The organism is Geobacillus jurassicus NBRC 107829 (assembly GCF_001544315.1).
Classification (GTDB): domain Bacteria; phylum Bacillota; class Bacilli; order Bacillales; family Anoxybacillaceae; genus Geobacillus; species Geobacillus jurassicus.
On record NZ_BCQG01000003.1, the window covers coordinates 57,672 to 113,691 of the forward strand.

51 protein-coding genes and 1 pseudogene (1 of these 52 running past the window's edge) are annotated in these 56,020 nt (G+C 49.9%); 43 read left to right on the forward strand and 9 right to left on the reverse strand.

The window, feature by feature from the left end; genetic code table 11:
- From GJ1_RS01515 to GJ1_RS01525, 3 genes are all read left to right on the forward strand, one after another.
- On the forward strand, positions 1-612 hold the 3' portion of the coding sequence (locus GJ1_RS01515; RefSeq protein ID WP_066227537.1) for a histidine phosphatase family protein. The gene continues 15 nt to the left of window position 1, outside the view; 612 of the gene's 627 nt are visible here — the last part of the coding sequence; the start codon falls outside the window, past its left edge; its stop codon occupies positions 610-612.
- A gap of 206 nt (positions 613-818) precedes the next feature.
- Positions 819-3,464 (forward strand): MHYT domain-containing protein, encoded by a 2,646-nt coding sequence (locus GJ1_RS17490; RefSeq protein WP_167346072.1) that lies wholly within the window; start codon positions 819-821, stop codon positions 3,462-3,464.
- Between the two features lie 280 nt (positions 3,465-3,744).
- Positions 3,745-4,437: an EAL domain-containing protein gene (locus GJ1_RS01525; protein WP_281176889.1), complete on the forward strand. Its 693-nt coding sequence runs from the start codon at positions 3,745-3,747 to the stop codon at positions 4,435-4,437.
- Between the two features lie 269 nt (positions 4,438-4,706).
- On the opposite strand, the pseudogene GJ1_RS19505 reads toward GJ1_RS01525, so the two are convergent.
- Positions 4,707-4,821 (reverse strand): annotated as a pseudogene (locus GJ1_RS19505) (transposase); the annotation flags it as partial.
- Positions 4,822-4,870: 49 nt separating this feature from the next.
- On the opposite strand from GJ1_RS19505, the gene GJ1_RS01530 reads away from it, so the two are divergent.
- Complete coding sequence (locus GJ1_RS01530; RefSeq protein ID WP_066227542.1) at positions 4,871-6,904, forward strand: flagellar assembly protein A; 2,034 nt, start codon at positions 4,871-4,873, stop codon at positions 6,902-6,904.
- A gap of 73 nt (positions 6,905-6,977) precedes the next feature.
- Complete coding sequence (locus GJ1_RS01535) at positions 6,978-7,718, forward strand: LytR/AlgR family response regulator transcription factor (protein WP_066227544.1); 741 nt, start codon at positions 6,978-6,980, stop codon at positions 7,716-7,718.
- Positions 7,719-8,135: 417 nt separating this feature from the next.
- Here the strand turns inward: GJ1_RS01535 and GJ1_RS01540 are convergent, their stop codons facing one another.
- The 3 genes from GJ1_RS01540 to GJ1_RS01550 are packed head-to-tail and all read right to left on the reverse strand — an operon-like array spanning position 8,136 to position 10,480.
- Positions 8,136-9,530 (reverse strand): nucleoside recognition domain-containing protein, encoded by a 1,395-nt coding sequence (locus GJ1_RS01540; protein ID WP_083509911.1) that lies wholly within the window; start codon positions 9,528-9,530, stop codon positions 8,136-8,138.
- Entirely contained in the window at positions 9,499-10,233 is a 735-nt protein-coding gene (locus GJ1_RS01545; RefSeq protein WP_066227546.1) for a FeoB small GTPase domain-containing protein, read from the reverse strand. Before GJ1_RS01545 ends, GJ1_RS01540 begins: the two co-directional genes overlap by 32 nt.
- Positions 10,226-10,480, reverse strand: coding sequence for a FeoA family protein (locus tag GJ1_RS01550; protein WP_066227549.1), 255 nt, complete (start codon positions 10,478-10,480; stop codon positions 10,226-10,228). Before GJ1_RS01550 ends, GJ1_RS01545 begins: the two co-directional genes overlap by 8 nt.
- 237 nt (positions 10,481-10,717) lie before the next feature.
- Here GJ1_RS01550 and GJ1_RS01555 point away from each other — a divergent pair, with 237 nt between their 5' ends.
- The 13 genes from GJ1_RS01555 to GJ1_RS18920 all read left to right on the forward strand — a co-directional run bounded on the left by GJ1_RS01555 (position 10,718) and on the right by GJ1_RS18920 (position 26,694).
- On the forward strand, positions 10,718-12,706 hold the full coding sequence (locus tag GJ1_RS01555) for an acetoacetate--CoA ligase (RefSeq protein WP_066227628.1): 1,989 nt from the start codon (positions 10,718-10,720) through the stop codon (positions 12,704-12,706).
- A gap of 188 nt (positions 12,707-12,894) precedes the next feature.
- Positions 12,895-15,114: a helix-turn-helix domain-containing protein gene (locus GJ1_RS01560; protein ID WP_066227551.1), complete on the forward strand. Its 2,220-nt coding sequence runs from the start codon at positions 12,895-12,897 to the stop codon at positions 15,112-15,114.
- A 109-nt stretch (positions 15,115-15,223) separates the two neighbouring features.
- Positions 15,224-16,084, forward strand: a complete 861-nt coding sequence (locus GJ1_RS01565; RefSeq protein ID WP_066227553.1) for a 3-hydroxyacyl-CoA dehydrogenase family protein — start codon at positions 15,224-15,226, stop codon at positions 16,082-16,084.
- A gap of 69 nt (positions 16,085-16,153) precedes the next feature.
- Positions 16,154-16,933 carry an enoyl-CoA hydratase/isomerase family protein gene (locus GJ1_RS01570; protein WP_066227555.1) on the forward strand — a complete coding sequence of 260 codons (780 nt, stop codon included), beginning with the start codon at positions 16,154-16,156 and terminating at the stop codon, positions 16,931-16,933.
- A gap of 75 nt (positions 16,934-17,008) precedes the next feature.
- Complete coding sequence (locus GJ1_RS01575) at positions 17,009-18,583, forward strand: AMP-binding protein (protein WP_066227559.1); 1,575 nt, start codon at positions 17,009-17,011, stop codon at positions 18,581-18,583.
- A 75-nt stretch (positions 18,584-18,658) separates the two neighbouring features.
- On the forward strand, positions 18,659-19,837 hold the full coding sequence (locus tag GJ1_RS01580) for an acetyl-CoA C-acetyltransferase (RefSeq protein WP_066227564.1): 1,179 nt from the start codon (positions 18,659-18,661) through the stop codon (positions 19,835-19,837).
- Positions 19,838-20,023: 186 nt separating this feature from the next.
- On the forward strand, positions 20,024-21,070 hold the full coding sequence (locus GJ1_RS01585) for an ABC transporter substrate-binding protein (RefSeq protein ID WP_066227568.1): 1,047 nt from the start codon (positions 20,024-20,026) through the stop codon (positions 21,068-21,070).
- An 82-nt stretch (positions 21,071-21,152) separates the two neighbouring features.
- Positions 21,153-22,025, forward strand: coding sequence for a branched-chain amino acid ABC transporter permease (locus GJ1_RS01590; RefSeq protein WP_066227571.1), 873 nt, complete (start codon positions 21,153-21,155; stop codon positions 22,023-22,025).
- Positions 22,026-22,069: 44 nt separating this feature from the next.
- Complete coding sequence (locus GJ1_RS01595) at positions 22,070-23,110, forward strand: branched-chain amino acid ABC transporter permease (protein WP_167346073.1); 1,041 nt, start codon at positions 22,070-22,072, stop codon at positions 23,108-23,110.
- Positions 23,107-23,874: an ABC transporter ATP-binding protein gene (locus tag GJ1_RS01600; RefSeq protein ID WP_066227579.1), complete on the forward strand. Its 768-nt coding sequence runs from the start codon at positions 23,107-23,109 to the stop codon at positions 23,872-23,874. The genes GJ1_RS01595 and GJ1_RS01600 overlap by 4 nt, the downstream gene beginning before the upstream one ends.
- Positions 23,874-24,599 carry an ABC transporter ATP-binding protein gene (locus GJ1_RS01605; RefSeq protein WP_066227582.1) on the forward strand — a complete coding sequence of 242 codons (726 nt, stop codon included), beginning with the start codon at positions 23,874-23,876 and terminating at the stop codon, positions 24,597-24,599. Before GJ1_RS01600 ends, GJ1_RS01605 begins: the two co-directional genes overlap by 1 nt.
- A 14-nt stretch (positions 24,600-24,613) precedes the next feature.
- The gene (locus GJ1_RS01610) at positions 24,614-26,320 is read left to right on the forward strand and encodes an acyl-CoA dehydrogenase FadE (RefSeq protein WP_066227585.1); all 1,707 of its coding nucleotides are present in this window, start codon (positions 24,614-24,616) and stop codon (positions 26,318-26,320) included.
- Positions 26,321-26,505: 185 nt separating this feature from the next.
- On the forward strand, positions 26,506-26,694 hold the full coding sequence (locus tag GJ1_RS18920; protein WP_245629321.1) for a DUF3237 family protein: 189 nt from the start codon (positions 26,506-26,508) through the stop codon (positions 26,692-26,694).
- A 323-nt stretch (positions 26,695-27,017) separates the two neighbouring features.
- Here the strand turns inward: GJ1_RS18920 and GJ1_RS01620 are convergent, their stop codons facing one another.
- Positions 27,018-27,956 carry an amidohydrolase family protein gene (locus GJ1_RS01620; RefSeq protein ID WP_066227590.1) on the reverse strand — a complete coding sequence of 313 codons (939 nt, stop codon included), beginning with the start codon at positions 27,954-27,956 and terminating at the stop codon, positions 27,018-27,020.
- Positions 27,957-27,977: 21 nt separating this feature from the next.
- Positions 27,978-28,778 carry an IclR family transcriptional regulator gene (locus GJ1_RS01625; RefSeq protein WP_025950121.1) on the reverse strand — a complete coding sequence of 267 codons (801 nt, stop codon included), beginning with the start codon at positions 28,776-28,778 and terminating at the stop codon, positions 27,978-27,980.
- A gap of 229 nt (positions 28,779-29,007) precedes the next feature.
- Between GJ1_RS01625 and GJ1_RS01630 the strand changes: the two genes are divergently transcribed.
- From GJ1_RS01630 to GJ1_RS01690, 13 genes are all read left to right on the forward strand, one after another.
- Positions 29,008-30,483, forward strand: a complete 1,476-nt coding sequence (locus GJ1_RS01630) for a 2-hydroxymuconic semialdehyde dehydrogenase (protein WP_044737204.1) — start codon at positions 29,008-29,010, stop codon at positions 30,481-30,483.
- Positions 30,484-30,504: 21 nt separating this feature from the next.
- The gene (locus GJ1_RS01635) at positions 30,505-31,290 is read left to right on the forward strand and encodes a 2-keto-4-pentenoate hydratase (RefSeq protein WP_044737203.1); all 786 of its coding nucleotides are present in this window, start codon (positions 30,505-30,507) and stop codon (positions 31,288-31,290) included.
- Between the two features lie 17 nt (positions 31,291-31,307).
- The gene (locus GJ1_RS01640; protein ID WP_044737202.1) at positions 31,308-32,207 is read left to right on the forward strand and encodes an acetaldehyde dehydrogenase (acetylating); all 900 of its coding nucleotides are present in this window, start codon (positions 31,308-31,310) and stop codon (positions 32,205-32,207) included.
- Positions 32,204-33,235: a 4-hydroxy-2-oxovalerate aldolase gene (dmpG, locus tag GJ1_RS01645; protein ID WP_044737201.1), complete on the forward strand. Its 1,032-nt coding sequence runs from the start codon at positions 32,204-32,206 to the stop codon at positions 33,233-33,235. The genes GJ1_RS01640 and dmpG overlap by 4 nt, the downstream gene beginning before the upstream one ends.
- Positions 33,232-34,017 carry a 2-keto-4-pentenoate hydratase gene (locus GJ1_RS01650; protein WP_044737200.1) on the forward strand — a complete coding sequence of 262 codons (786 nt, stop codon included), beginning with the start codon at positions 33,232-33,234 and terminating at the stop codon, positions 34,015-34,017. The genes dmpG and GJ1_RS01650 overlap by 4 nt, the downstream gene beginning before the upstream one ends.
- Before the next feature lie 13 nt (positions 34,018-34,030).
- Positions 34,031-34,225 (forward strand): 4-oxalocrotonate tautomerase, encoded by a 195-nt coding sequence (locus GJ1_RS01655; RefSeq protein ID WP_044737199.1) that lies wholly within the window; start codon positions 34,031-34,033, stop codon positions 34,223-34,225.
- 18 nt (positions 34,226-34,243) lie between these two features.
- Positions 34,244-35,098, forward strand: coding sequence for a DODA-type extradiol aromatic ring-opening family dioxygenase (locus GJ1_RS01660; RefSeq protein WP_044737198.1), 855 nt, complete (start codon positions 34,244-34,246; stop codon positions 35,096-35,098).
- A 255-nt stretch (positions 35,099-35,353) separates the two neighbouring features.
- The gene (locus tag GJ1_RS01665) at positions 35,354-36,586 is read left to right on the forward strand and encodes an ABC transporter substrate-binding protein (RefSeq protein ID WP_066227594.1); all 1,233 of its coding nucleotides are present in this window, start codon (positions 35,354-35,356) and stop codon (positions 36,584-36,586) included.
- Positions 36,587-36,670: 84 nt separating this feature from the next.
- Complete coding sequence (locus GJ1_RS01670) at positions 36,671-37,531, forward strand: branched-chain amino acid ABC transporter permease (protein ID WP_044737196.1); 861 nt, start codon at positions 36,671-36,673, stop codon at positions 37,529-37,531.
- A gap of 1 nt (position 37,532) precedes the next feature.
- Positions 37,533-38,522, forward strand: coding sequence for a branched-chain amino acid ABC transporter permease (locus GJ1_RS01675; RefSeq protein ID WP_066227597.1), 990 nt, complete (start codon positions 37,533-37,535; stop codon positions 38,520-38,522).
- Positions 38,519-39,274, forward strand: coding sequence for an ABC transporter ATP-binding protein (locus GJ1_RS01680; RefSeq protein ID WP_044737194.1), 756 nt, complete (start codon positions 38,519-38,521; stop codon positions 39,272-39,274). Before GJ1_RS01675 ends, GJ1_RS01680 begins: the two co-directional genes overlap by 4 nt.
- Positions 39,267-39,980, forward strand: a complete 714-nt coding sequence (locus GJ1_RS01685) for an ABC transporter ATP-binding protein (RefSeq protein ID WP_066227599.1) — start codon at positions 39,267-39,269, stop codon at positions 39,978-39,980. Before GJ1_RS01680 ends, GJ1_RS01685 begins: the two co-directional genes overlap by 8 nt.
- Before the next feature lie 33 nt (positions 39,981-40,013).
- On the forward strand, positions 40,014-41,474 hold the full coding sequence (locus GJ1_RS01690; protein ID WP_066227602.1) for an aldehyde dehydrogenase family protein: 1,461 nt from the start codon (positions 40,014-40,016) through the stop codon (positions 41,472-41,474).
- A gap of 439 nt (positions 41,475-41,913) precedes the next feature.
- On the opposite strand, the gene GJ1_RS01695 is transcribed toward GJ1_RS01690, so the two are convergent.
- Both GJ1_RS01695 and GJ1_RS01700 read right to left on the reverse strand, forming a co-directional pair.
- Complete coding sequence (locus tag GJ1_RS01695) at positions 41,914-42,681, reverse strand: IclR family transcriptional regulator (protein ID WP_044737191.1); 768 nt, start codon at positions 42,679-42,681, stop codon at positions 41,914-41,916.
- Between the two features lie 76 nt (positions 42,682-42,757).
- Complete coding sequence (locus GJ1_RS01700; protein ID WP_044737190.1) at positions 42,758-43,519, reverse strand: IclR family transcriptional regulator; 762 nt, start codon at positions 43,517-43,519, stop codon at positions 42,758-42,760.
- A 187-nt stretch (positions 43,520-43,706) separates the two neighbouring features.
- Here GJ1_RS01700 and GJ1_RS01705 point away from each other — a divergent pair, with 187 nt between their 5' ends.
- The 12 genes from GJ1_RS01705 (at position 43,707) to GJ1_RS01765 (ending at position 55,106) form a co-directional block, all read left to right on the forward strand.
- Positions 43,707-44,984: a phenylacetate--CoA ligase family protein gene (locus GJ1_RS01705; RefSeq protein ID WP_066227629.1), complete on the forward strand. Its 1,278-nt coding sequence runs from the start codon at positions 43,707-43,709 to the stop codon at positions 44,982-44,984.
- Positions 44,985-45,022: 38 nt separating this feature from the next.
- A complete protein-coding gene (locus GJ1_RS01710; protein ID WP_044737189.1) occupies positions 45,023-46,249 on the forward strand; it encodes an FAD-dependent monooxygenase in 1,227 nt (408 codons plus the stop codon).
- 15 nt (positions 46,250-46,264) lie between these two features.
- On the forward strand, positions 46,265-46,690 hold the full coding sequence (locus GJ1_RS01715; protein ID WP_044737188.1) for an acyl-CoA thioesterase: 426 nt from the start codon (positions 46,265-46,267) through the stop codon (positions 46,688-46,690).
- A 2-nt stretch (positions 46,691-46,692) separates the two neighbouring features.
- Complete coding sequence (locus GJ1_RS01720) at positions 46,693-47,640, forward strand: fumarylacetoacetate hydrolase family protein (protein ID WP_044737187.1); 948 nt, start codon at positions 46,693-46,695, stop codon at positions 47,638-47,640.
- Positions 47,631-48,131, forward strand: a complete 501-nt coding sequence (locus GJ1_RS01725) for a DinB family protein (RefSeq protein ID WP_044737186.1) — start codon at positions 47,631-47,633, stop codon at positions 48,129-48,131. The genes GJ1_RS01720 and GJ1_RS01725 overlap by 10 nt, the downstream gene beginning before the upstream one ends.
- Before the next feature lie 16 nt (positions 48,132-48,147).
- Positions 48,148-49,272 (forward strand): cupin domain-containing protein, encoded by a 1,125-nt coding sequence (locus GJ1_RS01730; RefSeq protein ID WP_044737185.1) that lies wholly within the window; start codon positions 48,148-48,150, stop codon positions 49,270-49,272.
- 151 nt (positions 49,273-49,423) lie between these two features.
- The gene (locus GJ1_RS01735) at positions 49,424-50,014 is read left to right on the forward strand and encodes a hypothetical protein (RefSeq protein ID WP_066227605.1); all 591 of its coding nucleotides are present in this window, start codon (positions 49,424-49,426) and stop codon (positions 50,012-50,014) included.
- Between the two features lie 543 nt (positions 50,015-50,557).
- Entirely contained in the window at positions 50,558-51,766 is a 1,209-nt protein-coding gene (locus GJ1_RS01745) for an ABC transporter substrate-binding protein (RefSeq protein ID WP_044737182.1), read from the forward strand.
- Positions 51,767-51,783: 17 nt separating this feature from the next.
- Positions 51,784-52,656, forward strand: coding sequence for a branched-chain amino acid ABC transporter permease (locus tag GJ1_RS01750; RefSeq protein WP_013145522.1), 873 nt, complete (start codon positions 51,784-51,786; stop codon positions 52,654-52,656).
- Complete coding sequence (locus tag GJ1_RS01755; RefSeq protein WP_066227608.1) at positions 52,653-53,639, forward strand: branched-chain amino acid ABC transporter permease; 987 nt, start codon at positions 52,653-52,655, stop codon at positions 53,637-53,639. Before GJ1_RS01750 ends, GJ1_RS01755 begins: the two co-directional genes overlap by 4 nt.
- Positions 53,639-54,430 carry an ABC transporter ATP-binding protein gene (locus tag GJ1_RS01760; RefSeq protein WP_044737180.1) on the forward strand — a complete coding sequence of 264 codons (792 nt, stop codon included), beginning with the start codon at positions 53,639-53,641 and terminating at the stop codon, positions 54,428-54,430. Before GJ1_RS01755 ends, GJ1_RS01760 begins: the two co-directional genes overlap by 1 nt.
- Complete coding sequence (locus GJ1_RS01765; RefSeq protein WP_066227611.1) at positions 54,414-55,106, forward strand: ABC transporter ATP-binding protein; 693 nt, start codon at positions 54,414-54,416, stop codon at positions 55,104-55,106. Before GJ1_RS01760 ends, GJ1_RS01765 begins: the two co-directional genes overlap by 17 nt.
- Before the next feature lie 465 nt (positions 55,107-55,571).
- Here GJ1_RS01765 and GJ1_RS01770 read toward each other — a convergent pair whose 3' ends face one another.
- Positions 55,572-55,937, reverse strand: coding sequence for a hypothetical protein (locus GJ1_RS01770; protein ID WP_066227614.1), 366 nt, complete (start codon positions 55,935-55,937; stop codon positions 55,572-55,574).
- Positions 55,938-56,020: the final 83 nt, after the last annotated feature.

Sequence of the window (56,020 nt, forward strand, 5' to 3'; positions counted from 1 at the left end):
TATTTGACAAGACATGGGGAAACGAAGTGGAACGTCGAAAAGAGAATGCAAGGTTGGCAAGACTCGCCGCTCACGGAAAAAGGGCGGCAAGACGCCATGCGGCTTGGGAAACGGCTCGAAGCGGTCGAGTTGGCGGCGATTTATGCGAGCACAAGCGGTCGGGCGCTTGAGACGGCGGAACTTGTCCGCGGCGATCGGCTCATTCCGATTTATCAAGACGAGCGGCTGCGTGAGATTCAACTTGGCGATTGGGAAGGAAAGACGCATGACGAGATTCGGCAAATGGATCCGGTTGCGTTCGACTATTTTTGGAACGCGCCCCATCTGTACGCTCCAAGGCGAGGCGAGCGGTTTTGTGACGTGCAGCAGCGAGCGCTTGAAGCGGTGCGGCGCATCATCGAGCGGCATGAGGGGGAGACCGTCTTGATCGTCACCCACGGCGTCGTGCTGAAAACACTCGTGGCGGCATTTAAAGGGATGCCGCTTGAGCAACTTTGGGCGCCGCCGTATATGTACGGCACAAGTGTGACGATCGTTGAGGTGAATGGTGGGACGTTTCACGTGGCCGTTGAAGGAGATGTGTCACATATTGAGGAAGTAAGAGAAGTATAGCGCTGAATAATTGACTAAAACAGGAAGGACGGGCGATTGACCGCTGCCCGTCTTTTTTATTTGTGAAACAACAGCTTCTAAACTATAAGTCATAACGATCAATCGCAACAATGTTGGATGGCTGACTCCATATGTTAACAACAATGGTGCATTTTTGTATGATTGACTGTGTTATCTTTAGTTTTAACAAATGGGGAGGTATTATTATGGGGATTACAGGATATCACGATTCACAGCTGGTTGTCATCTCTGTAATGATTGCCGTTGTTTTTTCCTACTTATCTTTGAATATTTCAGCGAAAGCCGCCAGCAACGACAATGGGAAAGTCATTTGGGTATTCATGGGAACCATGATCATCGGTTTAGGAATTTGGTCCATGCATTTTACAGCCACACTCGGCTATCGCCTATATTCCCCTGTAGACTACAAAGTAGTTCCAACTGTTTTATCGTTTCTATTGGCCGTATTATGGACGTTCCTCGCCTTATACTTCGTTTGTTGCAGCGGGAAGAAAATTTTCCATTTTGTCTTGGGCAGCGGCCTGATGGGAGTTGCTATTAGCTGGCTCCATTATGTCGGGATTGCGGCTGCGAAAACGGAGGTGTCTATGCATCATCGTCCGCTTTTTGTTTGTCTGTCGCTCATCATTTCATTTTTTATCTCGTTTTTGGCACTGTTTATTCTTTTGGTTGCCTGCCAAGCGAGGAATGATCGGCCTTTAAAAAAGATAGTCAGTTCCGTTGTCATAGGGAGCGGAATCGCAGCGATGTATTATACAGCGATGAAGGGGGCATGGTTCCAAGCGCCTAAAAGTCAGGAACTCATACGAACGGAATCGGCATCCGTGATCCCAGCTGATAGTTTAGCCTACATCCTCGCTTTTATTACGATCGCCATATTGGTCATGGCCAACGCGGTCGCCTATCTTGAGCGACGGGAAGCCTTGCGGCAAAAGAAACTCACCGAGACCCATTATAAATGTTTAATGGACTACACTCCACATTTTGTTCTTTCTGCCGATCTCAACGGAGGAATTATCAGCATCAGTCCAAAGGCGATGGAGATCCTGCAGGCCCGACAAGAAGCGTCATTGACCAGTTTATACGACCTATTTTACGAAGGTGATCATGAAAAAATCGATAAATGCTTAAGAAAGGTGGAAGGAGGCCAATCTTGCTTTCTATCAACTTCAGTGAAAACGGCCCGAAAAGAACAGATTGTTGCGGAGTTTACTTTTATCCCGATAATGGAGGAAAAAAACGTCATCGGATTGTTTATGGTTGGAAGAGATGTGACAGAGCTTGCAAAATATCAGGCACGCATAAAGAAAATGCAACGGGATTTATGGAACGCCATTTGTCAGCAACAAGGAATGATCTTTAAATTCACGAAAAGGGGGGAGAGGTTCGTCCATACGTTATGCGGCGGGGAGCTGCTCTATAGTTTGGGAATCGATCCGAAACAGGTGATGGGCAAGACATTGCATGATTTTTTGCCAAAGCAGATCGCTGACCAGAAAGAACTATATTACCGGCATGCGTGGGAAACGGGAGAAGCGTTGTACTATGAAGGGAATATCAATGGAATTGACTATTTAGCCAGTTTGCGTCCTATAAAAAAGAATGGCAAAGTGATTGAGGTTGTCGGCTCGGCGATTGATATTACAGAAAGGAAAATGATGGAACAAGAAATGAGGCGGGCAAAAGAGGAGGCAGAAAAGGCCAACCAGGCGAAATCCAATTTAATTTCACGCATGAGCCACGAAATTCGTACGCCATTGAACGGAGTGCTAGGGTTCGCCCAATTGTTGGAGATGGATCCTTCCTTAAACGGCCGGCAGCGGGAGTTTGTGCAAGAAATATTGGGAGGTGCCCGCCATTTGCTAAATTTAATCAACGAAATGTTAGACTTGGCAAGGATCGAAACAGGAAGGTTGCCCTTAACTTATGATGTAGTCCATCCGGACGACATTATTAAAGAAAGCATTAAATTAGTCGAACCGTTAGCCAATAAGAAAAACATCGACATTCAAGATCGATCGAGCTTTAGTGAACAAGTGTATTTATACACAGATGCGACGAGAGTGAGACAAGTGTTATTAAACTTGCTTGACAATGCCATTAAATACAATCGTGATGGCGGTACTGTCCTTATTGAAGGGAAATATGATCAGGAAAAAGTGGTTATACATGTAAAAGATAATGGGATAGGCATCCCGGATGAAGAAAAAGAAAATATCTTTGAACCATTTTATCGCATAAAAGGCACTCATGTCGACGGCAATGGAATTGGGCTCGCTTTTGTCAAGCAGATTATCCTCCTCTTAGGCGGCGCAATTGAGGTAAAGAGCAAGCTGGGCGAGGGAAGCGACTTTTCGTTCAGCCTTCCGGCTGTCAGTTATTTTCACGGCTGTCCGCATTCATCACAAAACAAACCGGTGAATCAGGAGCGGTTATTGAAGCTCGGAAACAAAAAAATTTTATACATCGAAGATCATATATCCAACTTGAAACTGTTGGAACATATATTGAAGCCGTTTCCCAATCTTTTGTTAACGTTTGCCCGCAATGGCGGTGAAGGCTTGCAAAAGGCTATCAGTGGCTGGTTTGATTTAATTCTCATCGATATTCATCTCCCAGATATAAGCGGATATACGGTGTTGGAAATGTTGCAAAGCGATGAACGAACAAAGCATATTCCGATGATTGCGCTCAGTGCCAATGCGGTACCAAAAGAGATTGAAAGGGCTTTAAAAGCAGGATTTACGGATTACATGACAAAACCGTTGGAGGTAAACGAGTTTCTTGAAAAACTAATAAAAATATGGGAGGAAAAGCGCCCTCATAAGTAAGGAGCGTTTTTGCATTTTATGACAAGAAATAACAGAAACGAGAGTTGAACATGTCGTAAAAAGTCGAAAAAAAGGTCTAATATGTCCTTTTATGTGTTTATAAGGGCTGTATAGATGCTTGATGTGCGTGAACGAAGTTAGACAGATGCATGGAAAAAGGTTATATTGAAAGCTAAACGAAAGGCATTAGGCGAATTTTCATGTTCGTCGACTAGTATGATGCAGGACGAATATCCTATGAAAGGATAGTGAAAATGTGACTTTAGTCTCCATCCGAAAAATGATCGACAAACAACAGTTTGAACATGTGTACCAGCCGCTGTGGGACTTGTTTAACTGGAGCATCTTTGGATATGAATCGCTGTTGCGGGTAAACGGGATCAATAACGTTGAGCATCTCTTTCAAAAGGCTCGGGAGGAAGGATGTTTATACGAACTGGATTTCGCACTGCTGGAAAGTTCCATCTTTCAGTTTCCTTTTTTGGAGAATAAGGGAAGGCTGCTTTTTTTAAATGTATATCCCTCCACTATTTTGCATCATGAATTTAAACCGTTTTTGAAAAGAGTAGTTGAACGCTTTCCGTATATTGAAAACCGAATTGTGTTCGAATTGAACGAAACAAAAGAAGAAGAGGGTATATGGAAGGATGGAGAGTTAACAGCAGCTATAGAGTTGATGAGAGGGTATGGTTTTTACATTGCTATTGACGATGTTGGCAAAGGGGCATCGACCTTGCAAAAAATTATTGAATTGCAGCCTGATTATGTGAAGTTGGATCGGTACTTTGCCCAAGGGCTGGCAGCCAATGAAGAAAAACAAAAAATGGTCAGCTTGTTGGCAAGCTACTGCGGCCGCAAAATGGTGCTCGTTTTAGAGGGAATTGAGGAAGAAGTGGATCTCGCCCAAGCGAAGCTTTTGAGAGTGCCGGCAGCGCAAGGGTATCTTTTAGGAAAACCGGGTAAGTTAACATAAGCGAAAGATCGATACTGGCAGGTGTATAAACATACTTAACACGTGCAATTGCGGTTTCGGCGACACACCGTTATGGATCGAGGATTGGAGTGCGGAAAAAATAAAGCCGTTTTTGGTTTATGAAGCAATCCGAACGGACAAGGCCATGACTACCGGCTTGACGTGACGGTGAAAGGACCGGTCAACCTGCTCGCCGGCATCATCGTGAACATGAAGGTGGATGGTGGCGAAACTTTTTAAATTAAAAAGCTTCTTTCGTCATTTCAATGAAGAAACCGTTCCGGGTCGGCTGCCGGACGGCCGGTTTTGTCCGTGTACAACGGGGCCACCCAATCGTGAATGACGGAAAAATCCACGGCTTCGTTGGATTTGGCGCAGGATATGGCTTTTGAGTGCATTAGGAAAAATAGCTGCTGCCAAGGGGGAAGCGGCGATGGGGAAAATGATCATTTCTAAAGGAAAAAACATCGATGAGGCCATTCACGTCGGCTTGGCGATTTTGCAAAGCAAACGCGAAGAGGTGCATGTTGAAATCATCCAAAAGGAAACTAGAAGAATTTGGTTCATCGGTTCCAAACCAGCCATTGTCAAACTAACGAAGATAGAAAGGCAAACAGAATCATCAGGCGCTGTCAAAGAAGAGAAATTCGGTTCAACAAATGCGAATGAGGCGCAGATCGAAGCAGCGGAAGATCATTTGAGTGGAAAAGCATGGGTGCGGGGAGGGAAAATTTTTTATCGTTCATCGCCGTTATGCTATCCTACTATTACTGTAGGGCAAGGTGTTCTGCTGTTAAAAAACGGACATCCAGTGGCTGGAACGACGGTTGTCACTGAAGGCGACCAATTAGAAATACAAACTACAGAGGAAACGGTCGAAACGAAATGGGATATTGTCCTTGATGAAGACAAGTTGCACGCCATTTTGCACATAGAGCCGGGGATGAAAAAGCGGTTTCAAATTAAAGATGCCTCCCCTGATTACCATATTGAGTTAAAAGCCGAACAGCATATTGAAATACAAAATACACTTGAGTACCAGTCAGTTTTGCAAAAACTAAAATCGCTGAATATTGTTCAAGGATTTGATTTTACCGCGATGGCTGAAGCAGCGAAGGCGACAAAACCGGGCGATTTTGTCATCGCTAGAGGGGTGAAACCGCAGGAAGGAAAAAACGGTTGGGTGGAGTTAACGGTCAATTTGGACAGTAAACAGGCGGGGCCGAAACTGCGGGAAGACGGCACCGTTGATTTCCGCGAAGTAAACAATATTCCTTCCGTTCATCCGGGACAAGTCATCGCGATCGTTCATCCTCCGATCCCGGGCGTTCCGGGCGTGACGGTGACGAATGAGCCGATTCCGCCTAAACCTGTTCACCCGGTGGCTGTCCATTTAGGAAAAGGTGTAACAGCAATTGAAAATGGGACGAAAATTGTAGCGTTGGCTAGCGGGCGGCCGGTTTTTCGGCAACAAGGACTCGATGTGCATATATTTATGATGGACAAGCTTACTCATCAAGGCGACGTCGATTTGAGTTCAGGCAATATTCGGTTTCATGGCGACGTCGACATTACCGGCAGCGTCGAAGACGGAATGAGCGTCGAGGCGGAGGGCAATATTACGATATTCCAAAATGTCACTCGAGCGACGATTACGTCAAAACAAGCTGTCTTTATCAGACAAAATGTCATTGGAAGCGTCATCTCGGCGGGAACGGGCCATATACTGGCTTTCGAGCTCGCACATTTGTTAATGACAATTGAAGGATATGTTGAAAAAATGATTTCGTCTATAAAACAGTTAGTAAGTTCTCCAGCGTTTAAAAGGACAGATTGGAAACAGAACGGACTGTTCCCATTGATTAAGCTTTTAATGGATCATAAATTCCGTTCTTTGGCTGTGACAGGACAAAAGTATATCGAAGCGGTCAAGAAAAGCGGCCGCCAGCAGCTTCACCCGGTTTGGCTCAATTTGGCTGAGCGGTTTCAACTATGTTTTTTCTCGAGCATCCCGAACGAATTCCATTCCCTTGAACAGCTCGACAAGCTGCTTGAGGACATAAAGGCAACAACGAAACAATATGCGGACACAAATGGCAGAGACAGTTATATCGAGATGGCCTACGCGTTGAATAGCACGATCTACTGCAGCGGCAGTGTAACCGTTTTTGGCCAAGGGTGCTATAACTGCACCATTCATTCCGATGGTTTTCTAGATATAAAAGGGACCATGCGCGGCGGTCGCGCTTATGCCCGAAAAGGAGCGTTTATTCAAGAAGCAGGTTCAGATTCCGGGGTTGTTACACGCATTGTAGTGCCGCATGGCCAAACGGTGAAATTCGGTGTCGTAAAAGAAGGGACGATTGTCCAAATTGGAAAAACAGCCTATACGTTCCAAAAAGAACATCGCCAAATTGAGGCCGTGTTAGATGAGAACGGTCAAATCATTTTGGACGAAAAAAGTTGAGGGGGATATAAATGTTCTGTTAATCGAGAGATCACTAGTTGGAATAGGAGGATAGAAAGAAGGGAAGGAAGCAATGAATGATTTAAAAATCGTGATTGCTGATGATGATGCGTCTTCAAGAACGATTTTGCGGCATTTTATCCGCTTATTCCCCAATTACGACGTTGTGGCTGAGGCGACAAGCGGAGAGGAGTTTTTGCAACTTGTGCTCCAAGAACAGCCGGATATTGTATTGGTCGATATCAATATGCCTGGGCTCGATGGCATGGAGGCGGTCAAAATATGCAGGAATATTTTTCCTTCCATCCAGGTGATTTTTATTACTGGATACGATGAATTTGCCGTAGAGGCTTTTGAAGTGTCCGCTACGGATTATATCGTGAAACCGATTGAGCGAACGCGTCTCTTCTATGCGTTGGAAAAGGCCCGCAAACTGATTGAAATGGCCAAGCAATGCGCCGCTGTAAAAGCGAAACAGCCGAGCAAAAGGCTTGGAATCCGATCGAAACACTCTATTGTTCTGCTGCCGATGGAAGACATTTTATTCGTGGAAAAGGAAAGCAGAAAAACGGTCATTCATACGGCAAATGAGCAATATGAAACAACGGAGACGCTGAACGAAATTGAAAGGGAGCTGGACGATTGTTTTTTTAAGACTCACCGCTCTTATATTATCAATTTAAAAAAAATAGTAAAAATTACGCAGGTTGGCGAAACGTATTTAGCTCATTTTTTCGATAGTGAGAAAGTCGCATATATTTCGAAACTGAAATTTCATGAAGTGCAGAGAAGAATTTTCGATATGAATAATTAGGTGAGTTTTTCAGCAGGAAGCAGAGAGCAGCATGGAATTGCTGAAAGACAGCGCTGGGCACCCTACAACCAGCATAGGAATCGTTGTTTGCCCATCGGATGGAAACACCTCGAAAAAGTTGAGCCTCTACGCCGACCAGGTTTTTATGAGGCAAAGGGTGAGCGCAACAGTTATAAGTTTTACGGCCGGAATGTTCGAAAACTGTCAAGTAGGCTCTGTATGATCTGCAGGTGTTGGCAAAGAACATCAATGCCAAAAATGAAGGATGTCCTCAAAAAAGCGGGACATCCTTCTTTTATCGCGCAATATATGTCAGCACTACTTACTTTACTGAGAAACCCTCTCCCCTTGAAACAGAAGATGAGAGAGGAGAAAGTTCGGGGCGGGACAGCCTGTTAAGCCAGTCTCGAAAAGAGATCAAATAAGCCCCAGCCATCTCGCCAGCTGCGCGGTCGTAAAGGTGACCGCCATGGCAATCGCCGTCGGCAAGGCAAAGGCGACGAATGTCCATTTCGCGCTTTTCGTTTCTTTGTAAATGTTGACGAGCGTCGTGCCGCACGGGTAGTGAAGCAGGGAAAACAGCATCATATTGAGGGCGGTGAGCCACGTCCAGCCGTGGTCGAGCAAAATTTGTTTTAGAGAATGCAGGCCATCGACTTCAGTGAGCGCCCCCGCGGATAAATAGCCCATCAGCAACGTCGGCACGACAATTTCATTGGCTGGCAAGCCTAAAATGAACGCCATCAAAATGTAGCCATCCAATCCCAATGCTTTGGCAAATGGGTCAAGCCAGCCGGCCAAATACGCCAGCACGGTCGTATCTCCCACGTGAACGTTGCCGAGCCCCCATGTCAGAATGCCGGCTGGCGCCGCGACGGTGACTGCCCGTTTCAGAACGTATAACGATTTGTCTAACGTCGCTCGGATGATCGTTTCGATGATTTTCGGGCGCCGATAGGGCGGCAGTTCCAAGGTGTAATGGGTGGGAATGCCGCGCAAGGCTGTCTTGGATAGAGCCCATGAGACGGTCAAGGTGACGACGATGCCAAACAACACCATGGCAACGACCACGCCCGCTGTAACGAACGTTTTCCATCCGCCTGTATAGCCTGCTGCCATAAATAAGGAAGAAAGCAGGATCAGCGTCGGCCAGCGTCCGTTGCAAGGGACGAAGTTGTTGGTCAAAATGGCCAGCATTCGTTCGCGCGGTGATTCGATAATGCGCGTCGACATGATGGCCGCCGCGTTGCAGCCGAAGCCCATGGCCATCGTCAGTGATTGTTTGCCATGCGCCCCCGCTTTTTTAAACAAGCGATCCATGTTAAAGGCGACACGCGGCAAGTAGCCGTAGTTTTCAAGCAAAGCGAATACCGGAAAGAAAATCGCCATCGGCGGCAGCATCACGCTGACAACCCAAGCCGTGCCGCGGTATAGACCAAGCACGATGAGGCCGTGCAGCCAGCCGGGGGCGTGAATCGCTTGAAAGGCCATAGTGAGATACGTTTCGATCGTTCCGAACAAGCGTGCGAGCGAATCCGAAAAGACGTTGGCTCCGGCGATGGTCACGTACAGGACAGCGGCGAGCAGCGCCAGCATGATCACAAATCCCCACCGCTTCGATGTGACGATCCGGTCAATTTGTTCCGTTCGGTCGCGTTTCACGCTGTTTTTATGGGTGACACATTCCTGGCAAAGTGCGGCGGATGTTTGAAAGATGGCGGTGACGATTTGTTCACGCGTATTGTCCGGCGCCAGTGACGCCGCTTCTTCCATTAAGCGGTCAAACCGATTTGACTGATCCGCAGCAAGCATACGCGTTCCCCTCCTTGATCAACAGTTGCGGCGGCTGTTTCAGCGCTTGAAGCAGCGATGCATCGCCGTCAAGGAGACGAAGGGCGATCCAACGAGCCGGATACGTGTCCCCCATGATGTCCTTGACGAGTGGAAGAAGTTTGGCAATTCCTCGTTCGATGTCCGGGCTGTACTGGATGGAAAGCGGGGTGGTGTTGATGCGGCCGTGTGCCATGGCATCGACCGTGTCAAGCAGCGCATCGATTCCTTCCCGGTTGCGGGCCGAGATCGGCACGACCGGCACGCCGAGTTTGGCCGCCAATTTTTTTGTGTTGATGTGAATGCCTTTCTTTTTCGCTTCATCGATCAAGTTGACGGCGACAATGACGCGGCCGGTCATTTCCAACACTTGCAGCGCCAAATTTAAATTGCGCTCGAGCGCAGTTGCGTCAACGACGACGATCGTCATATCGGGCCGTTCAAACAGAAGAAAATCGCGTGCCACTTCTTCATCGGCGGAGTTGGAATAAAGCGAGTACGTTCCCGGCAAATCGACGAGGCGGTACGTTGCGCCGCGGTAAGTGAACTCCCCTTCCGCATGGGTGACCGTTTTTCCCGGCCAGTTGCCGGTATGCTGGCGCAGGCCCGTTAAAACGTTAAACAACGTGCTTTTTCCGGTGTTCGGATTTCCCATTAAGGCAATCGTATATGTCATATCAGTCATGGCGGATCTTCTCCCCGTAAATATAGTCACTTTCTTCTTTCCTTAATGCGATCGTCGTTCCACAAACGCGATAGGCGGTCGGGTCGCCAAGCGGGCTTCTTGGTCCGACCTTCACTTCCCCGCCGGGCACAAATCCTAAATCAAGCAACCGCCTTTTTAACATAGGATCAGGAACATCAACCTTTTCGATGCGAAATCGATCGCCCGGTTTCATATCGGAGAGGCGGCAACGTTTTCCTTGTGCCATAAAAGTTTCCCTCCGTTTAATATTTTTTATAAAAGACATTTTTTTTACTTAGACCAACTTTTGTGTTTATCATATTCCATTTGTCTTGCTGTTGTCAACGAATTTGTTTCATCGTTTTCTGACAGAGTTGTCGAATCAACAACCATTCAAAACAATCAAAAATCATGTTATCATATGAATAGTCTGAATAAATTATCGGCAGAAAGGCGGTGACGGCGTCTAGTGACGCACGATGAAATGAAAGCGATTACGGAAGGAACTATTCTTTGGCAGCCGACGGAGGAGCAAATCCGGCAATCGAACATTCGGCGGTATATGGACTGGCTGAAAGAGAAAAAGGGGCTGTCATTTGACTCGTATCGCGAGCTATGGACATGGTCGGTTGAACATCTTGAAGAATTTTGGGAAACGGTTTGGGAATATGGCGGCGTGCAGGCGGCGACGCCGTATGAATGTGTGCTGCGTGAACGGAAGATGCCGGGGGCGGAATGGTTTCCAGGCGCCACGCTCAACTATGCGAAACATATTTTCCGGCATGCGCGCGCTGACCGCCCGGCCATCGTTTTCCGCTCGGAACGCGTGCCGTACCGGGAAGTGTCATGGCAGGAGCTGACCGAAAAAACGGCGGCGATCGCCAAAGCATTGCGAGCGATGGGAGTGAAGCGCGGCGATCGCGTCGTCGCCTATATGCCGAACATTCCGGAAACAGTGATGGCGTTTTTGGCCTGCGCCTCGATCGGCGCCATTTGGTCAAGCTGCTCGCCGGATTTTGGCGCTGGCAGCGTCATCGACCGGTTCGCACAAATCGAGCCGACCGTGTTGTTTGCGGTTGACGGCTGCCAATACAACGGCAAAGAGTTTGACAAAATGCCGGTCGTATCGGAATTGCGCACCAAATTGCCGTCATTGAAAAAGACGGTGCTGCTTCCGTATTGGCGAGGGCAGATGGAAGCTCCGGATGAGGGCGTCGTGCTGTGGGATGATGTCGTGGCGGACAAAGCGGAGCTCGTCTATGAAGACGTTCCATTTGATCACCCGCTTTGGATTTTATACTCCTCGGGCACGACCGGATTGCCGAAGCCGATCGTCCAAGGGCATGGCGGCATTTTGCTTGAGCATTTGAAAGCGCTCACGATTGCGGAAAACTTGACGAAAGACAGCACGTTTTTCTGGTTTACAACGACCGGGTGGATGATGTGGAACTTTTTGATCGGCGGGTTGCTTGCCGGCTCGACCATTGTGCTTTATGACGGCAGCCCGACGTACCCGGATGGCAATGTCTTATGGGATCTTGCGGAGAAAGCAGGCATCACCCATTTTGGCACGAGCGCGGCGTTTATCAACATCTGCATGAAGCTCGGCCTGAAGCCGAAAGAGCAATATGACTTATCGAAGCTCAAGGCCGTGCTTTCGACCGGTTCGCCGCTCACGGTTGAAGGGTTTGCCTGGGTGTATGAAAACGTCAAAGACAACATTTGCCTAGCGTCATGCAGCGGGGGAACGGATGTGTGTACGGCGTTTGTCGTGGGCTCCCCCATTTTGCCGGTGCGCGCCGGCGTCCTCTCGTGCCGCGCGCTGGGCGCGGATGTGCAGGCGTTTGATGAAAACGGCCAGCCGCTCGTCAACGAGGTTGGCGAGCTCGTCATCACGAAGCCGATGCCGTCGATGCCGCTCTTTTTCTGGAACGACCCGGACGGCGAACGGTATCGGAACAGCTATTTTGACACATACCCGGGCGTCTGGAAGCACGGCGACTGGATTAAAATTGACGAACAAGGCGGCTGCGTCATTTACGGCCGCTCCGACTCGACGATCAACCGCGCCGGCGTCCGCATGGGCACGAGTGAAATTTACCGCGCGGTCGAAGCCGTCGATGAGGTGCTTGAAAGCCTTATCATCGATTTGGAAATGATGGGCAAACAATCGTTCATGCCGCTCTTTGTCGTTCTCAAACCGGGTGCGGTGCTTGATGACGAGTTGAAAGAGCGCATCCGCCAGTCGATTCGGCAACACGTTTCGCCGCGCTTTGTTCCAGATGAAATTTACGAAGTGAAGCAAATTCCGAAAACGTTAAACGGCAAGAAAATGGAGATTCCGATCCGGAAGCTGCTCCTTGGCTTCCCGCTCGAAAAGGCGGTCAACCCGGGCTCGATGGCCAATCCGGAGGCGCTCGACTTTTTCCTCGAGCTGGCGAAGACGCTGGCGGCAAAGACGCAGATGAACTGATGTCGTTTTCTCGCTGGGAAAGAGGGGTTGTTATTAAGCGCGTCGCTTAATAACAACCTTTCTATGTATCGGCGGCGATCTAGACATTGGCTCGCGGCATGGGGCAAGGAGAAATCGGCGCCGCCAGAAAAATTCTCGAGAGTGCCCAAAGCCTTGATGCATCCATCATTTCTAGGGGGGCAAGCGCTGTGGAGGAAAGCAAGCGGCAAAAGCTGATGAAAAAAATTGAAAGCCATTTGCGCACGACAGCAAGGAAGCTTGTGAAATTTGACACCGAAGGGGAAGCGCTGCAATACTTGGTGAATTCATTTCGGGCGGAGCTGGAATGCGACTTGATCGCCATCGTGTTAAAGGAAGGGGATGATGTCGTTCCGACATTGTATCAAGGCGATTTCCGCCGTGGGATTTCTCATCCGCCGATCGCGATAGCCAGCTGCTTGCCGAGGTTGTTTGAAGGGAGTACGACGTTTCAAGAGGTGGATGAAGAGTGCTCATGCCTATTGATTGACTTATTGAGAAGAAATGGCATAAAAACATGGTTCAGCGTTCCGATTAAAGATGAAGAAAACGAATACGGCATTTGTATGATCGGTTTTCGGCGCCACGTTTCGCTGCTGGCCGAGGCGAGGCAACTGTTTGACGATTTTGGCGAAGATGTCGCACTGGCCATTACGGTCGCTCGGAAAAAGGAAACGCAGCGGCGAAAAATGGTCGGTCTCGAGTGGCTTGCTCAACACTTTTCGCTCGATACGCCGCTTGAGCAGTTTGTCGAAAAAATCGTTGAACGGGCGGGCAAGGGGACGAATGCGGGCGGTGCCTGCATGTATTTATACCGGGAAGAGGACAACAGCTTCGTTGTTCATCCGCCTTTATACGGCAAAGTAGCTAGCCCGAAACAAGTGATGATGAAAAATAACTATCGGGTCAGCGATTATTTCCCCTTCTTGGAGAGACCAGGCGGGGATGAGTTAACGGTGCCGCTTGTTGTCAACTTCAAAACGATCGGCGTCTTGCACGTCGAACAGAAAAACGAAGGGACATTTACAAAAGAAGATGCCGAGATCTTGGACATGCTGGCGAACTACGTGGCCGTGATGCTGGAAAATGTTCGGCTGTACCAGCAGGAGCGGGATCATACCCACCGCCTCCGCCTTTTGCTTCAATATCAACAAAAGTTGATGAAAGAGACGATCCGGCATGAAGGTTTTCACGGCATTGTGAAAACGTTAAGCCAAATGTTTGCTAAGGCTGTCGTTGTATTTGACCGCTTCATGCGGCCGATCGCGCATGAACTAAAAGGGCTGAACGGGCAACAGCTACAACAGATTGCGAAGCAGGCATTCAATCAAGTGCCAGGGCAAAGCCGTATGGGTGGGCATATCCAGCTCGACAGATTATCAGATTTGTCGATTGTAGTTTGGCCGATTCATCATGGCGGAGATGCGGTCGGCTATTTGGCCATTGAGGCATCGCCAAACGAAATGGATGATTTTTTTCTCCTTGGCGTCGAGTTGGCCCGCAATATTTTTTCCATCCAATTTATGAAACAAAAGCTCGTGTTTGAGACAAAAGAACAGCTGAAAGACAGTTTTTTGCATAAGTTGTTGGCCGCGGAAATCGAAGATGAAGAGAGCATCATCCAGTACGCCAATGTATTTCAATGGAACATTTTCGAAGAGCATCGGCTTGCTGTGTTGCACTTGCAGATGGATGAATCGAACGGGACGGTTGATTTAGTCAAACAAAATGCGGAGAAGACGGCGCTCTGGAACCGGCTGAAAGTGCGGATTGCCGCCGAGGACTCCAGCTTGTTGTACGGAGCTGTCGAAGACCAATATATTTTGATCGCCCCAGCGGCAAGAGAAAGAAAGAAGCCGGAGAAATATTGGAGCGAATGGCAGCGGCGGATCAGCCGATGGGTCAACGAAGAGAAGGCGTCGTACCGTGTCTTTTTAGGGATCGGTGGAAAGGCCTCGTCGATTGGAGATTATTATGTTTCCTACCGGCAGGCGATGCAGGCGCTGCAAGTGATGATCCGCAATTTTCCCGGAAAAAGCGTGGCGTTTTTTGACGAACTCGGGGCGTATACGGTATTGCACCATTTAAAAGAATTAGAGGCCGCGAAACTGTTTGTCGACAAATACCTTGGTCCGTTGCTCCGGCATTCCGCAGGGCGGAATGCCGACTGGCTGCAAACGGTGCGCGTCTTCCTTGATTGCAACGGCCATTTAACGGAAACTGCTGAAAGGCTGTACATTCACCGCAGCACCCTTCAATATCGTTTGGAAAAGATTGAAGAAATGCTCGGTTTTTCTTTGCAGGGTGCAGAGCAACGGTTCAACTTGATGATGGCGTTGAAATTATACGACTTATACGGTCTGCCTTCCGCCAAAATGCTGAAAAGATAAGCATGTTTTCCTGCATGATGCAGGTATTTTTTTATTTTCACCTTCTTTATAATCAATAGCAAAGATAATATAGAAAATTCAAAAAAATAAATAAAGGAGGACTTGTCGAATGGCATCAACGATCGGAGTCGTAGGAGCAGGCACGATGGGAAGCGGCATTGCCAACTTGGCCGCTTTATCGGGATTTGACGTGATACTAGTCGATATCGATGAGCACATGTTGCAAAAAGCGCGCTCGCGAATGGAAGCGTTTATGGACAAAAGCATCGCCAAAGGGAAAATGACCGCCGAGCAAAAACATGAAGCGCTCGAAAAGGTGAAGGCGTCGACCGATTTGCATGACATGAAGCAGGTGGATGTTGTCATTGAAGCGGTCATCGAAAATATGGATGTAAAAAAAGAGGTCTTCTCCCGGTTGGACAACATTGCGCCGCAACATGCTATTTTAGCGACGAACACGTCATCGATGTCCATCACAGAAATCGCTTCTGTCACCAACCGTCCAAGCCAAGTCGTCGGCATGCATTTCTTCAATCCTCCGCAGTTGATGAAACTCGTTGAAGTTGTGCGTGGATACAAAACAAGTGATGAAACAGTCGAGCGGGCAAAAGAACTGGCCCGAAAGCTGAACAAAGAACCGGTTGAGGTGAAGAAAGATTCCCCGGGATTCATCGTCAACCGTATTATGATTCCGCAATTCATCGAAGCGATCCGTCTCGTTGAAGAGGGAGTAGCTTCGATGGAAGACATCGACAAAGCGGTGACGCTCGGCTTGAACTATCCGATGGGGCCGTTTACGTTGCAAGATTTTGCCGGAGTCGATATCGGCCTGCACGTCATGGATTATTTTTATCAAGAGTTTAAGGATGACCGATTTGCAGCGCCTTTATTGCTGAGACAGCTTGTCCGAGCAGGGAGGCTAGGCCGAAAAACGGGAGCTGGATTTTACGATTACGAGGATGTCCGATAAGCACGGAGCAGCGATGTTTTGCCCTATGTTGCCCACGACATACTAGCAGACTTCAGGAGGGAATCAATTATGAACTACGAATTTTTGCAATATGAAATCGACAATCGGGTGGCGGTTGTGTACATCCACCGCCCGCCGCTTAATCCGTTGAATACGACAGTGTTTCGCGAGTTATCTGCGCTCATCGATGAGCTTGATGCCAATTCGCAAGTCGGGGCGATCCTCATTACCGGAACAGGGGAAAAAGCGTTTGTCGCTGGAGCCGATATTCGGGAAATGATGGATTTGGATTTGGCCGGAATGATGGAAATGAACAAAATTTCGCGAGCGGCGTTTTCTAAAATTGAAAGCGCATCCAAACCAGTGATCGCAGCCGTGAATGGGCTGGCGCTCGGCGGTGGCTGCGAACTGGCACTTGTGTGCGATTTGCGCATTTGTTCGGAGAACGCCAAGTTTGCGTTCCCGGAGATCAACCTCGGCATCATCCCGGGCGGCGGCGGGACGCAGCGGTTGCAGCGTATTGTGGGCCAGGGGGTGGCGAAAGAACTGCTTTATTTCGGCGAAATGATCGACGCCGAACGGGCGCTTGCCATCCATTTGGTGAACAAAGTCGTCCCGCCTGACGAACTCTTGCCGACAGCGAAAGAATGGGCTGAAAAATTGGCGCAAAAACCGGCCATTGCCATGCGCATGCTCAAAGAAGCGGTCAATACGGGGGCCAACGTTGATTTGCAGTCCGGCCTGATCATTGAAACCGCCTGCTTCGGAAACGCTTTCGCTACCGAAGACCGGAAAGAAGGAATGCGTGCGTTTGCCGAAAAACGGAAGCCGGTGTTTGCCGGCAAATAGCTTTGGACGCAACGAAGACAAAAGCGGCATGAAGCAAGGCTGAGTTGTTTGAAAAACGAAGAAAGGGTGCTGCGGATGACAGGAAAACCTTTCACTGTGCATGAAGTGTTAATCCGATCCTTTCAACAGGTTCCGGAGGGTAAGGAGGTGGCTTATGATGGCTATCGGCGCATGACGTATAAGGAATTGGTCGACGATGTCGAACAGATGGCTTCTGCTTTGGCGTCATTAGGGATTCAAAAAGGGGACCGAGTGATTGTTTGTTTGCCGAACTGGAATGAATTTTTAGTGATTTACTTCAGTCTTGCCCGTCTTGGCGCCATTCTTGTCCCTTGCAATCCGCGCTATCGCGAAGAGGAGTTGGTGTATATACTGGAAAACTCCAAAGCGACAGCCGCTTTCCTCATGGGAGAGTCCGGTCATCTAGACATATTTGCCTCGCACCCGTTTGCAGGCAGCTCGCTGAAATATATTTTTACCGTGCGCTTCTGGCAGAAAGGGTACTATTCGTTTGAGGACTTAATGGAATTAGGAAAACGTTCGCCCTCTGTTCCGCCAGTCGCCATCGATGTTGCAGAAGATGTGTTTTCCATTTTGTATACGTCGGGCACAACCGGAAAGCCAAAAGGGGCGATGTTGACGCATCAAAACGTCATCTATTCAGCGAACGCCGCGGCGGAAGCGATGAAATGCACAGAGGATGATGTGTTTTTAGTGGCTGTTCCGGTTTTTCACGTATTCGGAATGGTTCCTTCCATATTGTCTGCCGTGTTGTCTGGAGCACGCCTCGTCTTTATGGAGCAATATAAGGCGGAAGAAGCGTTAAAGTTGATTGAACAAGAGAAAGTGACGATTCACCACGGCGTTCCGACCATGTTCATCTTAGAGTTGAACCATCCGAATTTCACCCGGTATCAACTCTCTTCCTTGCGCACAGGCATTATCGCCGCCGCCCCGTGCCCTGAGGAAGTCGTGAGGAAAATTCGCACGCAAATGGGATGCGATATCGTCATTTCGTACGGGTTGACGGAAACGTCCGCCACGGTCACGATCACCAGTTTTGACGACAGCGATCACGTGCGCTCAGAAACTGTCGGAAAGGCGGCGCCCGGAGCCGAGGTGAAGGTCGTTGATGACAACCGTCAAGAGGTGAAGTCTGGCGAAGTTGGGGAGCTGGCTTGCCGAAGCTTTGGCGTAATGAAAGGGTATTACGGAATGCCGGAAAAAACGAAGGAAGTCATCGACGAGGAAGGATGGTTTTACACAGGAGATTTGGCGACGATGGACGAAAACGGGTACGTTCGGATTGTCGGGCGCAAAAAGGAAATGATCATTCGGGGCGGCTACAACATTTATCCGCGGGAGATCGAGGAACTTTTCTACAAACATCCGAGCGTTATGGAAGTGGCGATCATCGGACTGCCGGACAGCGTTTTAGGGGAAATCTCTTGCGCTGTCATCAAGTTGCGGCCGGACTGCGTGGAAGACGAGGAGTCTATGAAAGCGTATATCAAAGGCAAAGTGGCGGACTACAAGGTGCCGGATCGCGTTGTGTTTGTCGAAGAGCTGCCAGTGACGCCGAGCGGAAAAATCAAAAAAGTAGCCTTACGGGAAATGATCGTGGAGCAATTCAAATCGCTGCTTCGCTAGCTGCAATAATGGGCGCGGCGTGAAAGTAGACATCACAGCTGTAAACAAATGCAGATGTAAAGGAGGAAAAAGGAAATGCATACAGAGATCGTGCTGCTTGAAGGAGCGCGCACGGCGTTCGCCAAGTTTTGCGGCTCGTTTCGTGAGATTTCCGCGACCGATCTCGGGGCCATTGCGGCGCGGGAGGCGATGAAAAAGGCGAACGTCGAGCCGGAAGAAATCGATCATGTCGTGTTTGGCAACGTTCAACAATCAAGCCGGGATGCTCACTTGCTTGCTCGCCATGTCGGCTTGAAAGCTGGGGTGCCAATCGATGTGCCGGCTGTGACGGTGAACCGGTTGTGCGGGACGGGGTTGGAGACGATCATTATGGCGGCGCGCCTCATTTTAACCGGGGAAGCAGAAGTGGTGCTGGCAGGAGGAACTGAAAACATGAGCCAAGTGCCGCACGTCATTCGCGGCATGCGCTGGGGAACACCGTTAGGCAGCCCGACGGTGGAAGACTGGGTGTGGGATGGGCTGTATGACACGGTCGGCGGCTGCAGCATGGCCATGACAGCCGAAAACTTGGCAAAAAAGTATCACATTACGCGCGAAGAAGTTGACCAACACGCCCTCCGCAGCCATGAGCGGGCGCTTGAGGCCATTGAAAAAGGATATTTCCGCCAAGAAATCGTTCCTGTCACTGTGCAAGGGAAGAATGGGGAAACGGTCGTTGACACCGATGAGCACCCGCGGCAGACAAGCTTGGAGCAGTTAAGGGCGCTTCAACCGCGCTTTCTCGAAAACGGAGTCGTGACGCCAGGCAATGCCAGCGGGATGAACGACGGGGCGGCGGCGGTCGTTATGGCCTCGGGGGACTATGCTGCGAAGCGCGGCTTGAAACCGCTCGCCCGCCTCGTTTCGTGGGGAGTCGTCGGTGTTGAACCGCAGTACATGGGGATCGGCCCTGTCCCAGCGATCCGTCAAGCACTGGAAAAAGCGAATTTATCAATCGATGACCTCGACTTGATCGAAATCAACGAGGCGTTTTCAGCCCAATATTTGGCATGCCAGAAAGAATTGGGATTTGACGACGAGAAAGGCAATGTCAACGGCGGAGCCGTTGCCCTTGGCCATCCGTTGGCGGCTTCGGGAACGCGCATTACGTTGACGCTGATTTATGAATTGGAAAGAAGAGGAAAGAAATACGGCGCTTCTTCTCTATGCATCGGCGGTGGTCAAGGCATTGCCGCGATTTGGGAGAGAGTATAACGTCAGTGACGATTGAAAACGAAAAGGAGGTTAAAGTTAATGAGGGTAATTGGTTTTATGAAGAAAACTGTTAAAAAGAGACTATGGTTCACCCTGTTGGCAGCTGTGTTCCTGTTTGGAATGGCCGGTTGCGGCGGTCAAGGTGCAACACAGACATCCGGCGGTAGTAACAATAAGGAAAAAATAGTGAAAATCGGCGTTATTATAGCGGAGACTGGACCCGCTTCCACGCTCGGCCACACGCAAGTCAATACGGTGAAGCTGATGCAGAAGCAGTTGGATCAACAAGGTGGAATCAACGGAACGAAAGTTCAATTGATCATGCAAGATTATGAAACGAACGATACAAAAGCGGTTATTGCGATGGATAAATTGATTTCCCAAGGGGTGGCCGCCGTGATCGGGGCGACGCAGACGAGCACGACCATGGCGATTTTGCCGAAGGCCGTTCAAGCCAACATCCCTCTGTTGACGATTGCGCCGGTCACTACAGATAAAGAAAACGTTTATGCGTTGGCGCACAGCAGTACAACCGTTATTTCCCCCATCGTCGAGTATTTGGTGAAGCATAACATTAAAAAAGTCGCTTGGATGAACGCCCGCGATGCGTTTGGTGTCATCGGGCTTCCGGCGTTTAAAGAGCTCGCAAAACAGAACGGCATTGAAGTTGTCGCCCATGAAGAGTTTGATGCGACGGCTTCTGACATGACCGTACAGCTGACGAATATCCGCAAGGCTAATCCTGAGGCGCTTATCGTTTGGTCAAGAACGCCGGGCGCCGGAATTGTCGCCCGCAACTTTAAGTCATTGGGGTTTACCATTCCAATGCTTCAAAGCACAGCCGCCGCCAATAAAGGATTCATCGAACAAGTGCAAGGCAACAGCGACAACATTTTCGTTGTCGGAAGCAAATTAAGCGTTGCCGATCAATTGCCGGAATCGGATCAAAAGAAACGGTTGCTCGCCTTCCGTGATTTATATGCAAAAGAATACGGGGAAGAGCCGGACTTGTTTGCAGCCCACGTTTATGACGGAATTCAGTTGCTGATTGAAGCAGTGAAAGCTGGGAAAACAACTGCCAACGATATTCGGAATTTTTTGAACAATGAGATTGGTGAATACCCCGCTGTAGCTGGAACGCTCGATTTGACGAAACCGCTAAACGGTCCAAAGGCGGATGGATTAACGGTTTTACGCATTGAAAACAATCAGTGGAAGTATCAACAACAATAACCAATCATTGATAAATGCGGTGACTGCAGCAGCTTTGGCGCAGAGCTGCTGCAGGCTGCTTCGGTAGAAAGGGGTTGATCTGATGGATTCGATGGTGCAATACCTCGTCACCGGCTTGACAGTAGGAAGCATTTACGCCTTAATGGCCATTGGTTTTGTTGCGATTTACAACATTACTGGAATTTTGAATTTTGCACAGGGTGAGTTTGCGATGATCGGCGCACTGTCCTGTGTTTCTTTCGTCAACTGGGGCCTCCCCATGGTTGCGGCGATTCCGGCAGCTGTTATGTTAACCGCTCTGATCGGTTTTATCATTGAAAGAACAGCGATTTTCCCGGTGCGAAATCGTTCTGTCATCACCTTGATCGTGATTACCATTGGCCTGTCGACGTTTATCAAAGGGATTGGGCTGATTATTTGGGGAACCTCCCCTCATACGCTTCAACCGGTGGTGAAAGCGGAGCCGATCAAGCTGTTCGGGGCGGTGATCAACCCGCAAAGCCTATTCATTTTTCTAACCGTTCTAGTATTGTTAGTGATTTTATACGTATTTTTCGATAAAACGTTTATTGGCTCAGCCTTAAAGGCAAGCGAGAAAAATCCACGGGCGGCCAGCCTAATGGGGATCAACACGAGCTCGATGTCCGCGCTCTCCTTTACGCTGGCAGCTGCCTTGGGCGCCATCGCCGGTATTATGATCGCGCCGCTGACAGACGCAACATATGAGATGGGTTTTTTGATTGGGCTGAAAGGATTTGTGGCAATGGTAATCGGAGGGGTGAACAATATCCCTGGCGCTGTTGTCGGAGGACTGCTTTTGGGCGTTATTGAGTCGTTCTCCGGTGGATTGATCTCGACATTTTACAGCGATGCCATTGCGTTTGGCATATTGTTGCTGATATTGTTTTTTAAACCAACGGGATTATTTAGCAAAGCAGCTGGCGAGCGGGTATAAACAGCTGGATCGTTTGCCATCTTGGACAGAGGGAGGGAACGAAAGTGAGGAGATTCAACGGTGTGTTGCATGGTCAATTATGGCGGCCGTTGCTCGTGTTAGCAGCGATCGTGCTTTTGCTACCATGGTTCATTCCAACGCCGTATATTTTCACCATTCTCATTCTGATTGGAATATATAGCTTGATAACGATCGGGTTGAGCCTTCTTCTCGGTTACGCTGGACAAATTTCCTTGGGTCACGCCGCCTTTTTCGGCATTGGCGCCTATGTATCAGGAATCTTGACGGCTAAATACGCCATTTCCCCTTGGCTCGCTATGGTGATCGGCGTCATAGTGACATGGGTCATTTCCTATGCGGTCGGAATGGCGATTTTACGGTTGAAAGGACATTTTTTAGCCCTTGCGACCATGGCGGTGAATATCATTTTCTATATTTTGATCTTAGGATTGGATGAATGGACGGGTGGGGCTTCTGGACTGGTGGGGATTCCTGGCTTATCGTTGTTTCAGCTGAACTTGGGTCAGCCGTTGTATTTTTACTTTTTTGTTTGGTCGATTGTGCTTGTCGTCATCGTATTTTCCACGAACATCGTCCGCTCGAGCATTGGGCGGGTGCTGAGAAGCATCCACGACAGTGAAATCGCTACGGAGATGTTGGGGGTGAATGTCGCTAAGTATAAAGTGGCCATTTTCTCGCTGAGTGCGGTCTATGCCTCGCTGGCCGGCAGTTTGTATGCACATTTTATTAGCTTTATCGCCCCTCCTTCGTTTTATATTACCTTTTCGATTTTGCTGTTAGTGATGGTGATGGTCGGGGGTGTCCATTCTATTTGGGGCGCTGTTTTAGGAACGGCGATCATTATGTTTTTAAATGAGTGGATTCGTTATATTGGGCAAACATACTTCCAGATCAGCGGGCAAGTAGAAATCGTTGTGTATGGTTTCATCATTATCGTTGTCATGATGTTTATGCCGAAAGGATTGGTGGATGTTTTCGAGCGTCTGTGGAGAAAAATAGCGTCCGCGCGCATCAAAGAAGTCGAAAAGCGTAAAATAGCGGCGGAAAGGGGGGATCTCGCATGACTTATTTATTGGAGGGAAAGCAAGTAACGAAAAAGTTTGGTGGAATCACTGCTGTGGATGGAGTCGATTTCCACCTGAAGCAAGGGGAAATCGTCGCTATCATTGGGCCAAATGGAGCGGGCAAGACGACGTTGTTCAACATCATTTCTTGCTTTCTGCCGCCTACTTCCGGGGAGGTTCTTTACAAGGGGGAGCGGTTGACGGGGAGGAAAATTTTCGAACTAGCCCGTTTAGGGATCTCTAGAACGTTCCAAAACTTACAAATCTTCAATAATATGACCGTGCTGGAAAACATCATGATGGGAGTTCATATCAAACTGAGGACGAATGTGTTCAGTGCCGGCTTTCGTTTGCCGGTCGTCAAAAGAGACGAAGAGCTCGCTTACAAACAGGCGCTTGATGTGCTCGAAATGATGGAGTTAAAACCTTTTATAAACGAAAAAGCAGGGAATCTTTCGTACGGCTTGCAAAAACAGTTGGAATTTGCGAGGGCGATGGCATACGACCCGACGCTCATTCTTTTGGACGAACCGATGGCGGGGCTCAACGATGCGGAAACAAACCAGATGGCTGGATATATCAAGGAGCTGAAAAAGAAAGGGCGCTCCTTCTTGTTCGTGGAGCATAAAATGGCCACGGTCATGGAGTTGGCCGATCGCATTATCGTGATGGACTTTGGGAAAAAAATCGCCGAAGGAACACCGGATGAGATTGCAAGAAACGAACAGGTTATTCGCGCCTATTTAGGAGAGGAGGCGGTGTAATGTTCCACGTCACAGGGCTAAGCACGCATATTGGAAAAATACAAATTCTTCATTCCATCGACCTTTATGTCGAACGGGGGGAAATTGTTTCTGTCATCGGAGCGAACGGTGCCGGCAAAAGCACGTTGTTGAACACACTGGCCGGGCTGTATACACCTTCGGCTGGAACAGTGGCTCTTGAAAGGGAAGTGATCAGCGGGCTTCCCGCCTACAAAGTGGTGGCAAAAGGATTGTCGCTTGTGCCGGAGGGGAGGCAAATTTTCCCTAATCTGACCGTAAGGGAAAATTTATTGCTCGGAATGTATTCAAGATACTACAAAGAAAAAAAGCAGACGAAAGAACGGATAGACATGGTTCTGGATATGTTTCCCGGCTTGAAAAAGCATCTCGACAACCTCGGCGGCAACCTAAGCGGGGGAGAACAGCAAATGCTTGCCATCGGAAGGGGGCTGATGTCTCAGCCAAAAATCATTTTGCTTGATGAGCCTTCAATGGGATTGGCTCCGAAAATTGTCAATGACATTTTAGAGATTTTGTTGAGGATCAAAAAAGAAATGGGGACAATGATCATTTTGGTCGAGCAAAATGTCAAGGCGGCGTTGAAAGTGGCGGATCGGGTGTATGTGTTAGAACACGGTAGCATCATTTTGCACGGCACTAAAGAAGAAATCAGCATGAATCCTCAAGTGAAGTCGGCGTATTTGGGGATGAAAATGACAAGCTAAGGGAGAGATGGCTGGTGCTCAATACGAAAAAATATAAAGGCGGCCGCTTTGTTTATGAGAATAGTTCCATTGATGACGTGTTCACCCCGGAAGACTTTACAGATGAACATCATATGATCGCCGAGATGACGGAAAAGTTTGTCATAAAAGAAGTGCTGCCTGTTTTAGGGAAGATTGAGGCGCAACAGTTTGACGAAACGATCCGCTTATTGAAGAAAGCAGGCGAGCTTGGGTTGCTAGGCGCTGACATTCCTGAGCAGTACGGCGGGCTCGATTTGGATAAAGTCAGTTCGTGCATTATCAGCGAGAAGATTGCTTTAGGTCGATCGTTCGCCGTGACGTTCAGCGGGCAAGTGGGAATCGGGTCGTTGCCCATTGCCTTCTTCGGCACAAAAGAACAAAAGGAAGCCTACTTGCCTTATGTCGCCGCCGGCGAAAAGATTGGCGCCTATGCGTTGACAGAGCCCACTTCTGGCACAGATGCGCTGGCGGCGAAAACGTTGGCGCGCTTATCCGAGTGCGGGCGCTATTATATGTTGAACGGGGAAAAACAGTGGATCACCAACTCAGCGTTTGCTGATTTCTTTATCGTTTTTGCCAAAGTGGACGGACAGCGGTTCACTGCCTTTATCGTTGATAGGGACAGCAAGGGAGTGTTGATCGGACCTGAAGAGAAAAAGATGGGGCTCAAAGGTTCCTCGACTTGCTCATTGATTCTTGATGACGTCAAAGTTCCAACAGGACATGTACTAGGAGAAGTGGGAAAGGGGCATGTCATCGCATTTAACATTTTAAACATCGGCCGTCATAAACTTGCGGCCATGGCTTTAGGGATGGCGAAGCGGGCGCTGGAATTATCAGTGAAATACGCTAAGGAAAGAAAACAGTTTGGCCGTTCGTTGACCGAGTTCGGTCTCATTCAAGCGAAAATCGCCGATATGGCGATCAAGACGTATGTGAACGAAAGTATGATTTATCGCACGGCGGGCGCCCTTGAACAAGGGTGGAAAGCGGGAAGTGGCGATATCGCTCAAACGATCGCCGACTACGCGGTGGAATGTTCGATCAATAAGGTGTTTTCAACCGAAACGCTTGATTTTGTCGTTGATGAGGCGGTGCAAATTCATGGCGGCTATGGCTATATGGCGGAATATGAAGTTGAAACCCTTTACCGCGATGCCCGAATTTACCGGATTTTTGAAGGGACGAACGAAATCAACCGGATGGTTATCGCTTCGACATTGTTGCGGAAATATTCGTCCGGCGAAGTGAACAGCGAAGAGGAGCAAGCGCGTGCGCTCGTCAATGAAGCGAAGCGGCTGTCCCGTATCAAGTCGCTGTTTTGGAAGGTGGCGGATGCCATCCGGCAACGGAATGCTGAGAGTGGAGCAGAACAAGAATTGCTGGCATGTTTGGCGGATATGGCGATCCAAATTTATGCCATAGAAAGCGCCTTGTTGCGAACGGAGAAAGCCATAGCGCGGAACGGGATGGCTGTGGAAAAACAAAAGATCAATTGCACACAAGTATATATGCAAGAGGCGACACAGCAGCTAATTGGCCAGTTGCTGAACGTAGCTGCATACTTACATGATGAGCAGCTGTCAAAAATGGGTGCGCAAAATCTAGAAGAATGGGTGTGCGCCCCGTTGGTGGACGTGATCACGGCCAAACGACGTATCGCCGAAACTGTGATTCGAAGTGAAACATATACAGGGTAACAAGGGGCGGCTGTTTCAAAAAACGCATTCCTTCTGTTGAACGGAGGGGCAACCAGCAACCATGAAATTGGAACACGTATTTACGGTTTACGTTGAAGTAGGAAAGCCGATCGAAATCGGCGATGTAGGGATCGGATGCCGGAGAGTGAATCCCGATTATTGGCGGGAGTTTGGAGGGACCCCGGATGCGAGGAAAAGTGCTCCCAGGAGGAGCGGATTATCAGCTGATTCGGAAAGACGGAGTTGCGGAGCTGCTTGCCCATTATGTGATCGAGACGGATGACGGGGTGCCTATGCGATTGTGCAAGATCTCGGGGGAGGCACGCTCGTTTCGGCGGTGCTCATCGCTTCATTTAATGCCGTTGCGGGTTTGATCTGTTTTCCGCTTGGGGGGAGATTAGCCGACCGATTTGCTGGCACGGCCAATGGAAAACGCAATGTATTGGCAGTGTTGACGGGGCTGCTGACCGTCTTCATGTTCGGTCATGTATATCGGGGGAATGGCTTGCGCCTGGGAATCCGTTGGCGACCTTGACGGATGGGGATCAAATCCGTTTCGTGCACTGCTGCGCGTATTTGAGTATGGGCATTGGCCGTTAGGCATGGATGATGAACAATTGTATTTGTTTTAGACGGCATATAGCCGAAGCAAAGGGGACGACGAAGAACGTTCGTCCCCTTTTTGGCTTGTTTTCCGTTATGGCAAGCCTAAGAAAGCCTGAACGGCTTCAAGGCTTGGCTGTACAGGCGGCCATTGTGATAAATCGAACGGAAAATCCGAGCCCGGAAGCACCCGATCTTGGCCGACGAGGTCGATCAATAGCTGCAGCACGCGACGATCCCAAACAACGGTGTCGAACCAAAAACGGCGCAAATAGTCGAGCGGCGGGGCTTGCAGTGAAGACGCCACTGGGCGCCATACGTCATACCCTTTCTGCAACCGTCCGATTTGATAGGGAAGAAAGCCGCCGCCATGGGCCAATAAAATGCGGACGTGCGGGTAGCGGTCGAGCCAGCCGCCAAGCAGCAAATCGGCGGCGCAAACGGTCGTTTCCCAAGGGACGCCAATCAAATTCGCCATTCGCCGTCCTTTCAGGCGTGGGTCGTCGCAAAGAAGCGGATGAATGAACAGAATGGCGCCTAGCGCATCCGCTTCTTCCCAAAATGGAATGAACGAATCGTCGGTGAGGAGCTTCTGCTCGACAGATGGGCCGATGATCGCCCCTTTTAACCCGTTTTTCATGGCCCAGCGCAATTCCAAGGCTGCTTGTTCCGGATGATTGAGCGGCACTGTCGCCAAAGCCGACAGACGATCAGGATGGTTTGATGTCAATCGGCATAGCGCATCGTTGTAAAGGCGCGCCAGCTCGTTGGTGACGGCGGCTTCCACGTCATATAAAAACAGCTGCGGAATGGGAGAGAGGAGCGAATGGGAAACGCCCGCCCGCCGCTGCGCCTCGAGATAAGCATGAAGATCGATGAATTCCTCCTTTAGGCGAAACCCCCACTGACGGTTGATGGTCAACATTTTTTCCTCGTCATCCCAATGAACAGGGATGTGGGTTTGCTCCTCTTTCAGCCACTGCATTACTTCCGGCGGAATGAAGTGCGTATGGACATCAAAACGTCCTTCCATTGTTTTCTTCTCCTTTCTACATCATGGTATCGGCTGTTTCGTTGGCGGCGACGACGGCCAATAGCCGATTTTTTCCGAAATCTCACTCGCTGCGCGTTTTACTTTGGCGATGACCGTAGGATCGTATGGATGAAAACGGTGAATCGGCCCGATCACGCTGAGCGCGTAGGAGACTTTTCCGGTGTAGTCGCGGATCGGCGCCGCGATGGAAGCGACCCCTTCGCGGAGTTCCTCGATGCTGATGGCATAGCCTTGCCGGCGAATGGCATGCAATGCCTCGCGCAGCACGCGGGGGTCGGTCATCGTATTCAGCGTAAACTGCGTCAATCCTTGCTCGATGTACGCTTCAATATCCTCATCTTTTTGATGAGCGAGCAACACTTTGCCCGAGCTTGTGCAATGGAGAGGGTTTCTTCGGCCGATGTGTGAAAGAGCCTGAACAGGCTGCCGGCTTTCCACTCGGTGAATGTAGATCACACTCTGGTCATCAAGCATGGCAAGGTGCGCCGTTTCCTGCAAGTCGTCGACCAGCTGTTCCAGTATCGGCTGCGCTTCCCGGTTGATTTCTAAGTGGGATGTCAACACCGTGTTCAGCTGCAAAATGGTCAAGCCAAGCCGATATTTGTGCGTTTCCGGATCTTTTGTGACGAACCCTTCGCTGGCCAATGTGTGAAGAAGGCGGCTGACCGTGCTTTTCGACAGGCCGAGGGAAGAGGCTAATTCCGTCACTTTTTTTTCCGGCTCATCCAATGAGAAGCTGCGCAAAATGCGGAGAGCATTTTTGACGGATGAAAGCAAATAGTCTTCGGCAGTGTGCTTCATCGAGTCTATCCCCTTTTTGATAGTTTCATATGAAAGAACAGTATTTCTTATATCATAACATATTAAGAAGGAATTTTCAGATATCTAGGAACAAAAAATAAAAAAATTTTTTAATAGTTTCATATATAAGAACATCGATGTTGTATACGGGACAATAGGTCGTTATGATGGGGATAAAAGATTTCTAATTTTTCGATTTCTGCAGACTTGATGAAGGAGGAAATGATGAATGAAAACAGAAGTGGTAGCCAGCGAGAAAGTGAAGGCATTTGACTGCCAACATTTCATCAACGGGCGGTTTTTGCCTTCACAAAGCGGCAAGATGTTTCAAAACATTAATCCCGCTACGGGGGAAGTGATCGGCACCGTCTGTGAAGGGGGGAAAGAAGAGATTGACTTGGCGGTGGCCGCCGCAAAAAGGGCGCTTAGCGGACCGTGGAAGCGGATGACGACTGGGGAGCGGATCGCGGTTTTGCGCCGTATCGGCGATCTCATTTTAGAGCGCAAAGAGGAACTGGCCCGCCTCGAGTCGCTCGATACGGGGAAGCCATACTCTCTCTCCCTCACGTTGGATATTCCGCGGGCAGCGTATAACTTCCACTTTTTCGCCGACTACTTGCGATCGGTCGGCACGGAAGCGTATCAGACGGATGAGGTGGCCATCAACTATTCGATCCGCCGACCGGTCGGGGTCGTCGGGCTGATCAATCCGTGGAATTTGCCGTTGCTGTTGTTGACGTGGAAGCTCGCCCCATGTTTGGCAGCCGGGAACACGGCCGTCATCAAGCCGGCGGAATGGACGCCGCTCACCGCAACTGTATTGGCCGAAATTTGCAAAGAAGCCGGGGTGCCGGATGGCGTTGTGAATGTTGTCCATGGATTCGGTCCGGATTCGGCAGGGGCGGCGTTGACTGAGCACCCGGATGTTGACGCCATTACGTTCACTGGAGAGACAACAACTGGAAAAGTCATTATGGCGGCGGCGGCGAAATCATTGAAAAAGCTGTCTTACGAGTTGGGCGGGAAAAATCCGAACATCATTTTCGCCGATGCGGATTTGGACGAAGCGATCGAAACGACGTTGAAATCGAGTTTTATGAACCAAGGGGAAGTGTGTCTCTGCGGGTCAAGAATTTATGTAGAGCGGCCGATTTATGAACAATTTTTGCAAAAGTTTGTGGCGAAAACGAAAGAACTCGTTGTCGGCGATCCGTTTGACCCGAAAACCGATGTCGGCGCGCTCATCAGCGAAGAGCATTACGAACGGGTGATGAGCTACATCGAGCTGGCAAAGGAGGAAGGCGGTCGCATTTTAACAGGAGGAAAGCGGCCGGATGGCCTGGATCAAGGATATTACCTCGAACCGACGATTATTGTCGGTGTCAACCGAAATTGCCGCATCGTCCGCGAAGAAGTGTTCGGCCCGGTGGTGACGGTCATGCCGTTTGACGAAGAAGAGGAGGTGATCGCCCAAGCGAACGACACCCACTACGGATTGAGTGCGACGATTTGGACGAATGATTTGCGTCGGGCGCACCGGGTGGCGGCGCGCATTGAAGCCGGAATCGTTTGGGTCAATACGTGGTTTTTGCGGGATTTGCGCACACCGTTTGGCGGCATGAAACAAAGCGGCATCGGGCGCGAAGGCGGCATGCATAGCTTTGAGTTTTATACAGAGTTGACGAACATTTGCATTAAGCTTTAGCCGCGATGGACGAAAGAGGTGATGACGGTGAAGAAGTGGGACGATTGCGCCGAGTTGCTGCTGGCTGCTGAGAGGGAGAGACGTCCTCTCTCTCCCTTGACGACACTCGATTCGGCGCTGACCGTGTATGACGCCTATCAAATTCAATTGCGGACGATCGAACAAAAAGTAAAGGAAGGGCGCCGGATTGTCGGCAAGAAAATCGGATTGACCTCTAAGGCGATGCAGCAGCTGCTGGGGGTTGACCAGCCGGATTACGGCCATTTGCTTGATGATATGGCGGTGGAAAACGGCGGGGTTGTTTCGTGGGAGCAGGTGCTGCAGCCAAAGGTGGAAGCAGAAATTGCGTTTGTCTTAAAACGTGACTTAGTTGGCCCGCGCGTGACTGTCATTGACGTGCTGCTGGCGACTGATTATATCGTTCCGGCACTGGAGATCGTTGACAGCCGCATTGCCGATTGGAACATCCGTCTTGAAGATACAATCGCCGATAACGCTTCATCGGGACTTTACGTTTTGGGGGAAAAACGGTTGCCTGTCCATGCCGTTGATGCCGCGCAAATCGGCATGGCGCTCTACCGAAACGGTAAGCTGGCCAACACTGGCGTCGGAGCCGCGGCGCTCAACCACCCTGCTTTTTGCGTCGCCTGGCTGGCGAACAAGCTCTATGAATATGGAAAAGAGCTGAAGGCGGGGGAAGTTATCTTGTCCGGGGCCTTGTCGGCAGCGGTCAGCGCCGAGCCTGGCGATGTGTTTTCCGCCCGCTTCGCCCATTTGGGGGAAGTGCGGATCCAGTTTGCGCCATAAGCAAGGGAGGAGAGACCGTGGAGAAGATCAATGTAGCGATTCTTGGTTCTGGAAATATCGGGACCGACTTGATGTTGAAACTCGAGCGTTCGGATGTGTTGCAGTTGACGACGGTGATCGGGATCGATCCGCAGTCGGAAGGGCTGCGTATGGCGCGGGAGAAAGGGTATCGCGTCATTGACAGCGGCATCCAAGCGTTTTTAGAACACCCAGAATGGGCTGATTTCGTCTTTGACGCGACGTCGGCCAAAGCGCACATCCGTCATGCAAAGCTGTTGAAGCGGGCCGGGAAGGTCGTCTTTGATTTGACACCGGCGGCCGTTGGACCGTTTGTTGTGCCGCCTGTCAACTTAACTGAACATTTGGAAGAGACAAACATTAACTTCATCACATGCGGTGGACAGGCGACGATTCCGATCGTCCACGCCATTGGGCGCGTGCAGCCGGTTGCTTACGCTGAAATTGTCGTGACGATTTCAAGCAAAAGCGCAGGGCCGGGAACAAGAGCGAACATTGATGAATTTACGGAAACGACTGCTCGAGGGCTCGAAAAAATCGGCGGGGCGAAGCGCGGAAAAGCCATCATTATTCTCAACCCAGCTGAACCGCCCATTTTGATGAGAAATACGATTTATGCGCTTGTGGAAGGGAATGAAGCGGCGGCGCGGGAAATTTGCGACTCGATCGAGGAAATGGTGGAAACGATCCGCTCGTACGTTCCCGGCTATCGGCTGCGCACGAGTCCGATCATTGAAGGGAATAAGGTGACGGTCATGATTGAAGTCGAAGGGGCGGGCGACTATTTGCCAAAATACGCAGGAAACTTGGATATTATGACCGCCGCTGCGGTGAAAGTGGCAGAGGAAGTTGCGAAACACCGACTGTCGAAGTTGTTGGCCGAGGAGGGGAGACGATGAAGCGAGCGATTACGATTACGGAAGTGGCGTTGCGCGACGGCAGCCATGCCATCGCCCACCAATATACAACGGAACAAGTCGCCGCGATCGCCAAAGCGCTCGATGAAGCGAACGTTCCGTATATTGAAGTGTCGCATGGAGACGGTTTGGGGGGATCTTCGCTGCAGTATGGCTTGTCGCGGACCGATGAATTTGAGCTGATCGAAACTGCTGTGGCGGTTTGCCGGCAGGCGAAAATTGCTGTGCTTCTTCTTCCAGGCATCGGGACTGTCAAGGAATTGAAACAGGCCGCCCGCCTAGGAGCGAAAATGGCGCGCATCGCGACCCATGTGACGGAGGCGGATATTTCAGCCCAGCATATCGCCGCAGCGAAGGAGCTTGGAATGGAAACGGTCGGGTTTTTAATGATGGCGCATATGGCGCCCATCGATGTGCTTGTCCATCAAGCGCAGCTTATGGAAAGCTACGGGGCGGACGTCGTCTATGTCGTCGATTCAGCCGGCGCTCTCTTGCCTTATGAAGTGAAAGAGCGTGTTCGCGCCTTAAAGGAAAGTATCGGCATTGAAGTCGGCTTTCACGCCCACAACAATTTATCATTGGCGATGGCCAATACATTGGCCGCGATTGAAGAAGGAGCGACGCGCGTTGACGGCAGTGTTCGCTGCCTAGGGGCTGGCGCTGGCAACACGCAAACGGAAGTGCTTGTCGCGGTGTTGGACAGGATGGGCATTCCGACCGGCATTGATTTGTATAAAATGATGGATTTAGCCGAGCAGCTGGTGGCGCCGATGTTGCCAAAGGCGCAGGAGATTACGCGCGACAGTTTAACGCTCGGGTATGCTGGCGTCTATTCAAGCTTCCTTCTTCATGCCCAGCGCGCCGCCCAAACGTTTGGCCTCGATGCCCGCGATATTTTAATCGAACTCGGCCGGCGAAAGGTTGTCGGCGGTCAAGAAGATATGATCGTCGACGTCGCTGCGGAAATGGCGCGTCAAAAAGTCGCTGTCTGGGAGGGGGAATGGAAATGACTACCCTTGATTGCGAGAAACTCGCTATGGAGCTTCAGCGGGCGGAACGGGAGAGACGAGAGATTGTTCGCCTGACCGCCCAATATCCGAACATGACGGTCGAGGAGGCGTACGCTATTCAAGAGCGGCTCGTGGCGATGAAACGGGAGAACGGCTATCGGATCATCGGCCCGAAAATGGGATTGACGAGCGCCGCGAAAATGGCGCAAATGGGGGTGAACGAGCCGATCTACGGATATGTGTTCGATTATATGGTCGTCCCAAACGGGGGGACGGTGGCCATGAGCGAACTGATCCATCCGAAGGTGGAAGCGGAAATCGCCTTCATTTTAAAAGAAGATGTCAAAGGGCCGAATATTGACGCGGCGGACATTTTGGCGGCGACGGAGTATATCGTCCCAGCGCTGGAAATTATCGATAGCCGTTATGTCAACTTTCAATTTACGCTGCCGGATGTAATTGCCGATAACGCCTCCTCGTCCCGGGTCGTATTCGGCAGCCGCCTCGTTCCTCCCGTCTCCCTTGAACTTGACTTGCTTGGGGTGAGTCTGGCGATCAACGGCGAGGCGAGGGCGTTCGGCGCCGGTGCGGCGGTGCTGGGGCATCCGGCCAACGCTATTGCGATGCTGGCCAACATGTTGTCTAGAAAAGGGGAAGGATTGAAAGCGGGGGAAATCATTTTAGCCGGAGCGATGACTGAAGCTGTCCGCTTTGCGGCAGGGGACGTCGTGTTTGCCCAGTTCGACCAATTAGGAACGGTTTCGTTCCGAGCGACAGATTGAAAGGATGAGTGGCATGCCGATTGTTCATATTCATCTGCTCGAAGGAAGGCCGAGAGAGAAGATTACAGAAGTGATCCGCGAAGTAACCGATACAATCAGCGCTGTTTTAGGCTCGCCAAAGGAAAACGTGCGGGTGATCGTATCAGAGGTGCCGAAATCCCATTGGGGTGTCGCCGGCATCCCAATGTCTGATCAACAATCAAAATAAAAGGGAGGAAGAACGCCGATGAGCTTGGAGTTAGCGATGCTTGTGCCGCATACGCCTAGAATGTGTTTTGAGGATCGCACCCCTGAGTTTCAGCGTGAACTCGTTAAAGGAATGCATGAAGTGGCGAAAATCATCAAGCAAGTCAAACCGGATACGCTTGTTTTGATTTCTTGCCATTGGATGTCAAGCTTCGACCATTTTGTCGATGCCACTCCAAGGCATAAGGGGGTATTGACCGCTGTAGAATGTCCCGACTTGATTGCCGATGTCCCTTACGATTATCCAGGAGATGAAGAGCTTGGCAGACAGCTTGTTCAGGCGGGGAAGGAAGCCGGGCTTCGGGTCGTTGAAGTCAATGACCCGACCTACATTTGGGATTACGGGACGGTTGTTCCGCTCCGCTATTTAGCGCCGAATGAGGACATCGCCGTCATCAGCCTATCGGTGACGTGGGCGGCGAACCTGGAAGAAACGTACACATGGGGGCAAGTAATCGGCAAAGTGCTGCGCGAAAGCAAGAAAAAGACAATGTTTATCAGCAGCGGTGCACTGGCGCATAATCTCGTCCGCCGGCCCGAGGCGTTGCCGACATTGGCCGAGCAGGCGTTGGATCGAGAATTTTTGCAATATTTACAAAATAATAATGTACGAGCCGCTTGGAACATGCTTCCACAGTACGCACGCGCAGCTGGTGTCGAATCCGGAGGGCGCCATCTCGCAGCTTTGCTTGGCGTCATTCAAGAAAACTATCAAAGCCGCTATTATGGGTATGGCCAATCGTCCGGCAGCGGGAATGTCGTGATGACCTTTGAGCCCGATCCTGTCCAATATAAAACGATATATGTCCCTCAGCAAACTGCTCAGCATCCATAAAAGGAGTTGCATTCGTTTTTCACTCAGAACAGTCGGTCCAAAACATGATTTCTGGCATTGTTTCATATAGAGGAATAAAGCGCTTCCATATGCAACAACTTATTCATTAATATAATAGTTGTAATGTTTCAAATATTCATAATGTGATTTTTGTAAAATGAAATGGGTTGAGGAGGGATCATAGATTCGTTTGATTGACGAGCAACTAGTTGTAAAAAATCATGAAAACGCTTTAACGAGAAGGGGGAAAAGAAAATGAAAAAAAAGAAAGGGTTTTTGAAACGGGCGGCAGGAATGATGATGCTTGCGGCTATGCTCATGGCGGCGGGATGCGCGCAAAGCAGTAGCACATCGAGTGGATCCGGTTCGGACAAAGGGGAAGGTTCCTCTAGTTCTGTGAAAATCGGCTTTATTCTTTCACAAACTGGCACGTTTGCGCCTTTGTCCGAGGGAATCCTCAACGGTTTTCAACTGTATTTGGATCAACATAACGGCACGCTTGGCGGAAAAAAAGTCGAAATCAAAGTGGAAGATGATGAGGCGAACCCGCAAGTGGCGCTGCGCAAATATCGACAATTGGTTCACGCTCAAAAGGTGGATCTTCTGGTAGGACCGATTTCTTCTGCCGTCGCTTATGCATTGCGCGATGAGGTCGAAAAAGATAAAAAAGTGTTGATCGACGCCAACGCCGCCGGCGACGATCTCTCATGGGGCAAAAAGAGCGATTACGTATACCGCGTTTCATTCTCAAACTGGCAAAACGGCAGCAATGCCGCTAAATATTTAGCAGAACAAGTTGGTAAAAAAGCCGTCATCCTTGCTCCGGACTATCCTGCTGGAAAAGAAGTGCTGCGGGCGTTTAAGGCTGCCTTTGAAGCGGCGGGTGGAAAAGTGGTGAAAGAAATTTATCCGAAGTTGAACACGAACGATTTCGCCCCGTATTTGCAAGAAGCGGCGGCCGAGAAACCGGATTTGATTTACGCCTTCTTTGCCGGCAGCGATGGGATTCGCTTTGTCACTCAATATAAAGAGTTTGGATTGAAAGGGAAAATTCCGTTGGCCGGCTCTTTGGAATTTGGCGATGAATTAATCACCCAGCCGACCGGCGAAGCGGCTGAAGGCATTATTGCCGGCATCAACTATTCGCCGTATTTGGACAATGAATTGAATAAGCAATTTGTCGAAGCGTACAAAGCGAAATATGGAAAGCTTCCAAATGTTTTCTCTGTGGAAGGGTACGATGCGGCCGCGATGCTTGATAAAGCGATCACAGAAGCTGGAAGCCTTCGTTCCGAAAACTTGATTAAAGTGCTGAAAGGCATTTCTTTCGACAGCCCGCGCGGACCGATTATGATCGACCCGGCCACCAATAACCCGATCCAAAACTTCTATATTTCCAAAAATACGCTCAAAGATGGGGCTATCGTGCCTGAAGTCATCGAGACAGTGGAAAAGGTGACGATGCCCGAAACGTCGCCGTTTGAATGAAAATAGGAACGGAGGAGAGGGGAGGGCGGAGCCGCCTCCCCTTGTGAACATGAAATATAAAACCAAGAAGGCAGGGGATGACGATTGTCTATCTTTCTGGCGCAACTGCTGACAGGATTAGCTTACGGAATGCTCTATTTTATGATCGCAGTCGGGTTGACGATTATCCTTGGTGTCATGAATGTCGTGAATCTTGCCCATGGAACGCTGTTTATGCTTGGCGCTTATATTGCGTTTACTTTTATCAATGATGAGGTGAACTTTTGGGCTGCTCTGCTTCTAGCGGTTCTTTTGACGGCTGTATTAGGGCTTGTATTGGAAAAACTGTTGATTAAGCGTATATACGGAAAAGAGCTTGAACAAGTATTATTGACCTTTGGATTGAGTTTTATTATCGCCGATGCCATCGAGTGGATATGGGGAACGGAAATGCATACACTCCCGGTTCCGGGCTTGCTAAGTGGATCTTTGTCGATTGGCAGCACGGCGTTTCCGCTTTATCGGCTGTTTGTTGTCTTTATTGGCTGTCTATTGGCTTTGTTGCTATGGTACTTGGAAACGAAAACGCGCGTTGGGGCGATCATTCGTGCGGGTGTGGACGACCGCGCCATGGTTAGCGCCCTTGGCATCAATGTTGGGCTCGTCTTCACCGGGGTATTTGCGTTTGGGGCGGCGCTGGCAGGATTGAGCGGCGTATTGGGCGGGCCGTTGATCGGCATGTATACGGGAATGGACAGCGAGATTCTCGTCACGTCCCTCATTGTCGTCGTCATCGGCGGTTTAGGCTCATGGAAGGGTTCATTTATTGGTGCGATTGCCATTGGAGTGATTGAAACGCTCGGAAAGGTATGGTTCCCGTCTTTATCGATGTTGACGGTGTTTCTCATTATGATGATTGTCCTCATCATCCGTCCGCAAGGATTGTTCGGAAGAGAGGTGGCATAGAGTGAAAAAGCTGTTGCTTGGCGTTGTGTTGCTGATTGCTCTTGTTTTCGCTATGCCGCTTGTTCTGTCAGATTTCGGGATCAACTTGGCGACGGAGATTTATATCATGGCGATTTTTGCAATGAGCCTCGGGTTGATCATGGGCTATGCGGGAATGGTGTCGCTTGGGCATGCCGGCTTTTTTGGCATCGGCGCTTATACGGTTGCGGTCATTGGTCAGCATGTAGCGAACACATACTTGCTGCTTCTGTTGTCCGTTGTCATTTCCGGGCTTATTGCCTTAGTCACCGGCGCTGTGTTTATCCGCACGTCCAAGTTTTACTTTTTGATGATTACCCTCGCTTTTGGACAATTGTTGTATGTCTTGTTTTGGCAATTGAAGCCGTGGACGGGCGGGGCAGATGGGATGTCCGTTTCCGCCATCTTGAATTTTGGTTTCGGGGAGATTGTGTCTCCAAACGGCTTTTATTACGTCATGGGTATCGCTTTTATTATTTTCTATATCCTCTTACGTTTATTTGTTGAATCGCCGGCGGGAAAGATTACGAAAGGCATTATGGAAAATGAAGCGCGGATGAGCGCCCTTGGCTATAACGTCCGGGTTTATAAACTGCTTGCTTATACATTGTCCGGAGCGTTGGCAGGGTTGGCTGGTGCGCTTTATGCATATTTTAACGTATTTGTTTCGCCTGATTTGTCTGGTTGGATGTTTTCTGGACAGGTGATGGTGATGGTGATTATCGGCGGAGTCGGCACGTTGCTTGGACCGGCGCTCGGTGCCAGCGTCTTTATTTACTTGCAAAATTTTATGAGCACGTACACCGAACGTTGGCCGATGGTCATGGGAGCATTGCTTGTCGCTCTTGTTCTTGCCGGAAAAGGAGGGCTTATTCATTGGTTGCAACATGGGAAGAGCCTTTTTGTTGCGCGCAAACGGACCGGTGAGGCAGTCTCGCAACAGCCGGTAAAGAAAGGAGAGGCCGTCCATTGAGCTTGCTTAGAGTGGAAAACATCAGCAAGTCATTTAAAACGCTGCAAGTGCTGCGCGACGTTTCTTTGGAGGTGAATCCCGGGGAGCGCCATGTCATCATCGGACCAAATGGTGCAGGGAAAACGACGCTTTTCCATTGCATAACAAATATCCTGCCTATTGACTCCGGCGCTGTGTATTTGGACGGAAAAGAGATCAGCAAGCTCCCCGCCCATCACCTTGCCCATTTAGGAATGTCGCGGACGTTTCAAAAAAACAACTTATTTGGCGACTTGACGGTGGAAGAAAATATTCATTTGGCGCTCGCAGCGAAAAAACCGTATCGATACGACATTTTTTCGCCATTGATCAGCCGGACCGACATACGCAAGGAAACAAATGATATTTTGGAACAGTGGGAAATTTCCAACCGCCGTCATGTGAAGGTGAAACATCTTTCGTATGGGGAGCAACGGTTGCTTGAAGTGTTGTTGGCGATGGCGAGCAATCCGAAGATTCTTTTGCTCGATGAACCGACGTCCGGGATGTCCCCAGCGGAAACTGCGCAAACATCAGAAATGATTCAAAAACTTCCTAGGTCTGTCGCGCTAGTTGTCGTGGAACATGATATGGATGTTGTCTTTGCCATTGCGGACCGCATCACCGTTCTACATCATGGGGAGGTCATCTTAAGCGGATCGCCAGACGAGGTCAGAAACAATGAGGTGGTCAAGGAAATTTACTTCGGGGGAGGGGCGAAAAAACATGCTTGAGCTCCAAGATGTCCATTCGTATTACGGAACGAGCTACATTCTTCAAGGAGTGACCTTTTCCGTTCTGAAGGGAAAATGCGTTGCGCTGCTTGGACGGAATGGGGCGGGAAAAACGACGACGATTCATACGATTGCCGGGCTGCATAAAGCGAAACGGGGAAGCATCCGGTTTAAAAACCGGCCGCTTGAATCGCTTCCCCCCCACCAAATCTCCCGCCTCGGCATCGGTTTAGTGCCGCAGGGAAGAAGAATTTTTCCGTCGCTGACGGTAAAAGAAAACTTGACGATGCCGGCGCGAAAAAGAAAAGCGGACGATGGAGGCATCAACTGGGATCTCGAGAAAATTTACGAGCTGTTTCCCGTCTTAAAGGAGCGGGAGAACAATTTCGGCACACAGTTATCAGGCGGTCAGCAGCAAATGCTGGCCATCGGGCGCGCGCTCATGACAAACCCGGAGTTTTTGTTAATGGATGAACCGTCTGAAGGGCTGGCTCCGGTCATTATTGACCAGATTGGGGAGATTATCGTTCAGTTGAAAGAGGCGGGGTTGTCGATTTTAATTGTAGAACAAAACATCGCCCTTGCCTGCAAGGCAGCGGACGAAATCTTAATCATGAATAAAGGAAAAATCGTATGGAGCGGTTCGCCGGACGGATTGATGGCCAATGAAGGCATTCAGCATAAATATTTGGGAGTTTCAAGTTAGATATATAGTTTATTTGCAAAGGAGTGGAAGAAAATGGAACAGTACGAGCAATGGAACAAAAGTTATATTAATGGAGAATGGGTGGAAGGCGAAAGCGGTCGCACCTATGACATTTTGAATCCATATGATCGATCGGTTATCGCTTCTGTACCGTTGGCCACTGTCAAACAGCTTCACTGCGCGTTTGAAGCGGCGAGCGAAGCGCAAAAGGAGTGGGGGCGCTCCTCAGCTGCTCAACGAAAAGAAGTATTGCACAAAGCGATGGAATATTTGCAGGCAAACCGTGAGGAGATCGTCGATTTGATTGTCCGCGAAACAGGAGGCACCTTACTGAAGGCGAATGTAGAGTTTCATTTGGCGCTCGAGCTTTTAGAAGAGGCTCTGCATTATGTCGATGAAGTTGGGGCTGTGAGAGAGGTGCCTTCTAATATAGAAGGGAAAGTCAACTACATCTACCGATTGCCATTGGGAGTCATTGCTTCCATTTCCCCATTCAACTTTCCGTTAAATTTATCGCTGCGCACGATTGTGCCGGCGATCGCTCTGGGCAACACTGTCGTGCATAAACCTGATATTCAAGTCGGGCTTGTCGGGGGAGTGGTGATCGCCCGGGCGTTTGAGTATGCCGGGCTGCCGAAAGGGGTATTGAACGTTTTGTTAACAGACATTGATGAGATTGGCGATGAGATGTTGACCAACCCGCATCCACGGCTCATCAGCTTCACCGGGTCGACGGCGGTGGGCAGACGAATTGGTGAGATCGCCGGCAGACAGTTAAAACGAGTGGCGTTGGAATTAGGAGGAAACAGCCCATTTGTCGTTTTATCTGACGCCGACGTAGATCAAGCGGTTAACGCAGCGGTTTTTGGAAAGTTCATCCATCAAGGGCAAATTTGCATGATCATCAACCGCATCATCGTCCACGAGAGCAAGTATGACGAATTTGTTGAGAAGTTCGTGCAAAGAGCGGCTGCGCTTCCGTGCGGCGACCCGCGTGACCCAAGCACTGTGATCGGACCGATCATTAATGAAAAGCAAATGCAAAAGGCGCTGCAAATGATCGAAGAAGCAAAACGAGAAGGAATCCGAATGGCCTTGGAAGGAAAACGGATCGGCAATGTGTTGACCCCATATGTGTTTGTCGATGTCGATCCGGCGAGCAAGCTCGCCCAAACAGAGTTGTTTGCCCCCATCGCTGTGGTGATTAAGGCGAAAACAGACAAGGAAGCGATCACCATTGCCAACCAAACGGAATACGGGCTCAGTTCCGCCATTTTTACAAGTGATGTTGAAAAAGGAAAAGAGTGGGCGTTGCAAATTGACAGCGGCATGACGCATATTAACGATCAAACGGTCAATGACGCTCCGAACATTCCGTTTGGCGGCAATAAAGCAAGCGGCCTAGGCCGCTTTGGAAACCCATGGGTGGTCGATGAATTTACGACGGTGAAATGGGTGTCCGTGCAGACGAAGGCAAGAACGTATCCGTTTTAATAGAGAAAAGCCTGGGAGATCGGTTCAGTCGGATCTTCCAGGCTTTTTTCAGCCGGGGAGATTTCTACCGGTGATGTCGAATTCGTATACATGGAAAGCCAAAGAATTTTCGCGCCATACGCAACCCGATCATTACCATAACACTCATATTTCTAAATCTTTGTATGATATACAAAAATGGTCAAAAAATTCGTGTAAAAACAATTTTTATGCAAATATTGTAAAATAATTAATTTTTATTCATATTAGACTTGTTTTAAATGTTTATTCAAGGTGCGAAATGTGAGATAAAAGGTGCCCCACAAACTTCGGGACACCTTTTCTCGAATGCAATCGTCGGAAGTCAATGTCATTGCCCCTGTTTGAGACGAATAACAAACTATCGTCTTTTTTGGTGATGGCTGTATCCGGTTTGGCAGGGAAGGTACGTGGAGCAACTCTATCCGTAATACCCAAGCAGCGCCGAGATGTCGCGGGCTGCTTGACAAGCTAGATTGACCAGCCAGGGAATGTTCGCCCGGGTGATGCGCTGATTCGGCCCGACGATGCTGACGGCAGCGACCACCTCGCCAGAATAGTCGCGGATCGGAGCAGCGATGCTTGTCGCTCCTTCATGAAGTTCATCGATGCAAACGGCGTAGCCTTGCCGGCGGATGGCGGCTAGCTGGCTGATCAATTCATTGCGGTCGGTCACCGAGTTCGGCCCGTATTTTGGCAGCCCATGGCGGATGACGTTTTCGACCGTCGTTTGAGGGCTGAAAGCAAGAATGACTTTCCCGGAGCTTGTGCACGTGCACGGGTTGCTTCGGCCAATGTAGGAGAGCAGCCGCACTGGGTGCGGGCATTCAATTTTATACAAATAGACGATTCGGTCGTCCTCCAACACCGATAAGTGCACCGCTTCATTGGCCTCCTCCATCAAAGCCTCCAAGATCGGGACGGCATCTTTGAACATTTCCGTATGCAAGTCAACGACTCCGCTTAAATGCAAAACGGAAAGGCCGAGACGGTATTTGCGGGTTTTTTTGTTTTGTTCAAGGAATCCTTCTTTTTCCAATACAGTAACCAGCCGATGAACGGTCGTTTTGTGCAGCCCAAGTTGTTTGGCCATCTCGGTGACGCCCAGTTCAGGCGTTTCAGCAGAAAATAGGCGCAAAACGCGAAGTCCGTTTTTGACGGATGAGAGCGTGTCAACCATTTTTTTCATGTGAGGTGCCTCCTTTTGTTTTTATCGCATCCTTGCTGCCGCGCTTGAAAAAGCAGCAAGGGAGCGGCTGGCGTTGTCATAGTTTGGCGGAAATGGCGTGAGCTGTTTTTACCACAAGTTGCACGAGATGGGGGAGGGAGCGGTCGTTGATGCGCTGGATCGGCCCGGCGATCGAAACAGAATAGCGCACCTCCCCATTGCGGTGGCGGATCGGGGCGCTGATCGATGTCACCCCTTCATGAAGCTCTTCTTTGCTGATGGCATAGCCTTGCTGCCGTACTTGCGCTAATTTTTCCAGCAGCATGGACGGCGAGGTGATGGTTCTTGGTGTAAACGAAGGAAGTCCGCGAGCGATGATGCGGTCGATCGTTTCCCTCGGCTGATAAGCGAGAATGGCTTGACCGGTGCTGGTGCAAAACGCCGGGTTTTTTTTGCCGACGTAAGAAAGAAGACGAATCGGGTGATCGCACTCTACTTTGTGCAAATAGATGACGTCAGCACCGTAAAGTGTGGCAATATGGGCGCTTTCCCCAGATAACGAGACGAGCTCTTGCAAGAAAGGAAGGGCAATCTGGCAAATCGGAAACCGGGAATGGATGATTTTTCTCATCGCCAACAGGGAAGTGCCGAGGGAATAAAGATTGGTTTTCGCGTCTTTTTTGACAAATCCTTCGCTTTTTAATGTTTGCAGCAGCCGGTGGACGGCGCTTTTGCTGATATGTAGTCTCTCGGAAATGTCGGCGATGCCAAGTTCCGTTTCATCCATCGAAAACAGTTGCAGCAACCGCAAGGCGTTTTCCAACGAAGAAAAAGGTGTTCGCTCTTTGCGTGTTTCCATTATTCCCTTTCCTCCTTTCGATCGATAAGAAATCGCTTTCAAAAGCGCTGCAATTTTTTGTTTTGTTTCACATAGAGGAATACTAAACTTTTATGCGGGACAATGATAGTATAACATAACTTTCAGAACGTTTTAAATATTGTAAATGTGATTAATAAAAAAACGGAAAGAGGGGATGAAAAACGGAATGGTTTTGTCAGTTCGAGAGATGGAGCTGAGCTTGGAACAGTATCAGCTGCACAAAATCAATGAGTTGCTTATCTTTGTCACTCAGTTTAACGATTTTTACAAGGAAAAGCTCCGTGGCCTTTGTTTGCCGATCCGGACAATGGACGACTTTCGGAAGCTGCCGTTTACGACGAAAGAAGAGCTCGTGCAAGACCAACAGCTTTGTCCGCCTTTTGGCCGCAATCATTGCTACCCGGAAACGAGCTACGTCCGCTATCACCAAACATCCGGCACTTCCGGCAAGCCGCTCAAAATTTTGGATACGGAAGAAAGCTGGAACTGGTGGCGAGACTGTTGGGTTGAAGTGCTGAAATCAAGCGGGGTGACAAACCGCGATCGTCTGTTTTTGGCGTTTTCATTTGGACCGTTTATCGGTTTTTGGTCCGCCTATGAAGCAGCGAAAAAAATGGGGACGCTTGTCATTCCAGGGGGCGGCCAATCGTCGAAAGAGCGGCTGTATAGCATGATCGAAAACCGGGCGACCGTATTGCTTTGCACGCCGAGTTACGCCCTTCATTTAGCCGAGGTGGCCGAGGAAATAGGCATCGATTTGCCCTCGACGCCGATCAGAGCCATCATTACGGCCGGAGAGCCGGGCGGGTCGGTGCCGTCAACGCGAGAGCAAATTGAAACGCGATGGGGAGCGTCTGTGTACGATCATGCGGGGATGACGGAGATGGGAGCGTACGGCTACTCCTGTTCGGCACGCAACGGACTTCATATTAACGAGGCGCAATTTTTGGCAGAAATTATTGATCCGGAAACATTGCAGCCAGTGAAGGAAGGGGAGAGGGGGGAGCTCGTGCTCACGAACTTCAGTCGTTACGGTTATCCGCTCATTCGCTACCGGACGAGAGACATCGTGCTTTGTTCGTCATCGCCGTGCGCTTGCGGCAATCCGTATCGCTTTTTGCCGGGCGGCATTATTGGACGGGTTGATGACATGGTCGTCGTCCGCGGCGTCAACATTTTCCCATCGTCGATTGAGATGATTGTGAGAGAATTTGCGGAAATTAAAGAGTTTCGCATCGTCTATTACACGGAGCACGAAATGAATCAAGTGAAAGTGCAAATCGAGTCGGAATCGGATGTCGAACGGCGCTTGGCCGACCGGCTTAGAGAACGGATTGGCATCCGAATCGATGTCGAGCGGGTCGCGCCGGGATCGTTGCCCCGTTTCTCAATGAAAGCCAAACGAATCATTGACGAGCGCAACCGCCCACAACAAGTGAGCTAAACAAAATAGATGATATGAAAACGGAAAGGAGAAGAGTGATGAACCAATCAAACGTTCAACGGCGTCCAGTTCTCGTTGTCGGAGCCGGGCCGATCGGATTAACCGCGGCGTTGGCGCTCTGCCATTTTGGGCTTCCAGCGACCATATTGGAAGCGGAACCAAAAGACCGCCTCCGTCCGGGAAGCCGGGCGATCTACTTCCATAAGGCGACGTTGCAACACTTAGAAGACATTTTTCCCGGGTTAGGGAAGACATTTGCCGAACACGGCGTCGTATGGCCGATCAAGCGCACGTTGTTCCGCGGCAAGGAAGTGTATATGAAGCGGTATCCGGCTCCTGATCCGAACGCGCTTCCGCCGTTTACAAGCTTGCCGCAAGTCGAGGCCGAGAAGTTTTTGTATCAAGCCTGCCTTGAGGCGGGAGTCGAGTTTGTCTGGGAGACGCCGGTTGCCGATGTCAAAACCGATGAGGAAGGTGTTGTTGTCATCACCCAATCGGGCGAGCGCTGGGTGTGCGACTATTTGATCGCTGCCGACGGGGCCCGTTCGACAGTCCGCCAGTCGGTCGGCATCGAAATGGAAGGGCCGCGGACGAAAGACTACTTTGTTGTTGTTGATGTCAAAGAAGATGAAAACGATCCGCTGCCGCTTGAACGGGTGTTTCATTATCAACATCCGGCTGTGGGTGGACGCAATGTTCTCTTTGTGCCGTTTGCCGGCGGCTGGCGCATTGATTTGCAATTGCTTGACGGCGATGATCCGGAGCAGTTCGGCAGTGTGGAAGGCGTGAAGCAATGGCTGCCGAAAGTGATGCCGGAAAAATATGCCGACCGCATTACCTGGGTGTCGACGTATCGCTTCTTCCAAGTTGTCGCCAAGTCGTTCACCGACCGCCATCACCGTGTGCTGTTGGCCGGCGAGGCTGCGCATTTGTTCGCCCCGTTTGGCGCCCGTGGTATGAACTCCGGCGTGCCAGATGCCATTATGGCGGCAAAAGCGGTTCAGACGGCGCTGGATGCCAAAACTCGGGAGGAGGCAAAAGCAGCCATTGCCGCTGCTGCCAATGAGCGCCTGATTGCGGCGAGATACAACCGCGATTGTGCGGGGATCGCGTTAGAGCACCTTCAAGGCACCGATCCAGCGATCAATATGAAACGCGAAGTGGCCGCTTCATTGGCACCGATTTTGCCGCGCCTTGGCAAGTGGCTCGATGAAGGGCCGTACGGGCCGAAATCGGGTCCACCGCAGCTGTCGACGAAATATTGAGCAGGAGGGAAAGCAATGGAGTATCATTTGCAAGTCCGCTGGGGAGATACGGATGCGGCCGGCATCGTTTTTTATCCGAATTTTTACAAGTGGATGGATGAAGCATCCCACCACTTTTTCGCCAGCCTTGGGCATTCGACATGGAAATGGTTTCAAGAAGAGCGAATCGGGATGCCGATTGTCGAAGCGAAATGCGAGTTTCATGCCCCGCTCTTTTTTGAGGACCAAGTTTGTGTAAAGTCCACGATCGTCGAGCTGCGGGAGAAATCGTTTCGCATTCAGCATCAGTTTTTCCGTGGGGAGAAGCTTGCCGCCGAAGGGTATGAAGTGCGGGTGTGGACGACGTTTGCCGGAGGCAGGCCGAAAGCAGCCCCCATTCCAGCTGAGCTTCGCGAAAAGATGAAACGGGAAGCGGCAATGATCACACACAAGGAGGGATAATGATGAAAATTATCAACTACCGATTAGGGGATGCGGTGCGTGCTGGATGCATCGTGGATAACCAAGTCATCGATCTTCATCAAGCATATGTGGCGCGGCTTCGAGCGGAGGGGTGCCCGCGCGCCGAACAGCTCGCCGCGGCGCTCGTTCCGCCCAATACGATCGAGCTGCTCGAAGGCGGGGAAAAAAGTTTGGAAGAGGCGCAAAAGGCGGTTGAATTCGCGTTAGAACACGGGCTTGTGATCGACCGGGGGAGCGTCAAGATCGAAGCGCCGGTGTTAAGGCCGAACAAGATCATTTGCGTTGGCCATAACTATCGTGAACATATTTTGGAAATGAAACGAGAGCTGCCGGAATACCCGGTCATTTTCGCCAAGTTCAGCAACGCGATTATCGGCCCAGAAGATGACATTCCGTTGCCGCCGATTACGAATCAGCTTGATTATGAAGCTGAATTTGCCTTCGTCATCGGCAAACGAGCGCGGAACGTGAAGCAGGCGGATGCGCTCGAATATGTCGCTGGGTATACGATCGTCAACGACGTCACAGCAAGGGATTTGCAGCGGCGGACGATCCAATGGCTGCAAGGGAAAACGCTCGATGGAAGCGCGCCGATGGGACCGTGGCTTGTCACGAAGGACGAAATTCCTGATCCGCATTCGTTGGATATTTCATTGACCGTTAATGGGGAAGAGCGTCAACGGTCGAATACGAGAAACTTGGTGTTTAACGTCCATTATCTTGTTGGATTTTTGTCGCACATCATGACGCTTGAACCAGGGGATGTCATCTGCACCGGAACGCCGGGCGGCGTCGGGGTTGCCCGCAATCCGCAAGCCTTTTTGCAACACGGCGATGTCGTGCGCATTGAGGTAGAGCGCATTGGCGTGCTTGAAAACCGCGTTGCCGCTGTGCCAAGTCAGGTGGAGGTGGAGTCGTCATGCCGTTGATTGAGCAATATCGGCAAGAGATGAAAGAAACGGTAGAGAAGATCGTCCAAAAAGTCAGCCCATTGACGGAGGATGTGATCCGCTGGAAGCCGTCTGCCGATGAATGGTCGATCATGGAAATTCTTTGCCACGTCGAAGAAGTGATCGGCTATTGGACAAGGGAGCTTGTACGCGTCATTCAAGCCGGCGGCGGCGAGTGGGGCCGGGGGCTCAATGATGAAGCGAGATTGGCGGCAGTTCGCCAGGCGGATGCCCGCGCCGTCAGTGAAGTCATCCGTGGAATTGAGCAGGCAGCGATGTTTGCCGATGAACAATTGGCGGCATTAAGCGATGAACAGCTGGCGCTCGAAGCGCCGCATCGCAACCCGAAATTTGGCGTCAAGCCGATGACGTTTTTAGTCGAGCATTTTTTGACCGAGCATTTGGCTGGCCATTTGCGGCAAATCGAACGAAATTTGCGCAAGCATGAAGCCGTGCAATCGAAACAATGAGGAGGGGGAAGTTCGTATGGCGGAAACGAATCCGTTTTTCCAAAGTAAAGAAGTGAAAGAGTTTACAAAAAAAATTGAACAGTACCATTTAGGTCCGCTTTGGGAAGCGATTCCGGACTTGATGCATAAAGAGCCGAGACCGGAAGCAGTGCCGTATTTATGGAAAGGAGAAACGATCCGCAAGCTGCTTTTGGAGGCGACGCAAATTTTCACGCCGGAACGGGGCGGCGAGCGACGTGCCATTTACTTGCAAAACCCGGGGCTCAAACAGCGCCAGCCGTGGGGTTGGGCGTCAACGACAAACACGCTGTATGCGGCTGTCCAGCTTATTTTGCCAGGTGAAACGGCGCCATCCCACCGTCATACCCAAAACGCCATGCGGTTCATTACGGACGGAAAAGGGGCGTATTCGATCGTCCAAGGCGAGCGGCTGTTCATGGAAGAAGGCGATTTTCTCATCACCCCGGGCGGATTATGGCATGGTCATAGCCATCCGGGCGAAGGGCCGATGTTTTGGATGGATTGCTTGGATATTCCGTTTATTTACGCCACAGGCGGCACGTTCTTTGAGCCGTATCCGGACGGCATCGAGCCGCCATCGCTTCCGGACGATTATTCGGCGCGCAAGTACCGCGGCGGCATGGTTCGGCCGGTTGGCGACCGGAAACCGCAAGTGGCTCCGCTTGGGTTGTACAAGTGGAAGCAGACGGAAGCGGCGTTGGAGGGGCTTAGCGATTTCGAACCCGATCCGTACGATGGCATCGCCGTCGAGTACATCAATCCATCGAACGGTCAGACGGCCAATCCAAACATCGGTGCGTGGATGCAAAAACTGCCGGTCGGCTACCGTTCAAAGGCGCACCGCCATACGTATTCGGCAATTTACCATGTGTTCAAAGGAGAAGGATATACAGTCATCAACGGTGTTCGATTCCATTGGACAAAAGGCGACTATTTTGTCATTCCGAACTGGGCTTGGCACGAACATGTGAACACTTCGAACGAAGAAGCGCTTCTGTTCTGCGCCAACGATTTGCCGATTATGGAAAAGCTCGGATTGCAGCGCGAGGAAGCGTACCCGAACAACAACGGCCATCAAACAATCGTTGGAGAGTTTGAGCCGGAGGCGGTGCTCGGCTAAGCGTCTGCGCCCTCTACAGTTGTAGGGAAAGTGTGGCATGAAATGCAATCTCTTGTACTGTTTCATTCAAGAAAATATAGAGGTCATTGGATCGAACAGATTGAGTGTTGTTCTGCGGAACTGCCATTAAACAAGATGAGGGGAGAAACAAATGAGCACAATTTCGGCAAAAGGAACAAACGATGCGGGAGCCGTCGGGGCGGGGCAAGCGCCGATCCATTGTTTGCTTGAACGGTTCGCGGCGATCGATTGGCTTTTTTCGCTTGGCCAGCAAGGAGATGAACAAGTGGAACAGGCGCTCCGCCAGTTCGCTGATTTTTTCGGCATTCGCCATCTAGACATTAGATGGCTGGCCAAAGAAGAGTTAGCCTCATTCGTTGAGGCGATCTGTCTTGAAGAGGATAACATTTGGCAAGAGCTGCGGCATGTTCCTGAGAGGCTTAAACAACAAGCTGAGCAAGCAGGAAAATTGGAAGCGCTTTTGGCGATTGCCGATGAAGCGCCAGCTGTCATTTTCCAACATAGCTTTGATCCGATCTTTGCGGCGTTGAGCCCTTATGGCGACCACATTGTCACGACGGCGGTCGGCTATATGATGTACATCGGTGGAATGGCCTGTGCTTGGGAGTTGTTGTCCGATCTTGAAGGATGGGAAACCAATCCGTTTCTTTTCCTTGTTTCCGTGGTGGAACGCGGCCATTGGCCGTTAGGGGGGGGCAATGGTCAGTTTGTTGTCATCTAAAAATAAGGTGCTCGCTCAAACGGTGCTGTATGTCTTGACGGTTCAGCAGCGAGTGAGCGCCGGTGCAGAACAAATGAAGACCATATCCGATTGGATCGTAGAAAAGCCCTGGCGATCGTTAGGCAAGATCGCCAGGGCTCTTTTATGTCAGAGAAATAGGGGGAGCGTTTCTTTCCTTATAGCTATTGGCTATGGGGAACGAAGTTAGCCAATCGGCCGCTTTAAGCAATCGCTCGCTTTCCTATGCATGTTTTAAAAAGATATTTAAAATTACGACATTATGAAAAAAATACGAAATCATAATAAATAAAATATTTATTTTCCTAAAAAATCCGCATTTCTACAGATAAATGAATCTAATATAGGTTATTTTTCCTATACGTTTTTTTGACTAAAGATAAAATAATATATTGAATTTTCGGAAATTGTACTATATTATAAATATTGATAAGTTTTAAATAGTTGAAATGGAGGTGAACAGGAGAGCGGTTTGGATAAATGAAAGCGCTTTAATAAACTAAAACATTGCAAGGGGGGTTCTAGATGAAAAGAAAGTTCTATTTAATCGTACTGGCGATGCTGTTGCTCGTTTTATCTGCCTGCGGCAATAGCGCCATCCAGTCAACGACGAAAAAAGTCGAGAAAGCGCCGAAGGAGGGTGGAGTGATCAAAATCGGCGTTCTTTTGCCTTTATCGGGTGTTTATGCATCGTTAGGAAAAAATTTGCAAATGGGGATGGAACTTTATTTTGAGGGCATTGGTTGGAAGGTCGCTGGAAGGGATATTCAACTCATCGTCGAAGATTCAGAAGCGGATCCGCAAGTAGGGCTTCGAAAGGCAAGAAAGCTGATTGATCAAGACCAAGTCGATCTTTTGACGGGAACGGTGAGCACGGCGGTTGCTTATGCAATTCGGGATGAAGTGGACAAGAAAAAGATTCCGTTTCTTGTATCCCATGCCGGAGGCAATGACTTGACAAGAAGCAAGCGAAGCGACTATATTTGGAGATCGTCTTTCTCTTCCTGGCAGATCGGTTATTCGCTTGGCCAATGGGCGTACGACCATGTCGGAAAAACTGTGTATATTGCGGCGGCCGATTACGCCTTTGGGCGTGAGGTGTCTGCGGCGTTTAAGGAAGCGTATACAGCAGCAGGCGGGAAAGTGGTCGGTGAGGTGTATCCGCCTTTAGGCAACAATGACTATTCCTCGTATTTAACGACGATCAAAAATGCCAAAGCAGATGCCGTTTATGCCTTCTTTGCAGGAAGCGACGCGGTGAAATTCGTTCAGCAATACGAGCAATTTGGGCTGAAAAAAGAGAAAAAATTAATTGGATCCGGCTGGCTTGTTTCAGAAGATGTTCGCAAGCAGCAAGGCAATGCAGGCGTCGGAACGATTGCGTCCATTTTTTGGGACTACCATTTGGATACAAAAGAGAACAAAGCGTTTATCGAAGCGTTTGCGAAAAAATATAACGCACGCCCAACGATTGAAGCGATGGAAGGCTATGATGCCGCAAGAATCATCGCAGAGGCGTTGGAAGCCGTCGGCGGCGATGCTTCCGATCCTGACAAAGTAGTTAAGGCGATTTCCAACGTGCAATTTGTCAGCCCGCGGGGACCGATTCAGTTTGATAAAGAAACCCATCATATCATTCAAAATATGTACATCATCGAAACAGAAGAAGTGAACGGCCAGGCAGAAAACAAAGTGATTGAGGTAATCGAAAAGGTGAAAGATCCTGGGCAATAGAACGGGGGAGAAGAAAAATGGACGTCATTGCCGCCCAACTTGTCAACGGCGTGTCGTATGGCATGTTGTTGTTTGTCATCACTTGCGGCTTGTCTTTAGTGTTTGGAATATTGGGGGTGTTGAACCTCGCTCACGGCTCCCTATATATGATTGGAGCCTACGTCGCCTATACGATGACCTCGCAATGGTTTGAAAACTTTTGGCTTGCCCTAATTGTTGCACCGCTCGTTGTAGCTGTCTTATCCCTCGCCATCGAACTCATCTTGCTTCGACCAACCTACCATTTAGGGCATTTATCCCAAGTGCTGCTGACGTTCGGATTAGCGTATGTCATTCATGATGTAACATCGATGATATGGGGATCAGATGTACTATCTATCCCCCTTCCTCCTCCTTTGTCAGAAACATTGCATTTATGGAATCAGGACTTTCCGGCATACCGGCTGTTTGTCGTAGCCGCAGGTGTTGTATTGGCGTTTTGTTTATGGTTCGTCCAAGAAAAAACCCGCTGGGGGGCGATCATTCGCGCCGGGTTGAGCGACAAGGAAATGATCAACGCGTTAGGGGTGAATATCAAGCTCGTGTTTACGGCCGTCTTCCTTGCCGGCGGATACTTGGCGGGGGTCGGCGGGGTGATCGCCTCGCCTATCCTTGGCTTATACCCAAGCATGGAGTTTCAAACGTTGATTTTGGCTTTGGTCGTCCTCGTTGTCGGCGGCCTCGGTTCGATCGCTGGAACATTTGTCGCCAGCTTAGTGGTGGGAATCGTTGAAACGTTTGGCCGTTTTCTCGTGCCGGAGCTCAGCTTGTTTCTTGTATTCGGACTGATGGTGGTGATTTTAATTTGCAAACCGGATGGATTGCTCGGAAAGCAGGTGGTCAGACATTGAATAAGCGAATGTTCATCAGTGCGGCTGCGATCCTCTTGCTTGCCGCCGCACCCTTTCTCTTTTCCTTGTTTTATCTGAATTTGCTCGCTGAAATTTTAATTTTGGCGATCTTTGCTCTAAGCCTGAATGTGCTTGTCGGCTATACGGGGCTTGTGTCATTGGGGCACGCGGCCTTTTTCGGGATCGGCGCGTATGCATCCGCTTTGCTGTCTAAGGAGTGGTCGCCTCAGTTTCTAGTGACGATGTTGGCGTCGCTTTTGATTGCCGCCATAGCAGCGGCCATCATCGGCCTGTTTTGCGTGAGAGTCAACGGGTTTTATTTCCTTATGCTCACGTTGGCGTTTTCGCAAATGATTTACTCGTTCGTCCACCAATCGACGACGTTAACCGGTGGATCGAACGGGCTGTCCGGTTTGCCGAGCCCGGTTTTCGGAACGTTGGACCTTTCTCATCCTGTCTTTTTGTATTATGTCATTTTGCTTGTCTTTATCGTGATGTACATCGTGTTAAGCTTGATGGTCAAGTCTCCTTTCGGCCATGTGTTGATAGGGATTCGGGAAAATGAGATGAGAATGAAAGCCATCGGGTATAACACCACCTTGTATAAATACGCCGCCTTTATCATTGCTGGTGCCATCGGCGGGGTTTCGGGCGCTTTATACTCGACTTTTAACGGGTTTGTTTCGCCAAACGATGTGTATTGGACGATGTCCGGATCGGTGTTGATCATGGTGCTGATCGGCGGCGCCGGAACGATGATCGGCCCTGTTTTAGGAGCGGCTTTCATCGTTGTTCTCGAAACGATCGTCAGCTCTTATACGACGATGTGGACGTTGATCATCGGGGGGGTTTTCATCCTCTTTGTCGTGTTTATCCCTCAAGGGATTGTCGGTTTCGGGCGTGCGTTGACTAAGCCGTCAGCGAATCGGCTATCGTTTTCGCGAAAAGCCAAAGCATTGGTGAAGAAAGAGGCGAACCAGTGATGAGGAAGGAAGCGGAAAAGGATGTCATCTTGCATGTGGAGGGAATCAGCAAACATTTTGGGGGGCTGCAAATTATTAAACATGTTTCCCTTACCGTGAAAAAGGGCGAGCGAATCGGGATCATCGGCCCAAATGGAGCGGGAAAAACGACGTTTTTCAATTTGCTGACAGGGGATCTCCTTCCGACTGGCGGGAAGATTTACTATAAAGGGAAGGAGATCACCCGCATGCCGAACTTCCGCAGGGCGCAAGCGGGGATTGTGCGCACGTTTCAGAAAAACAACTTATTGAATGAACTGACCGTGCTTGACAACTTGCTGTTAGTGTTGCAACGAAAGCGGGGGATGGCCAACATTTGGTTCAAGCCGAGAAACGCCCGCCGGTGGCTGGCGCTGTTTGAGGAGGCAGAGCACTTGCTGCAAACGTGGGGGCTTGCGGACATAGCCAATGAACGGGTGAAAACGTTGTCGTATGGCGAACAGCGGCAAGTGGAAATCTTGCTTGGCATTGCAATGGAGCCGGACGTGCTGTTACTTGATGAACCGACGGCGGGCATGTCTCAAGCCGAAACGAACTACATCGCCGAGCTGCTTCGGCAGTTGCCAAAGGATATTACGATGATGGTGATTGAACACGATCTTGATGTTGTGTTCGGCTTGGCAGAACGGATGATTGTGCTGTACAACGGCTCCATTTTCATCGACGGGGCCCCTGAAGAGGTGCGAAGCGACGAACGGGTCAACGAAATTTATATCGGGAAGGAGAAGGCGGCTGGTGCTTCATATTTATAATTTAAATGCTTTTTACGGAGATAGCCATATTCTTCACAATGTTTCATTAACGGTCGAAAGGGGAAAAGTAACCGTTCTATTGGGCCGGAACGGGATGGGAAAGACGACGACGATTCACTCGATTATGGGGATGGTTCCGGCTCGGACAGGGAAGATTGTCTTGGAGCAGATCGAGATCCAGGATAAGGCGAGCTTTCAAGTGTCGCGGCTGGGGGTTGCCCTCGTTCCGCAAGGGAGACGAGTATTTCCGAATTTAACCGTGAGAGAAAACTTAATGACTACCTACCGTCCGGTGGAAGGCGGATGGACGCTCGAGAACATTTACGCCATGTTCCCGCGCCTGAAGGAAAGGGAGTCATCGATGGGCGGCGATTTAAGCGGCGGAGAGCAGCAAATGCTTTCGATCGGCAGGGCGTTGCTGACCAATCCGAAAGTGCTGCTTCTTGATGAGCCGTCAGAAGGATTGTCGCCGCTCATGGTGCGGGAGGTGGCGGAAATCATTCGACAGTTGAAACAACAAGGGCTAACGATCTTTTTGGTCGAGCAAAACTTAGCGATGGCGTTGGAGCTGGCTGATTTTGTCTACATTTTAAGTAAAGGGTCCGTCGTATTTGGCGGAGCGCCGGACGAGTTGGATGCCCACGTCAAAAACAAGTATTTGCTGTTGAGCTCTTAGCTTGGCCGGTGCCATATTGATGCTGTATACCGATCCGCGTCAAGCCATAACCTTGGTCGGTGCCATTTTCCTCTCTCGCTGCCGGTTCGGCATGTTCGCCCGTTTGGCGGGCCCAACGGCAGCTGATCCGCCCGTTTCGCAACAGGCAAGTTGGTGGAGTAAAGGTCCACAAGAAAGCCTGGAAGATCTGTTCCGTTGGATCTTCCAGGCTTTTTTGCGGCTAAAATCATTCAGTTGACCGGCATCGACAGCAGACAGGGGATTGCAGACAGATGGCGACTCGTTCGAAACGCACGATCGTTTGTAAGCTGACCAAAGAAGCTGGGGACTGTCAAAGGGATGACTCATTCAACCAAAACATCATCCGGTGAGCTCAGCAAAGATGAGAAAACAAACGCGGAGAAAAACGGCGAAATAATGGGGCTGTTGAGCATCGAAAAGATGAACCGGACGAGAGGGCCGGCCCTAATACATATTGAGAGCCGTTTTGACGCGCTTGATCTCTTTTTTGTTTTCAAACAGCTCTTCGACCAAAATTTTTTGGCCGTTGGCGACGTCGGTGAGCCGTTTGTCCATGTCGAATACTTGCTGGCTTAATTGGCTGAGTTGTTCATTGGTTTGCTGCACTTGTTTGGTGAGTTGCTCGACTTGCACATGGGTTTGCTCCACTTGTTTGTTCAATTGCTGCACTTGTCCGCCGAGCTGCTGTACTTGCTCGTTCGTTTGCTGCATCTGTTTGTTAAGCTGTCCGACTTGTTCGTTTGTCTGTTGGAGCTGATCGGCGAGTTCTTTAATGGCTTGCCAAATCATTTCATTTGAGATGGTTCCCATTCGACAATCTCCTTTCCGGTTCGATTCTTTTTCTATTATACATGACAAAAGAAGGAAACCATAGAGGAAAAATGACGAAAATG

Excerpts from the sequence above, each read along its gene's own strand:
- GJ1_RS01550 (WP_066227549.1), bottom strand. The coding sequence starts at position 10,480 with ATGGCACAAGGAAAACGTTGCCGCCTCTCCGATATGAAACCGGGCGAT.
- GJ1_RS18920 (WP_245629321.1), top strand. The coding sequence starts at position 26,506 with ATGCGAGGAAAAGTGCTCCCAGGAGGAGCGGATTATCAGCTGATTCGG.
- GJ1_RS01725 (WP_044737186.1), top strand. The coding sequence starts at position 47,631 with ATGCCGTTGATTGAGCAATATCGGCAAGAGATGAAAGAAACGGTAGAG.
- GJ1_RS01665 (WP_066227594.1), top strand. The coding sequence starts at position 35,354 with ATGAAAAAAAAGAAAGGGTTTTTGAAACGGGCGGCAGGAATGATGATG.
- GJ1_RS01525 (WP_281176889.1), top strand. The coding sequence starts at position 3,745 with ATGATCGACAAACAACAGTTTGAACATGTGTACCAGCCGCTGTGGGAC.
- GJ1_RS01720 (WP_044737187.1), top strand. The coding sequence starts at position 46,693 with ATGAAAATTATCAACTACCGATTAGGGGATGCGGTGCGTGCTGGATGC.
- GJ1_RS01565 (WP_066227553.1), top strand. The coding sequence starts at position 15,224 with ATGGCATCAACGATCGGAGTCGTAGGAGCAGGCACGATGGGAAGCGGC.
- GJ1_RS01660 (WP_044737198.1), top strand. The coding sequence starts at position 34,244 with ATGAGCTTGGAGTTAGCGATGCTTGTGCCGCATACGCCTAGAATGTGT.
- GJ1_RS01540 (WP_083509911.1), bottom strand. The coding sequence starts at position 9,530 with ATGCTTGCTGCGGATCAGTCAAATCGGTTTGACCGCTTAATGGAAGAA.
- GJ1_RS01705 (WP_066227629.1), top strand. The coding sequence starts at position 43,707 with ATGGTTTTGTCAGTTCGAGAGATGGAGCTGAGCTTGGAACAGTATCAG.
- dmpG (WP_044737201.1), top strand. The coding sequence starts at position 32,204 with ATGAAGCGAGCGATTACGATTACGGAAGTGGCGTTGCGCGACGGCAGC.
- GJ1_RS01730 (WP_044737185.1), top strand. The coding sequence starts at position 48,148 with ATGGCGGAAACGAATCCGTTTTTCCAAAGTAAAGAAGTGAAAGAGTTT.
- GJ1_RS01685 (WP_066227599.1), top strand. The coding sequence starts at position 39,267 with ATGCTTGAGCTCCAAGATGTCCATTCGTATTACGGAACGAGCTACATT.
- GJ1_RS01760 (WP_044737180.1), top strand. The coding sequence starts at position 53,639 with ATGAGGAAGGAAGCGGAAAAGGATGTCATCTTGCATGTGGAGGGAATC.
- GJ1_RS01620 (WP_066227590.1), bottom strand. The coding sequence starts at position 27,956 with ATGGAAGGACGTTTTGATGTCCATACGCACTTCATTCCGCCGGAAGTA.
- GJ1_RS01745 (WP_044737182.1), top strand. The coding sequence starts at position 50,558 with ATGAAAAGAAAGTTCTATTTAATCGTACTGGCGATGCTGTTGCTCGTT.
- GJ1_RS01555 (WP_066227628.1), top strand. The coding sequence starts at position 10,718 with ATGAAAGCGATTACGGAAGGAACTATTCTTTGGCAGCCGACGGAGGAG.
- GJ1_RS17490 (WP_167346072.1), top strand. The coding sequence starts at position 819 with ATGGGGATTACAGGATATCACGATTCACAGCTGGTTGTCATCTCTGTA.
- GJ1_RS01770 (WP_066227614.1), bottom strand. The coding sequence starts at position 55,937 with ATGGGAACCATCTCAAATGAAATGATTTGGCAAGCCATTAAAGAACTC.
- GJ1_RS01605 (WP_066227582.1), top strand. The coding sequence starts at position 23,874 with ATGTTCCACGTCACAGGGCTAAGCACGCATATTGGAAAAATACAAATT.
- GJ1_RS01750 (WP_013145522.1), top strand. The coding sequence starts at position 51,784 with ATGGACGTCATTGCCGCCCAACTTGTCAACGGCGTGTCGTATGGCATG.
- GJ1_RS01735 (WP_066227605.1), top strand. The coding sequence starts at position 49,424 with ATGAGCACAATTTCGGCAAAAGGAACAAACGATGCGGGAGCCGTCGGG.
- GJ1_RS01655 (WP_044737199.1), top strand. The coding sequence starts at position 34,031 with ATGCCGATTGTTCATATTCATCTGCTCGAAGGAAGGCCGAGAGAGAAG.
- GJ1_RS01545 (WP_066227546.1), bottom strand. The coding sequence starts at position 10,233 with ATGACTGATATGACATATACGATTGCCTTAATGGGAAATCCGAACACC.
- GJ1_RS01690 (WP_066227602.1), top strand. The coding sequence starts at position 40,014 with ATGGAACAGTACGAGCAATGGAACAAAAGTTATATTAATGGAGAATGG.
- GJ1_RS01635 (WP_044737203.1), top strand. The coding sequence starts at position 30,505 with ATGACGGTGAAGAAGTGGGACGATTGCGCCGAGTTGCTGCTGGCTGCT.
- GJ1_RS01710 (WP_044737189.1), top strand. The coding sequence starts at position 45,023 with ATGAACCAATCAAACGTTCAACGGCGTCCAGTTCTCGTTGTCGGAGCC.
- GJ1_RS01530 (WP_066227542.1), top strand. The coding sequence starts at position 4,871 with ATGGGGAAAATGATCATTTCTAAAGGAAAAAACATCGATGAGGCCATT.
- GJ1_RS01580 (WP_066227564.1), top strand. The coding sequence starts at position 18,659 with ATGCATACAGAGATCGTGCTGCTTGAAGGAGCGCGCACGGCGTTCGCC.
- GJ1_RS01535 (WP_066227544.1), top strand. The coding sequence starts at position 6,978 with ATGAATGATTTAAAAATCGTGATTGCTGATGATGATGCGTCTTCAAGA.
- GJ1_RS01590 (WP_066227571.1), top strand. The coding sequence starts at position 21,153 with ATGGATTCGATGGTGCAATACCTCGTCACCGGCTTGACAGTAGGAAGC.
- GJ1_RS01630 (WP_044737204.1), top strand. The coding sequence starts at position 29,008 with ATGAAAACAGAAGTGGTAGCCAGCGAGAAAGTGAAGGCATTTGACTGC.
- GJ1_RS01575 (WP_066227559.1), top strand. The coding sequence starts at position 17,009 with ATGACAGGAAAACCTTTCACTGTGCATGAAGTGTTAATCCGATCCTTT.
- GJ1_RS01625 (WP_025950121.1), bottom strand. The coding sequence starts at position 28,778 with ATGAAGCACACTGCCGAAGACTATTTGCTTTCATCCGTCAAAAATGCT.
- GJ1_RS01715 (WP_044737188.1), top strand. The coding sequence starts at position 46,265 with ATGGAGTATCATTTGCAAGTCCGCTGGGGAGATACGGATGCGGCCGGC.
- GJ1_RS01695 (WP_044737191.1), bottom strand. The coding sequence starts at position 42,681 with ATGAAAAAAATGGTTGACACGCTCTCATCCGTCAAAAACGGACTTCGC.
- GJ1_RS01700 (WP_044737190.1), bottom strand. The coding sequence starts at position 43,519 with ATGGAAACACGCAAAGAGCGAACACCTTTTTCTTCGTTGGAAAACGCC.
- GJ1_RS01650 (WP_044737200.1), top strand. The coding sequence starts at position 33,232 with ATGACTACCCTTGATTGCGAGAAACTCGCTATGGAGCTTCAGCGGGCG.
- GJ1_RS01570 (WP_066227555.1), top strand. The coding sequence starts at position 16,154 with ATGAACTACGAATTTTTGCAATATGAAATCGACAATCGGGTGGCGGTT.
- GJ1_RS01600 (WP_066227579.1), top strand. The coding sequence starts at position 23,107 with ATGACTTATTTATTGGAGGGAAAGCAAGTAACGAAAAAGTTTGGTGGA.